54 protein-coding genes (2 of these 54 only partly in view) are annotated in these 54,934 nt (G+C 73.4%); 19 read left to right on the top strand and 35 right to left on the bottom strand.

What is annotated here, in order from left to right:
• A protein-coding gene (locus ACFYUV_RS30645) for an OmpL47-type beta-barrel domain-containing protein (protein WP_387674106.1) crosses the window boundary here: on the top strand, window positions 1–1,731 show its 3' portion. 1,638 nt of this gene lie to the left of the window's left edge; only the last 1,731 of its 3,369 coding nucleotides appear in the window; the start codon falls outside the window, past its left edge; the stop codon is at window positions 1,729–1,731.
• Between the two features lie 89 nt (window positions 1,732–1,820).
• Window positions 1,821–3,236, top strand: a complete 1,416-nt coding sequence (locus ACFYUV_RS30650) for an amino acid permease (RefSeq protein ID WP_364338707.1) — start codon at window positions 1,821–1,823, stop codon at window positions 3,234–3,236.
• A gap of 15 nt (window positions 3,237–3,251) precedes the next feature.
• On the opposite strand, the gene ACFYUV_RS30655 is transcribed toward ACFYUV_RS30650, so the two are convergent.
• Window positions 3,252–5,363 carry a hypothetical protein gene (locus ACFYUV_RS30655; protein WP_387674109.1) on the bottom strand — a complete coding sequence of 704 codons (2,112 nt, stop codon included), beginning with the start codon at window positions 5,361–5,363 and terminating at the stop codon, window positions 3,252–3,254.
• A gap of 446 nt (window positions 5,364–5,809) precedes the next feature.
• Between ACFYUV_RS30655 and ACFYUV_RS30660 the strand changes: the two genes are divergently transcribed.
• Both ACFYUV_RS30660 and ACFYUV_RS30665 read left to right on the top strand, forming a co-directional pair.
• Window positions 5,810–8,815, top strand: a complete 3,006-nt coding sequence (locus ACFYUV_RS30660; RefSeq protein ID WP_387674112.1) for a M4 family metallopeptidase — start codon at window positions 5,810–5,812, stop codon at window positions 8,813–8,815.
• A 214-nt stretch (window positions 8,816–9,029) separates the two neighbouring features.
• On the top strand, window positions 9,030–9,515 hold the full coding sequence (locus tag ACFYUV_RS30665) for a DUF4232 domain-containing protein (RefSeq protein WP_387674115.1): 486 nt from the start codon (window positions 9,030–9,032) through the stop codon (window positions 9,513–9,515).
• Window positions 9,516–9,533: 18 nt separating this feature from the next.
• Here the strand turns inward: ACFYUV_RS30665 and ACFYUV_RS30670 are convergent, their stop codons facing one another.
• From ACFYUV_RS30670 to ACFYUV_RS30680, 3 genes are read right to left on the bottom strand one after another with little or no spacing between them, the layout of a single operon-like run.
• Window positions 9,534–9,656, bottom strand: a complete 123-nt coding sequence (locus tag ACFYUV_RS30670) for a hypothetical protein (RefSeq protein WP_358299463.1) — start codon at window positions 9,654–9,656, stop codon at window positions 9,534–9,536.
• Window positions 9,657–9,707: 51 nt separating this feature from the next.
• On the bottom strand, window positions 9,708–10,280 hold the full coding sequence (locus tag ACFYUV_RS30675; protein ID WP_387674118.1) for a dienelactone hydrolase family protein: 573 nt from the start codon (window positions 10,278–10,280) through the stop codon (window positions 9,708–9,710).
• A gap of 51 nt (window positions 10,281–10,331) precedes the next feature.
• The gene (locus tag ACFYUV_RS30680) at window positions 10,332–10,649 is read right to left on the bottom strand and encodes a helix-turn-helix transcriptional regulator (protein WP_387674121.1); all 318 of its coding nucleotides are present in this window, start codon (window positions 10,647–10,649) and stop codon (window positions 10,332–10,334) included.
• Between the two features lie 228 nt (window positions 10,650–10,877).
• Here ACFYUV_RS30680 and ACFYUV_RS30685 point away from each other — a divergent pair, with 228 nt between their 5' ends.
• The 3 genes from ACFYUV_RS30685 to ACFYUV_RS30695 all read left to right on the top strand — a co-directional run bounded on the left by ACFYUV_RS30685 (window position 10,878) and on the right by ACFYUV_RS30695 (window position 13,064).
• Window positions 10,878–11,261, top strand: a complete 384-nt coding sequence (locus ACFYUV_RS30685) for an STAS domain-containing protein (protein ID WP_387674124.1) — start codon at window positions 10,878–10,880, stop codon at window positions 11,259–11,261.
• Window positions 11,261–11,656: an STAS domain-containing protein gene (locus tag ACFYUV_RS30690; RefSeq protein ID WP_387674127.1), complete on the top strand. Its 396-nt coding sequence runs from the start codon at window positions 11,261–11,263 to the stop codon at window positions 11,654–11,656. Before ACFYUV_RS30685 ends, ACFYUV_RS30690 begins: the two co-directional genes overlap by 1 nt.
• A gap of 322 nt (window positions 11,657–11,978) precedes the next feature.
• A complete protein-coding gene (locus tag ACFYUV_RS30695; protein ID WP_387674130.1) occupies window positions 11,979–13,064 on the top strand; it encodes an alpha/beta hydrolase family protein in 1,086 nt (361 codons plus the stop codon).
• A gap of 103 nt (window positions 13,065–13,167) precedes the next feature.
• Here the strand turns inward: ACFYUV_RS30695 and ACFYUV_RS30700 are convergent, their stop codons facing one another.
• The 3 genes from ACFYUV_RS30700 to ACFYUV_RS30710 are packed head-to-tail and all read right to left on the bottom strand — an operon-like array spanning window position 13,168 to window position 15,659.
• On the bottom strand, window positions 13,168–13,734 hold the full coding sequence (locus tag ACFYUV_RS30700; protein ID WP_387674133.1) for a YciI family protein: 567 nt from the start codon (window positions 13,732–13,734) through the stop codon (window positions 13,168–13,170).
• 41 nt (window positions 13,735–13,775) lie between these two features.
• Window positions 13,776–14,948: a macrolide family glycosyltransferase gene (locus ACFYUV_RS30705; protein ID WP_387674136.1), complete on the bottom strand. Its 1,173-nt coding sequence runs from the start codon at window positions 14,946–14,948 to the stop codon at window positions 13,776–13,778.
• A gap of 54 nt (window positions 14,949–15,002) precedes the next feature.
• Window positions 15,003–15,659, bottom strand: a complete 657-nt coding sequence (locus ACFYUV_RS30710; RefSeq protein ID WP_387674139.1) for a CatB-related O-acetyltransferase — start codon at window positions 15,657–15,659, stop codon at window positions 15,003–15,005.
• A 55-nt stretch (window positions 15,660–15,714) separates the two neighbouring features.
• Here ACFYUV_RS30710 and ACFYUV_RS30715 point away from each other — a divergent pair, with 55 nt between their 5' ends.
• Window positions 15,715–16,371 carry a TetR/AcrR family transcriptional regulator gene (locus tag ACFYUV_RS30715; RefSeq protein WP_387674142.1) on the top strand — a complete coding sequence of 219 codons (657 nt, stop codon included), beginning with the start codon at window positions 15,715–15,717 and terminating at the stop codon, window positions 16,369–16,371.
• Between the two features lie 14 nt (window positions 16,372–16,385).
• Here ACFYUV_RS30715 and ACFYUV_RS30720 read toward each other — a convergent pair whose 3' ends face one another.
• Window positions 16,386–17,012, bottom strand: a complete 627-nt coding sequence (locus ACFYUV_RS30720) for an NAD(P)-dependent oxidoreductase (RefSeq protein ID WP_387674145.1) — start codon at window positions 17,010–17,012, stop codon at window positions 16,386–16,388.
• On the bottom strand, window positions 17,009–17,506 hold the full coding sequence (locus ACFYUV_RS30725; protein WP_387674148.1) for an SgcJ/EcaC family oxidoreductase: 498 nt from the start codon (window positions 17,504–17,506) through the stop codon (window positions 17,009–17,011). Before ACFYUV_RS30725 ends, ACFYUV_RS30720 begins: the two co-directional genes overlap by 4 nt.
• Window positions 17,507–17,686: 180 nt before the next feature.
• Here ACFYUV_RS30725 and ACFYUV_RS30730 point away from each other — a divergent pair, with 180 nt between their 5' ends.
• Window positions 17,687–18,112: a MerR family transcriptional regulator gene (locus tag ACFYUV_RS30730; protein WP_358299351.1), complete on the top strand. Its 426-nt coding sequence runs from the start codon at window positions 17,687–17,689 to the stop codon at window positions 18,110–18,112.
• A gap of 98 nt (window positions 18,113–18,210) precedes the next feature.
• On the opposite strand, the gene ACFYUV_RS30735 is transcribed toward ACFYUV_RS30730, so the two are convergent.
• Window positions 18,211–19,647 carry an MFS transporter gene (locus tag ACFYUV_RS30735; RefSeq protein ID WP_387674152.1) on the bottom strand — a complete coding sequence of 479 codons (1,437 nt, stop codon included), beginning with the start codon at window positions 19,645–19,647 and terminating at the stop codon, window positions 18,211–18,213.
• A gap of 136 nt (window positions 19,648–19,783) precedes the next feature.
• Here ACFYUV_RS30735 and ACFYUV_RS30740 point away from each other — a divergent pair, with 136 nt between their 5' ends.
• The 3 genes from ACFYUV_RS30740 to ACFYUV_RS30750 are packed head-to-tail and all read left to right on the top strand — an operon-like array spanning window position 19,784 to window position 21,194.
• Window positions 19,784–20,140, top strand: coding sequence for an ArsR/SmtB family transcription factor (locus tag ACFYUV_RS30740; protein WP_387674155.1), 357 nt, complete (start codon window positions 19,784–19,786; stop codon window positions 20,138–20,140).
• A gap of 54 nt (window positions 20,141–20,194) precedes the next feature.
• A complete protein-coding gene (locus ACFYUV_RS30745; protein ID WP_387674158.1) occupies window positions 20,195–20,884 on the top strand; it encodes a hypothetical protein in 690 nt (229 codons plus the stop codon).
• Window positions 20,885–20,894: 10 nt separating this feature from the next.
• Window positions 20,895–21,194: a hypothetical protein gene (locus ACFYUV_RS30750; protein WP_387674161.1), complete on the top strand. Its 300-nt coding sequence runs from the start codon at window positions 20,895–20,897 to the stop codon at window positions 21,192–21,194.
• On the opposite strand, the gene ACFYUV_RS30755 is transcribed toward ACFYUV_RS30750, so the two are convergent.
• Complete coding sequence (locus ACFYUV_RS30755) at window positions 21,181–21,726, bottom strand: YceI family protein (protein WP_387674164.1); 546 nt, start codon at window positions 21,724–21,726, stop codon at window positions 21,181–21,183. The two genes, ACFYUV_RS30750 and ACFYUV_RS30755, sit on opposite strands and share 14 nt — an antisense overlap.
• Before the next feature lie 89 nt (window positions 21,727–21,815).
• On the opposite strand from ACFYUV_RS30755, the gene ACFYUV_RS30760 reads away from it, so the two are divergent.
• On the top strand, window positions 21,816–22,271 hold the full coding sequence (locus ACFYUV_RS30760; RefSeq protein ID WP_358299336.1) for a MarR family transcriptional regulator: 456 nt from the start codon (window positions 21,816–21,818) through the stop codon (window positions 22,269–22,271).
• A gap of 30 nt (window positions 22,272–22,301) precedes the next feature.
• On the opposite strand, the gene menC is transcribed toward ACFYUV_RS30760, so the two are convergent.
• From menC to ACFYUV_RS30820, 12 genes are all read right to left on the bottom strand, one after another.
• A complete protein-coding gene (gene menC, locus ACFYUV_RS30765; RefSeq protein WP_387674167.1) occupies window positions 22,302–23,420 on the bottom strand; it encodes an o-succinylbenzoate synthase in 1,119 nt (372 codons plus the stop codon).
• Window positions 23,417–24,175: a GNAT family N-acetyltransferase gene (locus ACFYUV_RS30770; protein WP_387674170.1), complete on the bottom strand. Its 759-nt coding sequence runs from the start codon at window positions 24,173–24,175 to the stop codon at window positions 23,417–23,419. The genes menC and ACFYUV_RS30770 overlap by 4 nt, the downstream gene beginning before the upstream one ends.
• A gap of 53 nt (window positions 24,176–24,228) precedes the next feature.
• Entirely contained in the window at window positions 24,229–25,836 is a 1,608-nt protein-coding gene (locus tag ACFYUV_RS30775) for a PucR family transcriptional regulator (protein ID WP_387674173.1), read from the bottom strand.
• A complete protein-coding gene (locus tag ACFYUV_RS30780; RefSeq protein WP_387674176.1) occupies window positions 25,833–27,383 on the bottom strand; it encodes an amidohydrolase family protein in 1,551 nt (516 codons plus the stop codon). Before ACFYUV_RS30780 ends, ACFYUV_RS30775 begins: the two co-directional genes overlap by 4 nt.
• A gap of 41 nt (window positions 27,384–27,424) precedes the next feature.
• Entirely contained in the window at window positions 27,425–29,137 is a 1,713-nt protein-coding gene (locus tag ACFYUV_RS30785) for an oligopeptide/dipeptide ABC transporter ATP-binding protein (protein WP_387674179.1), read from the bottom strand.
• Window positions 29,130–29,987 (bottom strand): ABC transporter permease, encoded by an 858-nt coding sequence (locus tag ACFYUV_RS30790; RefSeq protein ID WP_352355187.1) that lies wholly within the window; start codon window positions 29,985–29,987, stop codon window positions 29,130–29,132. Before ACFYUV_RS30790 ends, ACFYUV_RS30785 begins: the two co-directional genes overlap by 8 nt.
• On the bottom strand, window positions 29,984–30,931 hold the full coding sequence (locus tag ACFYUV_RS30795; RefSeq protein WP_352325726.1) for an ABC transporter permease: 948 nt from the start codon (window positions 30,929–30,931) through the stop codon (window positions 29,984–29,986). Before ACFYUV_RS30795 ends, ACFYUV_RS30790 begins: the two co-directional genes overlap by 4 nt.
• On the bottom strand, window positions 30,931–32,490 hold the full coding sequence (locus ACFYUV_RS30800) for an ABC transporter substrate-binding protein (RefSeq protein WP_387674183.1): 1,560 nt from the start codon (window positions 32,488–32,490) through the stop codon (window positions 30,931–30,933). The genes ACFYUV_RS30795 and ACFYUV_RS30800 overlap by 1 nt, the downstream gene beginning before the upstream one ends.
• A gap of 121 nt (window positions 32,491–32,611) precedes the next feature.
• Window positions 32,612–34,177, bottom strand: a complete 1,566-nt coding sequence (locus ACFYUV_RS30805) for a serine hydrolase domain-containing protein (RefSeq protein WP_387674186.1) — start codon at window positions 34,175–34,177, stop codon at window positions 32,612–32,614.
• 59 nt (window positions 34,178–34,236) lie between these two features.
• On the bottom strand, window positions 34,237–35,091 hold the full coding sequence (locus ACFYUV_RS30810; RefSeq protein ID WP_387674189.1) for a M55 family metallopeptidase: 855 nt from the start codon (window positions 35,089–35,091) through the stop codon (window positions 34,237–34,239).
• A gap of 2 nt (window positions 35,092–35,093) precedes the next feature.
• A complete protein-coding gene (locus tag ACFYUV_RS30815) occupies window positions 35,094–36,527 on the bottom strand; it encodes an MFS transporter (RefSeq protein ID WP_387674192.1) in 1,434 nt (477 codons plus the stop codon).
• 63 nt (window positions 36,528–36,590) lie between these two features.
• Window positions 36,591–37,202 (bottom strand): TetR/AcrR family transcriptional regulator, encoded by a 612-nt coding sequence (locus ACFYUV_RS30820; RefSeq protein WP_387674195.1) that lies wholly within the window; start codon window positions 37,200–37,202, stop codon window positions 36,591–36,593.
• A 68-nt stretch (window positions 37,203–37,270) separates the two neighbouring features.
• Between ACFYUV_RS30820 and ACFYUV_RS30825 the strand changes: the two genes are divergently transcribed.
• Window positions 37,271–38,602 (top strand): M14 family zinc carboxypeptidase, encoded by a 1,332-nt coding sequence (locus tag ACFYUV_RS30825; protein WP_387674198.1) that lies wholly within the window; start codon window positions 37,271–37,273, stop codon window positions 38,600–38,602.
• Here ACFYUV_RS30825 and ACFYUV_RS30830 read toward each other — a convergent pair.
• The 4 genes from ACFYUV_RS30830 to ACFYUV_RS30845 are packed head-to-tail and all read right to left on the bottom strand — an operon-like array spanning window position 38,568 to window position 42,728.
• Window positions 38,568–39,254: an alpha/beta hydrolase family protein gene (locus tag ACFYUV_RS30830; RefSeq protein WP_387674200.1), complete on the bottom strand. Its 687-nt coding sequence runs from the start codon at window positions 39,252–39,254 to the stop codon at window positions 38,568–38,570. The genes ACFYUV_RS30825 and ACFYUV_RS30830 overlap by 35 nt on opposite strands.
• A gap of 2 nt (window positions 39,255–39,256) precedes the next feature.
• Window positions 39,257–40,591, bottom strand: a complete 1,335-nt coding sequence (locus ACFYUV_RS30835; protein WP_387674203.1) for an FAD-dependent oxidoreductase — start codon at window positions 40,589–40,591, stop codon at window positions 39,257–39,259.
• Complete coding sequence (kynU, locus tag ACFYUV_RS30840) at window positions 40,588–41,853, bottom strand: kynureninase (RefSeq protein ID WP_387674206.1); 1,266 nt, start codon at window positions 41,851–41,853, stop codon at window positions 40,588–40,590. Before kynU ends, ACFYUV_RS30835 begins: the two co-directional genes overlap by 4 nt.
• A 14-nt stretch (window positions 41,854–41,867) precedes the next feature.
• Complete coding sequence (locus tag ACFYUV_RS30845; RefSeq protein WP_387674208.1) at window positions 41,868–42,728, bottom strand: tryptophan 2,3-dioxygenase; 861 nt, start codon at window positions 42,726–42,728, stop codon at window positions 41,868–41,870.
• Window positions 42,729–42,900: 172 nt separating this feature from the next.
• Between ACFYUV_RS30845 and ACFYUV_RS30850 the strand changes: the two genes are divergently transcribed.
• Window positions 42,901–43,344: an Lrp/AsnC family transcriptional regulator gene (locus tag ACFYUV_RS30850; RefSeq protein ID WP_387674211.1), complete on the top strand. Its 444-nt coding sequence runs from the start codon at window positions 42,901–42,903 to the stop codon at window positions 43,342–43,344.
• On the opposite strand, the gene ACFYUV_RS30855 is transcribed toward ACFYUV_RS30850, so the two are convergent.
• Genes ACFYUV_RS30855 through ACFYUV_RS30885 form a run of 7 tightly spaced genes read right to left on the bottom strand, consistent with a single transcriptional unit; the run spans window position 43,322 to window position 49,480 of the window.
• Window positions 43,322–44,560 (bottom strand): carboxylesterase family protein, encoded by a 1,239-nt coding sequence (locus ACFYUV_RS30855; RefSeq protein WP_387674214.1) that lies wholly within the window; start codon window positions 44,558–44,560, stop codon window positions 43,322–43,324. The two genes, ACFYUV_RS30850 and ACFYUV_RS30855, sit on opposite strands and share 23 nt — an antisense overlap.
• Window positions 44,557–45,534 (bottom strand): amidohydrolase family protein, encoded by a 978-nt coding sequence (locus ACFYUV_RS30860; RefSeq protein ID WP_387674358.1) that lies wholly within the window; start codon window positions 45,532–45,534, stop codon window positions 44,557–44,559. The genes ACFYUV_RS30855 and ACFYUV_RS30860 overlap by 4 nt, the downstream gene beginning before the upstream one ends.
• Window positions 45,535–45,536: 2 nt before the next feature.
• The gene (locus ACFYUV_RS30865) at window positions 45,537–46,079 is read right to left on the bottom strand and encodes a 3-hydroxyanthranilate 3,4-dioxygenase (RefSeq protein WP_357981713.1); all 543 of its coding nucleotides are present in this window, start codon (window positions 46,077–46,079) and stop codon (window positions 45,537–45,539) included.
• Window positions 46,076–46,501, bottom strand: coding sequence for a RidA family protein (locus ACFYUV_RS30870; RefSeq protein WP_357981716.1), 426 nt, complete (start codon window positions 46,499–46,501; stop codon window positions 46,076–46,078). Before ACFYUV_RS30870 ends, ACFYUV_RS30865 begins: the two co-directional genes overlap by 4 nt.
• On the bottom strand, window positions 46,498–47,244 hold the full coding sequence (locus tag ACFYUV_RS30875; protein ID WP_387674217.1) for a 2-keto-4-pentenoate hydratase: 747 nt from the start codon (window positions 47,242–47,244) through the stop codon (window positions 46,498–46,500). The genes ACFYUV_RS30870 and ACFYUV_RS30875 overlap by 4 nt, the downstream gene beginning before the upstream one ends.
• Window positions 47,241–48,038: a 2-keto-4-pentenoate hydratase gene (locus ACFYUV_RS30880; RefSeq protein ID WP_387674220.1), complete on the bottom strand. Its 798-nt coding sequence runs from the start codon at window positions 48,036–48,038 to the stop codon at window positions 47,241–47,243. The genes ACFYUV_RS30875 and ACFYUV_RS30880 overlap by 4 nt, the downstream gene beginning before the upstream one ends.
• Before the next feature lie 8 nt (window positions 48,039–48,046).
• Entirely contained in the window at window positions 48,047–49,480 is a 1,434-nt protein-coding gene (locus ACFYUV_RS30885) for a 2-hydroxymuconic semialdehyde dehydrogenase (protein ID WP_387674223.1), read from the bottom strand.
• 173 nt (window positions 49,481–49,653) lie between these two features.
• Here ACFYUV_RS30885 and ACFYUV_RS30890 point away from each other — a divergent pair, with 173 nt between their 5' ends.
• From ACFYUV_RS30890 to ACFYUV_RS30900, 3 genes are read left to right on the top strand one after another with little or no spacing between them, the layout of a single operon-like run.
• On the top strand, window positions 49,654–50,964 hold the full coding sequence (locus ACFYUV_RS30890; RefSeq protein WP_358299276.1) for an MFS transporter: 1,311 nt from the start codon (window positions 49,654–49,656) through the stop codon (window positions 50,962–50,964).
• 31 nt (window positions 50,965–50,995) lie between these two features.
• A complete protein-coding gene (locus ACFYUV_RS30895; RefSeq protein ID WP_364338849.1) occupies window positions 50,996–51,964 on the top strand; it encodes a LysR substrate-binding domain-containing protein in 969 nt (322 codons plus the stop codon).
• A gap of 4 nt (window positions 51,965–51,968) precedes the next feature.
• On the top strand, window positions 51,969–52,628 hold the full coding sequence (locus ACFYUV_RS30900; protein ID WP_387674228.1) for a GntR family transcriptional regulator: 660 nt from the start codon (window positions 51,969–51,971) through the stop codon (window positions 52,626–52,628).
• Between the two features lie 119 nt (window positions 52,629–52,747).
• Here the strand turns inward: ACFYUV_RS30900 and ACFYUV_RS30905 are convergent, their stop codons facing one another.
• Entirely contained in the window at window positions 52,748–53,941 is a 1,194-nt protein-coding gene (locus ACFYUV_RS30905) for an amidohydrolase (protein WP_387674231.1), read from the bottom strand.
• Between the two features lie 141 nt (window positions 53,942–54,082).
• Between ACFYUV_RS30905 and ACFYUV_RS30910 the strand changes: the two genes are divergently transcribed.
• On the top strand, window positions 54,083–54,934 hold the 5' portion of the coding sequence (locus tag ACFYUV_RS30910; protein WP_387674233.1) for a helix-turn-helix transcriptional regulator. It continues 105 nt past the right edge of the window; the window shows 852 of its 957 coding nt (coding positions 1–852); the start codon lies at window positions 54,083–54,085; the stop codon falls past the right edge of the window.

Consider the following 54,934-nt stretch of genomic DNA (forward strand, 5'->3'; position numbering starts at 1 on the left):
CTCAACGGCGGGGTGAAGCTGCGCGAGGGCTTCTTCAGGACCGTGCGCGGCAACATCTTCGTCAACGGCGGCGGCCACTTCCACGTCTCCTACGCGAGCAACGGCGACGTCGTCGAGAAGAACATCTTCGTCACCGACGATCCCTACGACTTCATCCAGAGCGACCCGTCCACCTCCGGGACCGTCTACGACGACAACCTGTTCTGGAACAACGGCAAGCCGGTCGCCGACATCACCGCCGCCTGGCGGGCCCGCGGGCTGGACACCCGCTCGGTGGTCGCCGACCCGCTGTTCGAGGGGCAGAGCCCGTACGCCGACCCGGCCAAGCTCGACTACACGCTCAAGGCCGGCTCCCCCGCCCTCGCGCTGGGCTTCCAGCCGTTCCCGATGACCGGGTTCGGCAAGCCCGGCTCGCCCACGCCGCCGCCGCTCACCTGGCGTGAGCCCGAGACCGGCATGACGATCGGCAACCTGGCCGAGCCGCTCATGGGCGCGACGGCCACCGAGGTCCACAGCGACGAGGTGAAGTCCTCGGTCGGGCTCACCGACTACGACGGCCTGTTCCTGGCCGCCGTCCCGGCCGGGTCCCACGCCCACGGGCAGGGGCTGCGCACCGGCGACGTGATCAGGGAGATCGCCGGGACCAAGGTCACCGGCCGCGACAGCTTCTGGAAGGTCTACAACCGCACGCCCGCCGGGCGTCCGGTGCCGCTGAAGGTCTGGCGCGCACAGGCGCTGACCGAGCTGAGCCTGACCAAGGCGTACGGGGTGGAGACCATCGACAACGTCTCCGGCGTCACCTACACCGGCGAGGGCTGGGACTGGAAGAACGACCGGCGCGGCGGCGGCGGCTCGACCCTCGACGACCTGCACGCCACCCAGACCGACGGCGACTCCTTCGAGCTGGCCTTCCACGGCACCGGCGTGGAGTACATCGCCCAGGTCAACTCCGACGAGGGCAAGGTCGACCTCTACCTGGACGGCAAGCTCGACGCCACCATCGACAACAGCAACCCGACCCGCGAGTACCAGAAGGTCGTCTACACCAGGACCGGGCTGGCGCCCGGCCCGCACACGCTCAAGGGTGTCAAGAAGGACGGCTCGTACTTCATCGTGGACGGCTTCAAGATCCACTCCGCCCCCGCGAACGAGGACGGCGAGCCGCCGGTGACCACCGCGTCCGGGGTGCCCGCCGGCTGGTCGGACGGGCCCGTGGACGTGGTCCTGACCGCCGCCGACGCGGGCTCCGGCGTGGCGCGCACCGAGTACCGGCTCGGCGACGGCTCATGGCAGCGCTACACGGCCCCTGTCCGGGTGGACCGCGAAGGGGAGAGCGTGCTGGCCTTCCGCAGCGCCGACCAGGCCGGCAACGTCGAGGAGCCGAAGTCGGTCACCGTCCGGATCGACGCGACGGCCCCCACCCTGACCGTCACGCCGGACCCCGCCCGGCTGTGGCCGCCGAACCGCAGGCTGGTGCCGGTGGAGGTGGCGCTGAAGGCGTCCGACGCCGGGCCCGTCACCGTCACCCTGGTCTCGATCACCAGCTCCCAGGGCAACGCCCGGGACGACGTGCGCGAGGCCGACACCGGCACCGCCGACACGTCCTTCGCCCTGCGCGCCGAGCGGGACGGCGGCCAGGACCGGGTCTACACGATCACGTACCGGGCGGTGGACCGCGCGGGCAACGCCACCGAGACCCGCGCCCAGGTCACCGTGGGACGCGCCGGTTAGCAAGCGGACGGACCGGCTCCTTCGAGCCGGTTCGTCCGACTTCCGCCGTCATGCGCATGGCGGGCTTCCTGTAAGGGCAGGACCCCGCCATGACGTCTGCGCGAGGCTTCGGCGGCGGGTCCGGGATATTCCGCCGCAAACCGGTAGAACAGATCGCCACCGAGCACGAGGGCGAGCTCAACCGCGTGCTCGGGCTCTGGCAGCTGACCGCGATCGGGGTGGGCGGCATCATCGGCGCCGGCATCTTCGCGCTGGCCGGCGCCGTCGCCAACCAGACCGCCGGGCCCGCCGTGGTGATCTCCTTCCTGATCGCCGGCATCGCCAGCGCCGCCGCCGCGTTCTCCTACGCGGAGTTCACCGGCATGATCCCGAAGGCCGGATCGGCGTACACGTACGGCTACGCGGTGCTCGGCGAGATCGTCGGCTGGTTCATCGGCTGGGACCTGCTGCTGGAGTACACCGCCATCGTCGCGGTCGTGGCGATCGGCATCTCGGGCTACTTCGGCTTCCTCCTCGGCCAGTTCGGCATCGACCTGCCCGCCTGGATGCTCGGCGCGCCGGGCACCGGGCCAGGACACGTCGTGGACCTGTTCGCGGCGATCCTGTGCCTGTTCATCGCGTTCCTGCTCAACCTCGGCATGCGGTCGGCCGCCCGGTTCGAGACGTTCGTCGTCGCGATCAAGGTCGCGGTGGTGCTGCTGGTGATCGTGGTCGGCTTCTTCTACATCGAGACCGCCAACTACACGCCGTTCTTCCCCTTCGGGTTCGGCGGAGCGGTGACCGGCGCGGCCACCGTGTTCTTCGCGGTCTTCGGCTACGACGCCATGAGCACGGCGGCCGAGGAGTCGAAGGACGCCCAGCGGCACATGCCCAAGGCCATCCTCTACTCCCTGGCCATCTCGATGGTCCTGTACGTGCTGGCCTGCCTCGTGCTCACCGGCATGCAGAACTACCAGGACATCGACCCCGAGAGCGGCTTCTCCTCGGCGTTCGCCTCGGTCGGGCTGTCCGGGCTGGCCAGCGTCATCGCGGTCGGCGCCATCGTCGGCATCCTGACCGTCATGTTCACGTTCATGCTGGGCGTCACCCGCGTGTGGTTCGCGATGAGCCGGGACGGGCTGCTGCCCTCCTGGTTCGCCAAGCTTCACCCCGTACGGCACGTGCCGTCCAGGGTGACCTGGATCGTCGGCGCCGGCTCCGCGCTCATCGCCGGGTTCCTGCCGATCAGGGAGGCGGCGGAGCTGACCAACATCGGCATCCTGCTGGCCTTCGTGGTGGTCTGCGCGGCGGTGATCGTGCTCCGCTACCGGCGTCCCGACCTGCCGCGCGGCTTCCGCATGCCGGGCATGCCGGTGGTGCCGGCGATCGGGGTGCTCTTCTCCCTCTGGCTGATCACGTTCCTGGAGCCGTTGACCTGGCTCAGGTTCGTCGTGTGGTTCCTGATCGGGCTGGTGATCTACTTCGCCTACGGGCGCCGCCACTCGGCGCTGAACCGCCGCGACTGACGTCCGGCGGCGGATTCAGTTCGTGTCCTGGTAGACCTTGGGGCCGATCGCCTTGTACGCGGCCTTGGAGGCGTCCTTGAGCCACGGCCGGGTGCTGGTGGAGTTGGCGCGGTTGGTGTAGAGGGCCATGGTGTGCAGCAGGTAGCGGTGGGTGTACCCGACCCATCCCCAGGTCTGGGCCCTGCTCCAGCTCGTCGAGTGGCACAGCCCGGAGCCGGGGCCCTTCCTGGGGCAGACGATCCCCCAGGCGTCGGCGTAGGCGTCGTCGAGCCGCGCGTACGCGGTGTCGGCCCGGCCGTCGTTCTTCAGCGGCACGACCCACACCGAGACCATGATGCGCTTGTTCCCGGGGGCCCCGGGGTTCACGTACGAGCCCTTGACCATCTTGGAGCAGCGCGCCTTGCGCAGGACCGAGCGGACGTTGGCCGCGTGGTAGGCGTCCGGGCACTTGTCCACGCCGCTCGACCGAAGGGTGTAGCGCACGCCCTTGGCCGTGGTGAAGGAGCTGGGAAGCAGGGCGCTCGGCGTGAGCGGGATCGGGTCGGTGTCCTGGCGGTCGAGGTCACCCGGGTCAAAGGGCTCCTCGGTGGGCGGTTCGAGCGTGGGCGTCTCAGTGGGGGTCTCGGTGGGCGTCTCGGTGGGCTGTCCGCTGGGCCACGGGGTGGCCGAGGACGGCGACGGTGTGGGGACGACCGCGTCCGGCGAGCCGGAGGACGCCGCGGTCAGCCTGCTGTCCCCGCGTTCCGGGCCGAGATCCTTCACCACCGAGACCACGAACACCGCGGCCGCCACGGCGAGCGCCACACCGACCACTCCCACGCCGGCCCCCAGACCGACCTTCATCCCCGTACTGAGCCCGCCGCCGGACGGGCGCGGCCCCCCGGCCCCGGGAAAAGGCGGCCTCGAAGGCCCCCGCGGCGGCAGCGGCGGTGGCCCCTGCGGCGGCGGTGGTGACAGGAGTGAGGGTGAGGGCGGTTGCAGGAGCGGTGGTCCCTGCGGCGGTGCCGGTGGCAGCAGCGAAGGTGACGGCGGCGGGGGTGATGGCGATGGTGCCAGTGGAGGTGACGGCGGCGGTGGTGGCAGGAGCGGGGGTGGTGGGGGCGGTGCGTGGGTGGGCGCGGTCGTGGCCGACGAGGCGGCCTGCCGCAGCTCCTGCGCCCACCGTTCCGGACGCGGCCGCTCGTCCGCGGGCCCGTGGAGCGCCGCCGCGGCGAGGTCGGCCGCCGCGGGGGCGACCGCGGCCAGCCTGCCTGGGTTCGTTGAGGTCCGGTCGCGGGCCAGGAGCCGTACGGCCAGCAGCGCGAACCTGTAGGCGTCACCCTGCGGCGTGCCCTCGGGCTCGTCGGCGGGGATCTCCCACCCGGACGTCTCCACCTGGGGTAACGCCGCCGCCCCGGCGAGCCGCATCGCGTCGCAGCCGATGAGGAAGCACTCCGGGGAGCCCTCCGTGGCGAACAGCAGGTGCTCGGGCGACAGGCCGCCGACGACGATGTCCATCGTGTGCAGGCGGGCGAGCGTGTCGGCCAGGTCGGCCAGCAGCAGCAGACGGTCACGATCGCCGACCCGCCGGCCGATGCCGCCGCCATGGGCGGGATCGTGAGCGCCGTCATGGGCGCCCCCGTGAGCGCCGCCATGGGCGGGGTCGTCGGTGCCGCCGTGGGCAGGGTCATGGGCAGGGTCGTGGGCGTCGTCGTTGAGCAGGAGCTCCATCGTGGCCGGGCGGCGTTCGGTTCCCGACGGCTTTCGCAGGTCGAAGGAGAACCGGTGGGGCACCGACCTCATGAGGAAGCCACGGACCGCGCCGCCGGACATGACGATCTCGGCGGGCCAGGCCGCCTTGTCGCACAACCAGGCCGCGTCCCATCCGGGTAGCCGGCCGATCAGCCCGGCCATCTCGGCGAGGACGCCCACGTCGAGGCCGGGCAGGACGGCGGGGTCGTACTCCTTGTAGACGACCTCGAACTGGCCGTTGATCCGGCGGCCGGACACCTCGTGGACCATGCCCCGGCCGTCCTGCCCGAGACGCCGTCCGAGGACGAGGTCCGCCCGGTCGGTGCCGCTCGCGGGACCGCTCGTCGGGCCGGTGCCCGGGTCGCTGATGCCCGAGTCGCTCGTCGAGTCGCTCATCGGGCCGCGTCCCCCGGCCACAGGGCCGGCTCGGACCCCGGGCGCGACCGCGCCGTCCGCCACCCCGGGCGCGACCGTGTCGTCTGCAACCTCGGGCGCGATCGTGTCGGCTCGGACCCCGGGCGCGGCGGCTCGGTCTCCAGGCCGGGCGCGTCGAGCGCGACGCGCGCCCAGGCGCGGATCCGGTCTGCCTGCTCCGGTGCGTGCCGCACGTGCGCTCTCCCCGCCCTTCGAGCCCGCCCTTTTTCGGAGGATATCAGCGTCCATTTGCTGAAGATCAAGGATTTGCGGAGCCGGATCTGCCGGTTCCCCCGGCATACCGTGGCGTTATGGAAATTTGTGAGCTGTTCGCCTGACCACCCTGGGTGACAACTTTAATCAAGCCCCAGCCAAAGGGCTCCTTCGATCCCCACACCCCCGGGGACATGTGAGAGGAGTCACCCAGAGTGAACAGCACGTTCAAGTCGGGCACGATCGCCGTTTTGGCGGCGGCGGCCCTTACCGCCTCGATGACAGGCGCCGCCGGCGCCACCTCGAAGGCGCACTTATCCACCGCGGCGACCACCGTCGCCAGGACCGACCCCCCGGCGTTCGCGCCGGCGGACGCCAAATCGCGCGACCGCGCGAAAGTGAACGCCGACGCGGCACTCGCCGCCGGAGCCGAACGCCTGCACAAGGGCTCCGGCGACGCCTTCACTCTCTCGTCCAACGTCGCCGGAACCTACGGCCTGCAATATCTGACCTACGAACGCACGTACAAGGGCCTGCCCGTCTACGGCGGCGAGGTCGTCGTGGGCACCGACCGGGCCGGCCAGGTGATCCAGCAGGTGGTCACCGGCCAGACCGCGAAGATCAAGGTCGGCACCGAGCCCTCCGTCCCGGCCAGGCAGGCGGCGGCCACCGCCAGAGCCCTCCTGCCGCAGGTGGACGAGGTGACCACGGCGAAGCTGGTCGTGCACGCCACCAGCGCCACCCCCAAGCTGGCCTGGCGGGTCCAGGTCACCGGGCGGACGGCCACCGGCAGGCCCAGCATCCTCGACGTGTTCGTGGACGCGCGCTCCGGCTCGCTGATCGACAAGTTCGACAAGGTGCACGAGGGCACCGGCCGCGGCTTCTACGACGGCACGGTGACGATCGACACCAGCGGCTCGGCCGGCTCGTACCGGATGGTGGACACCACCAGGCCGGGCCTCCAGTGCGGCGGCCAGAACGGGTCGGCCTACACCAAGAGCAGCGACTCGTGGGGCAACGGCTCGGGCACCGACCTGGAGACGGCCTGCGTGGACGCGCTGTACGCCGCCCAGATGGAATGGAACATGCTGCGCGACTGGCTGGGCCGCAACGGCCACAGCGGGACGGGCCGCTCGTTCCCCATCCGGGTCGGGCTGAACGACGTCAACGCGTTCTGGAACGGCTCGTACACCACCTTCGGCCACAACCAGGCCGGCAACCAGCAGGCCACCCCGATGGACGTCGTCGGCCACGAGTTCGGCCACTCCGTCTTCACCAACACCCCCGGCGGCGACAACGGCAACAACGAGGTCGGCGGCCTGAACGAGTCCACGGGCGACATCTTCGGCGCGCTGACCGAGGCCTACGCCAACAACCCGAACGACCCGCCGGACTACCAGGTGGGCGAAGAGGTCAACCTCGTCGGGAACGGCCCGATCCGGTACATGTACAACCCGTCCCAGGTCGGCGACCCCAACTGCTACAGCACCGCGATCCCCACCACCGAGGTGCACGCGGCGGCCGGGCCCCAGAACCACTGGTTCTACCTGCTGGCCGAGGGCAACAACCCCGGCGGCGGGAAGCCCTCCAGCCCGATCTGCTCCGGCGGGCCGTCCTCGGTGACCGGCATCGGCATCCAGAAGGCCGGCAAGATCTTCATGGGCACGCTGCAGGCCAAGACGCAGCCGTGGACCCACGCCAAGGCGCGGGTGGCCTCGCTCAACGCCGCCAAGGCGCTGTTCCCGAACAGCTGCGTGGAGTTCAACGCGGTCAAGTCGGCCTGGGACGCCGTGAGCGTCCGGGGCACCAGCGACCCGACCTGCGTGGCCAACCCGGACACCTTCTCGCTGCAGGTCAGCCCCGGCTCCGGCGCGGCCGACCCGGGCGGCTCGGCCACCACGACCCTGAGCACGGTGACGACCGGCGGCAACGCCCAGCAGATCCAGCTCAGGACGGGCACCCTCCCGGCGGGCGTGACCGCCCAGTTCAACCCGGCCACCATCCAGTCGGGCCAGTCGTCCACGCTGACCCTCAACGTGGCGGCGAACGCGGCCCCCGGGACGTACACCGTCCAGGTGACCGCGCAGGGCACGGCCCAGACGCAGACGCAGAACTACACCCTGACCGTCAACCGGCCGATCCCCGACCAGTTCTCGCTGACGCTGAGCCCCACGTCGGGGTCCGTGGACGCGGGCGGCAGCACCGCCTCGACGCTGACCACCACGACCACGAGCGGCAACGCCCAGCAGATCCAGCTCAGGACGGGCACGCTCCCGGCGGGCGTGACCGCCCAGTTCAACCCGGCCACCATCCAGTCGGGCCAGTCGTCGGCGCTGACGCTCGCGACGGCGTCCTCCGTGCCGGCCGGGACGTACACCGTCCAGGTGATCGCCCAGGGCACGGCCCAGACGCAGACGCAGAACTACACCCTGACCGTCTCCCGGCCCGGTGACCCGGACGCGTTCTCCGTCCGGCTCGACCCGGAGGCGGGCACCGCGACGGCCGGCGGCACCGTGGCCACCACGGTGAACACGGCGACGACCGGCGGGCAGCCCCAGCAGGTCACGCTGTCGGCGGCCAAGCTGCCGAACGGCGTCACCGTGGCCTTCGACCCGGCCACGATCCAGTCGGGCCAGTCGTCCAGGCTGACCTTCACGGTGGCCTCGACGGCGAAGAACGGCACGTACCCGATCACGGTGACGGCCACCGGCACGGCCCAGACGCAGACGGCGAGCTACGCGCTCACGGTCACCGGCGGCACGCCGGCGGGCGACTTCACCGTCGCCGCCGACCCGTCCTCGGCCACCGTCACGGCGGGCGCGACGGCGACCACCACGCTGAGCACGCAGGTCACCACCGGCCGGCCGATCCCGCTCACGCTGGCGGCCGACGGCGTGCCGCCGGGCGCGACCGTGACCTTCAGCCCGTCCTCCATCAACTCGGGCGAGTCGTCCACGGTGACGGTGACCACGTCGTCCAGCACGCCGGCGCAGACGTACACGATCACCCTCAACGCGAACGGCTCCGCCAGCCACGGCACGTCGTTCTCGCTGACGGTGAACGGCGGCGGCACCGGTGACACCTGGCAGGAATGGCACGCCTACAACGCCGGCGACGAGGTCACCTACCAGGGTGTCCGCTACCGCTGCGTGATCGCCCACACCTCGCAGCCGGACTGGACGCCCGACGTCGTACCGGCTCTGTGGCAGCGGATCGGATGACGGTCCGCCCGGTGCCCCACGTACCCGGGGGGTGACTGAGGGCCGGAGCGGAGGGGGTCCCACCGGACCCCCTCCGTTCTGGTTTTCCGGACGCTCCGGCACGGGCTGTGGTTCGGCGCCGCTTTCCTCGCCTCCGCCGTCGTGGTGACGCTGCTGCCCGGACGAGTTGACGTCCGGCCATAACTTTCACCGCGTTCCCTGCGTCAAAAACCACATGAGACGCTTCACCACCGCCACGCTCGTGGCCGGGCTGCTGCTGGCGGGCGGGGCCGCGCCGGCGCTGGCCGGCGAGTCCGCCCCCGTCCGCCGCTGCTCGGCCGCCCAGCTCCAGGTGCGCCTGGGAACGATCGACGCCGGCGCGGGCAACAGGAACGCGCCGCTGGTGTTCACCAACAGCTCACGGACCGCCTGCACCCTGTACGGGCACCCCGGCCTGATCATGATCGACAAGCACGGCGACACCCTGCGCACCCGCGTCCGCCGCACCGCCGGCCCCAAGCACCGGGTGACGGTCAAGCCGGGCGGCAGCGCCCGCACCACCCTGCACTGGACGGTCGTCGAGACCGGCGCCGAGACCGCCTGCCCGAGCCCCGCCCGCCTGCTGGTCATCCCGCCGGACGAGCGCTCGTACCTGAACGTGCCCTTCGACGCCGGCCAGGTGTGCGACGGCGGACGCCTCGACGTCACCCCGCTGGCCTGACGTCCATACGGGGGCCGGTCAGCGCAGCAGCCAGTTGACGACGACCGTGAGCACGGCCGACAGCAGCAGCGAGATGAGGATCATCGCCAGGCAGCCCGGCCAGCCGCCCAGCGGTCGCACTTCCCAGTTCCCGAACCTCATCCCCGGCCCCTACCCGGGGCGGCCGGGGTCGTACCCGGGCCGGGGCGGAGGTCAGAGCCCGGCGACGAAGTCGAGGGCGACCGCCCAGGCGCGTTCGGCGGCCGGGGCGTCGTAGTCGGGCAGGCCGGGGTCGGTGAACAGGTGGCCGACCCCCGGGTAGCGGAAGACCTCGACGTCGGCCCGCGCCCGGCGCATCCGGAGGTACCAGGCGTTGAGCCAGTCGACCGGCTCGTAGAAGTCGGGGTCGGCGACGTGCAGCTGCACCGGCAGGTCGTCGGCGACGGCGCCCTCGGCCATGTCGGAGGTGCCGTGCATGAGCAGCAGCCTCTGGGAACGCTCGTCGCCCAGCGCGAGGTTCTGGGCGATGGCCGCGCCGAGGGAGATGCCGGCGTAGACCAGGCCGTCGCCGGACAGCGGGGCCGCCGCCGTGATGGCCCGCTTCAGCAGCTCCTCGCTGCCGATCTCCTCCTTGATCGCGATGCCCTCCTCGGGCGTGTCGACGACGCGGCCGTCATAGAGGTCGGGGACGTGCACCTCGTGCCCCGCCCCCCGGAGCCTGTCGGCGGCCTGGTGGACGGCGGGCCGCAGGCCGTACATCGAGTGCAGGAGGAGAATCCGCGCCATACGCGCAGCTTAGCGGCCCTGGACGGGTCCGCCCGGCCCGGCCGCGGCGGGTCAGCCGTCCTCGGTGGGCAGGTCGTGGGCGGTGAACATGTCGATCAGCAGGCGGACGGGCAGCCCCGCCTCGGTCGGGTAGCGGAACCGCCGGTCGAGGTCGAGGCTGTAGCGGTTGCGGCGGCCGATCCGCTCGCGGGTCAGGTAGCCGGCCTGGTAGAGGTCGGAGACGATGTTCTGCACGGTGCGTTCGGTGACGCCGATGCGGGCGGCGATGTCGCGCAGCCGCGCGTCGGGGTCGCGGGCGATCTCCACCAGCACGCGGGCGTGATGGGTCAGGAACGTCCACGTCGCCGGATGGTCTTCAGGGTCGGGCACAGCCTCTGACGCTTTCTACCTGGACGTCCCGGATCCGCGGGGCGGACGGAAATGCTTACCTGAAGATCCTATGACGAAAGCTCTTTCCTGCAACCCTCTTCGCCCCTAACCTTGGGGCGTGGGGCGGCCCCGACGCCGCCCCTACCGGCCAGGCCCACTTGGGGAACAAAAGATGTCCGTATCCCAGACGTACCTCGCCGTCGCGCCGAGCGCCGCCATCAGGCCGCCATGTCCGTGCTCAGCATGAGCTGCCGGCCGGTTCCGGCCGGCGCGCTGGTCACGGTTTCCGGTGAGCTCGACGCCACCAACGCCGATCGCCTGGAGTCCGCCATCCGCGACGCCCACCGCCCCGGCCGGTCCCTGATCCTCGACCTGGGCGAGCTGACCTTCATGGACAGCAGCGGCCTGCACGTGCTGCTGCGGGCGCACGACGACGTCCACGACACGGGCGGGAGCCTGCGCCTGGCCGCCGTGCGGGACATCCCGGCCCGCATCCTGCAGATCACCGGGGTGTGGGACACGCTGCACATCCACGCCTGCGTGGAGGAGGCCGTCGGCGCGGCCGCGGACGCCCTGCTCGATCGGCTGCCGGATGATGTGGAGCGGTTGTGATGCACCTGGCCAGCAGCTACCTGCCGGGGATCACCGTGATCACGGTGGCCGGCGAGGTCGACGCCACCGCCTCCGGTCACCTGGAGACCTACCTCGACCAGGTGCGCCGCAGCCTGGACGAGCACCTGATCATCGACGCGCACCGGCTGACGTTCCTCGACAGCTCCGGCCTGTCCGTCCTGCTCGCCGCCGCCACGCTGGCCCGCGCGCACGGCGTCGACGTGCACCTGGCCGGTCTCCAGCCCACGGTGTCCCGGCTGCTGGAGATCACCGGCACCGTCGAGCTCGTGACGATCCACGACCGCGTCTCCCAGGCCGTCACCGCGGTGGAGGCGCTCCGGGACGCGGGGCCCGGCGAGCCGGATGAGCCCGCCGAGCCTTCCGAGGCCGTCTGACCGTCGCGGCCGCCGGTCGTCATCGACGGCCGCCGAAGACGGGTGCCGCCCCACCACCTGCTCGACGAATTCGCCGTCGCTAGCAGGAAGTGCATTCGGTGTCCAGGCCCAGCCGGCCGTGCCCTCCCCTCCAGGTGGACGGCGGCTTCGTTCATGCGCATGAGTGCCGAAATCATCTCCGGTACGGAGTTTTTGCGCGCTGCGTCTCCCTAGCGTGGCGGTCATGAATCACGCACTTCTCCGACGGGGTCTGGCCGCCGCGGTGACGGTCGGCCTCCTGCTCACCGGACCCGCCGTACAGGCCAGGTCGAAGCCCGTCACCGTGACCCTGCCGCAGCCGACGGGCCCACGCGAGATCGGCACTGTCACACTGCACCTGCGTGACGGTTCCAGGGCCGACCCGTGGATCAAGGCCCATGACCGGCGTGAGCTGATGGTCAGCCTGTGGTACCCCACGCGCCGTCCGGACGGCCACCCCGCCGCGCCCTGGCTGCCGCCTCGCGCCGCCGAGGCCTTCTACCGCAGCAACGGCCTGTCGCCCGCGGCTGTCGGCCTGCCCCTGACCCATGGCCGCGAAGGGGCCCGCGTGGCCGGCCGGGGGCTGCCCGTCGTCCTGTTCTCGCCCGGCAACGGCGCCGACCGTTCCATGAACACCACCACGGTCGAGGAACTGGCCAGCTGGGGCTACATGGTGGTCACCATCGACCATCCGGGCGACGCCGGCGAGGTGGAGTTCCCCGACGGCACGGTGACCGGCCGCGTGCTGAAGCCGGTCCCGGTGAGCCGGCTGGCGGAGAAGGCAGAAGAGATCAAGGTGCGGGTGGCTGACGCGCGCTTCGTGCTGGACCGGCTCAAGGAGCTGAACAAGGGGCAGAACCCCGACGCTGAACGCCGGACGCTGCCGGAGGGGCTGCGTGGCGCGTTCGACCTGGGCAGGGTCGGGATGTTCGGCCATTCCGCCGGAGGAGCGACGGCCGCCGCGACGATGCTGGCGGACCGGCGGATCAAGGCGGTGCTGAACCTGGACGGACCCGCCCTCGGCAAGGTGGCCGCCAAGGGGTTGGCCAAGCCGTACATGCTCATGGAGGCCGAGATCTTCGACAAGCCCATCCGCGGGCAGAAGGCCTTCTGGTCCCGGCTGAAGGGCTGGCGGCTGCACGTGCGGACCAACGGCGCTAAGCACAATTCCTATACCGACCTGCCGGTGGTGTACGAACAGGCGGCCGCGGTGATGGGCCTGTCGAAGGAGCAGTTGCGAGCGGTGAACGGGACGCTTCCTGCGGCGCGTTCCGTGGCCGTCACCCGCGCCTGCACCAGGGCCTTCTTCGATCTGCATCTTCGACGCGAAGGCACCCTGCTCGGCAAGCCGTCCTCACGGTTCCCCGAGGTGCAGGTGATCGCCCGCTGAGTTCCCCGCAGCACCACCGCCGGCGCCCCGAGGCGACACCAGCGGCAGCGCGGGGACGCCGGCAGGCCGGACGGCCGCCCGCCCGACTGCCGGCCGCCGGTCGTCATCGACGGCCGCCGAACCCCCAGTCGTGCACCTCGATCCCGGCGTAGCGGTCGGCGGTGAGGACCGCGCGGGCCGCGTCCGCGTCCGGCGCGCGGACCAGCAGCGCGGTGCCGACCCAGGTGGCGCCGTCGTCGGACAGCAGCGGCCCGTACGCGATCAGCTCGTCGCCGTCGGCCGGCGGGACGAGGTCGGCGGGCTGCCCGGAGCCGAGGCCCAGCACCAGGTACCGGTTGCCGCCCTGCCGGCCGCCGGGGAACTCCCACATGGTGCGCCCCAGCACGTTGCGCCAGCGGCGGAGCAGCACGTCGCGGTAGACCCCGGCCTGGTAGTTGGGCTCGTCGAAGGCGAACGCCCGCGCGGCGGCGGGGCCGGGCAGGTCGACGATGTGCACGCTGCCGGTGGCCGCGTCGGTGTCGCGGTCGAAGGTCGGGCCGCGGGCGATCAGCTCCGCTTCGTACCGGTCCATGTAGGACCAGTGCGCCTCCCCCAACTCCCCGCGCAGGGGGCCCGATCCGGGACGGTCACGGTGGTAGCAGAAGAACTCCATGCCGAGAGTACCTACCACGGGATCTTCACCCGGGCACCATCGCCGCCCGGCCCGGCGGCTCAGCCGAGCATCTGCTCGACGAGGTCGGCGGCGCGGGTGGTGCCGCCCTCGGCCCGCGCCTCGGCCTGCAGGCGCGTCAGGCGGCGGGCCACCTCGGGGTCGCCGGTCAGCTCGGCCAGCGCGGCGCGCAGGGCCTCGGCCGTGGCGTCGGCGGTGTCGATGCGGCGGGCCACGCCCAGCTCCACGAGCCGGTCGGCGTTGGCGAACTGCTCGGCGCCCTGCGGGACGGCGATCATCGGCAGGCCCGCCAGCAGCCCTTCGCAGCAGCCGCCCATGCCCGCGTGGGTGACGAACGCGTCGGCCTGGTCGAGGATCGCCCGCTGCGGCACCCACGGGTGCACCTCGACGTTGGACGGGATCTCGCCCAGCTCCTCCACGTCGGTGTACTTGCCGATCTGCAACACGACGTGCCAGCCGGGCAGGTCGCCGAAGGCCGCCAGGCACCGGCGGTAGAACTCCGGCTGACGGGTGTAGGCCGACCCCAGGGAGATCAGCAGCACGTTCGCGGCGCCGCCCGGACGGGTCCAGCCGCCCTGCCCGCGCAGGTCGTGGCAGGGGCCGACGAAGGTCACGGTGGCGGAGTCGACCTGGTCGGCGTGCGGCTGCATGGCCCGCGGGATCAGGGCCAGCGCGCGGGGCGGATGGCCGGAGAAGGCGTCGACGTCGGTGGTGGTGGCGCCGGACCCGGTGAGCCAGCCGGCGAACCTGGCCCGGTAGGCGTCGGCCCCCGGCAGCCGCCACAGCTGCGCCGCCACCTCCTCCTGGTACCCCTTCCAGGCCACGAACGTCGGCGACAGCTGCAACAGGGGCCGGCCCTGCGCCTCGGCCAGGGCCCGCGCGGCGTAGGCGCCGATGTCGTACAGGTAGAGGTCGGCGGGGTCGTCGTCGTAGGCGGCGCGCAGCTGCGGGAGCGCCTGGACGGCGTCGTCCAGGAAGAGGCTCATCGCCGCGATGGGGTCGTCGGGCCAGTCGTTGTCGGCGACCGGCAGCGTCGAGGTGCACGGGACCAGCTCGGCGCCGGTGCCCGTGACCAGGTCGGCGACCGCCGGGTCGTTGGCGTACGTCACCCGGTGGCCGCGGGCCACCAGCTCGCGGACGATCTCCAGGCTGGGCAGGACGTGGCTGACGGCGGGGATGCCGACCATGGCGACGTGGGCGCGGCGGCGAGACATGGGCGAATCACTCATTTCGGGTTCTGCGCGGCGGGACGGGTGCTGGACGACGGGTCAGGCGCGACGCGCGCCCGGCGCGGCGGCCTCCAGGTCGGCCACGCTGCCCGACATGATCGTGCGCACGTGCTCGGTGATGTGCTCGGCGGGCCAGTCCCACCAGGCCACCGCGAGCAGGCGGGCGACGTCGTCGGCCGGGTAGCGGGTGCGGATGAGGCGGGCCGGGTTGCCGCCGACGATCCCGTAGTCGGGCACGTCGGAGGTGACCACGGACCCGGCGCCGATGATCGCGCCGTGCCCGATGCGCACGCCGGGCAGCACCGTCGCGCCGTGGCCGAACCAGACGTCGTTGCCGACGACGGTGTCACCGCGGTTGGGCAGGCCGGTGAGCAGGTCGAAGTGGTCGGACCACGAGCCGCCCATGGTGGGGAAGGGGAAGGTCGAGGGGCCGTCCATGCGGTGGTTGGCGCCGTTCATGATGAACCGCACGCCGGTGCCCAGGGCGCAGAACCGGCCGATGACCAGCTTCTCCGGGCCGTAGTGGTAGAGCACGTTGCGGGTCTCGAACGCGGTCGGGTCGTCGGGGTCGTCGTAGTAGGAGAACTCCCCCACCTCGATCAGCGGGGACTTGACCAGCGGCCGCAGCAGCACCACCCGTGGCTGGGCGGGCATCGGGTGCAGGACGGTGGGGTCGGCGGGGACGCGGGCGTTCATGGATCTCTACCTTCCGCCACTGCTAATGCGACAACTTGTACATTAAGATGGTGGCATGTCGACGTCCGCCTCGCAAACGGGTAAGGGAACGACGACGTCCGAGAGTTCGTCGTCCGGGCCGCGCCGCCGTCCGGGTGGCCGTACCGGTCGCATCCGCGCGCAGGTTCTCGACGCGGTCCGCGCCGAGCTCGCGGAACGCGGCTTCGACGGGCTGACCCTCGACGCCGTCGCGGCCCGCGCGGGCGTGCACCGCGCGACGGTCTACCGGCGCTGGCGGGACGTCGGCGGCCTGCTCGCCGACGTCCTGGAGGCGACCGGCGACGACGACTGGCAGCCCCGGGACACCGGCTCCCTGCTGGGCGACCTGACGGCGCTCAACCACGAGAACCAGGCGGCCATGACCGCGCAGCCGTCGATCGCCGCGGCCCTGATCGCCGCCTCGTTCCGCTCGGAGGAGGCCGCTCGCGGCGTGCGGCGGCTCTGGGAGGACCGGTACACCCGCTGCGAGGTCATCGTCAGGCGGGCGGTCGCGCGGGGCGAGCTGCCGGCCGGCACCGACGCGCGACGGCTGCTCGTCGCCGCCACCGCGCCGCTCTACCACCACCTGGTGCTGCTCCGCACGTCCCCCGACCCGGACCTGCCGGAGCAGGCGGCGCGGACGGCCGTGCTCGCCGCCACGGCCGGCGCCTTCGCCCCTCCACCGGGGCGGTGAGGACGAGGTCGCGGTCAGGAGGAGACGGCGACGGGCAGGCGGTAGGTCCGCGGGTCGTCGAGGTGTCCGACGATGAAGGCGGCCAGGTCGGCGCGGGACGTACGGGCGCCCAGGCGTTCGGTCGCGCCGATCGAGACGCGGGGGCGGCCGGTGCCGGGCCGGTCGGTCAGGCCGGTGGGGCGGACGGCCGTCCAGTTCAGCCGCGTCCCGGCGAGCGCCTGTTCCATGCGGGCCATGTCGGCGTACGGATGGCGCATGACGTGGTGCAGGACGCGGCCGAGCAGGCGGGTGACGGGCCCCGCGCCGGGCGGGACGGCCAGCCCGGCCGAGGAGATCACGACGAGCCGGGCGGACGGCGGCAGCGCCGCGACGATCGCCGCGGTCCCCTGCGAGTAGACCGTGGTGGGGCCGCGGCCGGACGGGCCGAGGGCGGAGATCACGGTGTCGTGGCCGGTCAGCGCGTCACGAAGGCTCTCGGGGTCGGTCACGTCGGCGGCGCGGCGGACGAGCCGCGGGTGGTCGAGGTCGAGGCCGCCGGGGCGGCGGGCGACGGCGGTGACGGCGTGTCCGGCCGCGAGGGCGCGTTCGACGACGAGACGTCCGGTGCGGCCCGTGGCGGCGACGACGGCGAGGGAGGTCATGAGCGGGCCATCTTCCGTGGTGCGGGGCGGCGAGGGTTGCAGACGTGGGCGGCGGGCTTGCTGGCGGGCTGGAACGTGAAGGAGATGGCCTCCATGAGGGCCTGGTGCTTGGTGTTCTGGAAGGCGGCGATCTTCCAGTCGCCGTCCGCCCGCCGGATCATCGTGTAGGTCTGGATCTTGTGCAGCTTGCCGGGCTTGCCCTTGTAGGTGTCGCCGCGGGTGATGACGAGTGCGGTGTCGGGGCCGGCGAGACGGATGCCGACGGTCTCACTGGCCAGCCTGGTGCCCTTGACGAAGCTGTCGAACAGCGCCTGGTGGGCGTCGCCGATCTCGCGAGCGCCGGTGTAGAGGGTGCCGACGTAGGTGATGTAGGTGGCGTCCTCGGTGAACAGGTCGCCGTACGCGCCGCCGTCGGCCCGGTTCCAGGCGTCGGCGAGACGGTCGAGCACGGAGGTGATGGCGGCGGCGTCGGCGGCGGTGAGGGTGTTGCTCATGGTCGTTGCCCTTCCTCAGGTGACTTCGCGGAAGCATTTGCTTCTTTGAAGATTTATCTTCTCTAAAGAAGAGATTAGGAGAGGGGTCGGCCCCTGTCAACACGGGGCGCCGCCGATCGCCGCCGCGCCGCCTGCCGGGGCCTGATCCAGGACGGCGGGCTCACGTATGCTTGCGGTCCCATGAGTGAGCAGTTGACGATCGGCGAGCTGGCCGAACGCACCGGGGTCGCGACCTCCGCGCTGCGCTACTGGGAGGAGCTCGGGCTGATCCCGGAGCCCGAGCGCGTCTCGGGGCAGCGGCGGTATCCGCCGTCGGCGGCCGAGCTGGTCGCGGTGATCCTGCTGCTGCGCGAGGTCGGCCTCACGTTGCGCGAGATCAGGACGTTCATCGCGGCCCGGTCCCAGCCGGGCGACGGGTGGCGGGAGCTGTACGGGCGCAAACTCGCCGAGCTGGACGAGCGCATCGCCCGCGCCCAGGTGGCGCGCACCGCCATCGCGCACGGCATGGCCTGCCCGCACGAGAACGTCTTCGAGTGCCCCGCCTTCACCGGAGCGGTCAGGGCGCGGCTGGCGGGGGCGTCCCTGGAAGAGGCGCACCAGCACTGAACGGCGGCCCCGCGGGCGCGGACGCCTCGGCCGCCGCATGCACCGAAGGGGTGCTCGCGGCGGCCGAGGCCCGTGTCAGGGGGTAAGGGGGCGGACCGTCAGGGGGTCGGGTCAGGCGTGCGGCGGGGCAGGGTGAGGGTGACCAGGAGGCCGGCGATCATCACCGCCGCGGTGAGCAGGACGACCAGGAACCCGCCGTCCGCCGTGGCGTCGCGCAGGGCCTGGCCGGTCCGGCCCGCGGTGCCGAGGTCGGCGATGACGGTGAAGACGGCCAGGCCGATGGCGTTGCCGATGTTGAGCGCGGTGGAGGCGATGCCGTTGGCGACGCCCTGTTCGTGGGCGGGGGTGCCGGTGGCGGCGGCGATCCACATGGCGGTCCAGACGACGCCCTGACCCAGGCCGGAGACGACGAGACCGGGGATCAGCAGGCCGTACCCGGCGTCGGCGTCGAAGCCGAGGGCCAGGACGGCGGTCCCGGCGACGCCGACGGCGAAGCCGATCAGCAGCGTGGTTCGGGTGCCGATCCGGGTGGCCAGGCGTTCGCCGCCCTGGGTGCCGGCGGCGATGGCCAGCGACGGGACGAGGAAGGCCAGCCCGCTCTGCAGGGCGCTGTAGCCGTGGACGCTCTGCAGCAGCACAGTGAGGAAGTACGGCAGGACGCCGAACGTGGCCATGTAGACGAAGGTGACCAGCATGCCGACGGTCAGGCTGCGGTTGCGGAACAGCCGGAACGGCATGAGCGGATCCGCGCTGCGGGCCTCGACCAGCGCGAAGATCACCAGCAGCACGGCGGCCACCGCGAAGGCGCCCGCGACCAGGGGGCTGCCCCAGCCCAGCTCGGGCCCCTCGACCAGGGCGAAGACCAGCAGCGTGGACCCGCCGGTCACGGTGAACGCCCCCGGCATGTCGAACCTGCGCCGTTCCCGCCTGGCCGGGTCACGCGGGACGACGGCCAGGGCGGCCAGCGCGACCAGCCCGGCCAGGGGGACGTTGACGAAGAAGACGGCGGGCCAGCCGAAGTTCTCGGTGAGGACGCCGCCGAGCAGCGCGCCGATCGTCAGCCCGCTGGCGCCCGCGCCGCCCCAGACGGCCAGCGCCCGGTTGCGCTGCCGCCCCTCGGCGAACAGGCTGTTGAGCAGCGCCAGCGTCGAGGGCAGCAGCAGCGCCCCGCCGACGCCCTGCACCGCGCGGGCGACGATGATGACGACGGGGCCTGTGGCCAGCCCGCCCGCCAGCGAGGACAGCGCGTAGAGGGCCAGGGCGAGCACGAAGAGGCGGCGGCGGCCGAGCAGGTCGGCCGCCCGTCCGCCGAACAGCAGGAAGCCGCCGGCGAACACGACGTACGCGCTGACCACGAGCTGCTGGGTCTGGCCGGGGAAGCCCAGGTCGGCGCCGATCCGCGGGAGCGCGACGAAGACGATGTTGAGGTCGAGCGCGTAGATGAGCTGGGCCAGGGCGAGCAGCGCCAGGGTCCAGCCGAGCCGGGGCTTGACGCCGTCCGCGACGGACGCGGGCAGCGTGGATGGTGTGGACATGGAACGCCCTTCGGAGGGAGCCGGTGAGCGGGCACGCGGAAGCCCGCCGCACGAAACGATCGTACGATGATTTACGTACGGTCGTACTATGCCAGACCGGGGAGGGATTGTTCGACAGTCGCGGTACAGTTGGACCATGGCATTCCGTCATCCCGATCGCGACCAGATCCGGGTCGAAGACGTGCTGTCGGCGCTGGGGAACGGCGTGCGGCTGTCCGTCGTCCGCATCCTCGACGCCGGGGGCGAGCACAACTGCACCAGCGTGCTGAACACGCTGGGGATCACCGCGAAGTCGACCATGACCCACCATTGGCGGGTGTTGCGCGACAGCGGGGTGATCTGGCAGCAGCCGTCGGGCCGGGAGAACCTGCTCGTCCTGCGGCGCGAGGACCTGGACGCCCGCTACCCCGGCCTGCTCGACGCCATCCTGTCCGGCGCCCGCACCGACGCCGCCGCCCAGCAGCACGACGACACCGGGCAGCCCTCCCGGTGAAGCAGTCCCCCCGGAGAGGCGGTCCGACCGGCTTCCGGCGCGTACATTGCCGGCATGTTGCTGCGCGTCGGCCGGGTGGTCGCGGGTGTGGCCGCGCTGGTGCTGGCGGCTTCCGCTGCCTTTCCGCTGAACGCCCGGGGCCCGCGGCTCGGAGCCGACGGTTGTCCGGTCTCGTCCGCCGGCGGGTGGGAGCGCGGTGACCGGCCCGGGGAGCTGGTCCCCGCCGGCGGCGCGGTGTCGGTGACGATGTGCGAGCTGCCACTGCCGTGGTCGCAAGGGCAGGCGGCGGTGCCGGTCAGGAGGCTCACCGACGGGGTCGGCGCGATGGTCTCCGAGCTCAACGGCCTGCCGACGCGCGACGCGCTGGAGGCCGAGCTGCGCCGGCGCGAGTCGGCCAAGGGCCGCGTCCTGGGCGACGACCTCCACCTCGGCGAGATCTGCAACGCGGTCGGCTACGGCACGAGCCTGTCCTTCGTCGTGCACTACGGGGACGTGCGCCGGCCCGCCGTCGTGCTGGTCGATCGCAACTGCGGCACCGCCCGGTACGCGGGCCGGACGCGGTTCGGCGATCCGAGCGACGCCTTCCTCCGCCGTTACCGGGCGCAACTGGAGGCGCGGCCGGCGCCCGTGCGGCTTCCGTTCGCGCGCCCTCCTGCCCAGCCCGCTGTCGGCCGCCGCCGCCTGCCGGTACCGGCTCGACGGGGACGTGCTGCGGTTGCGGGCCCAGGCCCGCGTCCCGGATGATCTTGAATCCGTGCGGTCGCTGCTCAATGTCTCGACAGCCGTGGACACGGTGACCGACCGTGGCGGAACGGAGAGCGTCACCAATGCCACCGACTGCGGCCTGGGCAGGTTCACCCGCCCGGCCGCCCTCGACGTGGTGTGGGTGGGCGACACCACCGGCGCCGTCGCCGAGGTGCGGGTCTGGCGCGCGCCCTGCCGGGCCGTGTACGCCGGATCGACGGGCGGCAGGATCCCCACGGCGGAGTTGCTGTCCCGCCTGGACGCCTGGCTGGGACGCCGAGAAACCTCGCGCGCGCTCAGGCGGACCTGACGGCGGAGATGTCGAACTCCAGGGTGATCCGGTCGGAGATCATCACGCCGCCGGTCTCCAGCGCGGCGTTGTACGTCATGCCGAAGTCCTTGCGGTTGATCGCCGTGCCGCCCTCGAAGCCGACCCGGGTCACGCCCTGGGCGTCGACGGCGGTGCCGGTGTAGTCGAGCGGGACGGTGACCTGCCGGGTCACCCCGCGGATCGTCAGGTCGCCGGTGACCTCGAAGGCGTCGCCGCCCGTGTGCTTGACGGACGTGGACTCGAAGACGATGTGCGGGTGGGCGGCGGCGTCGAGGAAGTCGCCGGTGCGCAGGTGGCCGTCGCGCATCTGGTTGCCGGTCTGGATGCCGGCCACGTCGAGCACCACGCGGACGGCGGAGGCCGCCGGGTTGGCCGCGTCCAGGCGGGCGGTGGCCTCCTGGACGGGGATGCTGCCGCGCACCTTGGTCACCATGGCGTGGCGGGCGACGAACCCGAACCGGCTGTGGGCCGGGTCGAAGGTGTAGTCGCCGCTCAGCTCGCTGGGGTACATGTCGCGCTCCAATTAGTTCAGCACTGGAATATTCGGCACGACAGTACATAGATTTATTTCAGCACGCAACCTTCCAGTACGATCGGGGCATGACCCGCTGGCTCAACGACGACGAACAGCAGGCGTGGCGCAGGTTCGGACTGGCCACCCGCCTGCTGACCGACCGCCTGGAACGCGACCTGATGGCGGCCGCCGACATGCCGCCCACCTACTACGAGCTGCTCGTCCTGCTGTCGGAGGCCCCCGGGCGCACGATGCGCATGAGCGAGCTGGCGCAGTGGACCAACTCCAAGCCGAGCCGCATCTCGCACGCGGTCAACAAGCTGGAGCAGAAGGGGTGGGTGCGCCGGGAGCACTACGCCGGCGATCGGCGCGGGTGGCTGGCCGTGCTCACCGACGACGGGCACGCCGCGCTCCGGGCGGCCGCCCCGAAGCACGTGGCCAGCGTCCGTGAGCACCTGGTCGACCTGCTCACCGCGGAACAGCTGCGGCAACTCGCCGACATCAGCCAGGTCCTGCTCGACCACCTCGTCGAGCAGGAGTGACAACGTCCGGTCAGCCCACGCCCGACCGTCTCACCCGGCGGGGGTGACGCGGACGGGCGGGTCGGTGGTGAAGGCCGCCAGGGCGTCCGGGTCCGGTGTGACGCCGACGCCGGGGCCGTCGGGCACCACGATGGAGTCGCCGGTCAGCTCGATCGGCGCGGTGATGTCACGCTCGTAGTAGCGGGCCGTCGCCGAGATGTCGCCCGGCAGCGTGAAGCCGGGCAGGCTGGCCAGCGCGAGGTTCGCCGTCCGGCCGAGCCCGGTCTCCAGCATCCCGCCGCACCACACCGGCACGTCCGCGGCCAGGGCCAGGTCGTGGATCCGGCGGGACTCCAGGTAGCCGCCGACCCGGCCGGGCTTGATGTTGATGATCGAGCAGGCGCGCGCCCGGATCGCGGCCGTGGCGGAGCGGGCCGAGGTGATCGACTCGTCCAGGCAGATCGGGGTGTCCATGCGGGCGGCGAGCCGGGCGTGGCCGTCCAGGTCGTCCGGGGCGAAGGGCTGCTCCAGCATGGTCAGGCCGTAGGCGTCCAGGCGGGCCAGGTGGCGGGCGTCGGCGGGGGTGTAGGCGGTGTTGGCGTCGGCGGTGAGCATCAGGCCGGGGCCGAACGTCTCGCGCACCAGCCGCACCGGCTCCAGGTCCCAGCCGGGCTCGATCTTGAGCTTGATCCGGGCGTACCCGGCGCCGATGTGCCGGTCCACGGTGTCGAGCAGGTCGTCGAGGGTGTCCGCGATGCCGACGGACACGCCGACGCGCACGCTGGACCGCACCCCTCCCAGGTGGGCGGCCAGCGACAGGCCGCGCGCCCTGAGCACGGCGTCCAGGACGGCCGTCTCGACGGCGGCCTTGGCCATCGGATGGCCGCGCAGGTGCGCCAGCGCGGGCCCGACGCCGGCCGGGTCGAGGCGCGGCACCGCGAACAGGGCGGGCAGCAGGAAACGGCGGATGAGGTCGGCCGCGCCCTCCAAATACTCGGGGCTGTAGGTGGGCTCGTCGTCGGCCACGCACTCGCTCCAGCCCTCCTCCCCCTCGGCGCCGCGCACCCGCACCAGCAGCGCCCGGCGCACGGTCTGCGTGCCGAGCGAGGTGCGGAACGGGGTGATCAGGGGCAGCGCGACCGTGCGCAGCTCGGCTTCGGCGATCCTCATGCCGCGCGCTCCAGCACGTACCAGCCGTCCCTGGTGAAGGCGGCGATCCGGTAGCCGCGGGCGAGCGCGCCGCCCAGGGCGGCCCGCTGGGCGGCCCGCCACCGCGCGGCCTCCGCGGGCTGCTCGCGCCGCAGCCGCTCGGCGTCGGCGGGCGTGGCGCAGCGCAGCACGGCCGCGCCGCCCGGCTCGCGCGGCGCCCCGGTCTCGTCGAGGATCACCTCGGCCTTCCGGGACTCGCCCGGGGCCGACCGCTCCGGAGAGGGGGCCGGGTCGACGGGCCAGTGGGCGAACAGGCGGTCGGTGACGTCGCCGCCGTTGATGCCGTCGTTCATCGGCCCGTAGAAGTCGGGCACGTACCGCTCGGCCCGCGCGCCGAGCCGGGCGAGGTTGAAGAAGGCGTTGCGGCGCACGAGCGGGTCGAAGGTCCAGGAGATGGAGTTCAGGCCGCGTTCGGCGGCCCACGTGCGCTGGTGCGCCTTGATCGCCTGGCCGATCCCCCGGCCCCGCGCCTCGGCGGCCACGCCCACGACGTGGGAGTGCAGGCTGCCCCCCTCGGCGAGGAACCCGGAGGCGGCGGCGACGAGCACGCCGTCGAGGAAGGCGCCGCCGACGTAACCGCCGGTGTGCTCAAGGGCGCACATGAGGTCGACGGCCACCGGCGGGTCGTCGCCCGCCCTGGTGTTCCAGACGCGGCGCAGCAGCCGGTCGGCGGCCTGGAACTCGGAGGTCCCGTGGAGGATGCGGATATCGAGCATGGCACCAGCATTCCGCCGGACCGCCGCCGGATCGTTGGCGCGCAAGCCCAACTTCAGCCGCCGCCGTTTGTGCCGGACGCCGGGTTCTGACCGTCGCCCGCGCCGGACGCCCCGAACTCGGCCAGCCGCAGCTGAAGGCCCAGCACGAGCCGGACGTCGGGCTCGTCGAGCGCGATCAGCTCGCCGATGCGGCGCAGCCGGTACCTGAGCGTGTTGGGGTGCAGCGACAACGCCTCGGCCGCCCTGGGCACGTCGTAGTGGGCGGCCAGCCAGGCCCGCAGGCTGCGGACGTAGTCGGTGCCGTGCCCGGCGTCGTGCTCGGCCACCAGGGACAGCGGCTCGCCCGTCAGCCCCGGGCCGGACCGCATCGAGGCGGCCGCGTCCAGCAGGAACAGCGCGGCGGCCAGCTCCTCGTGCAGGCCCACCTCGCCGCCCGCGAACGGGCCGCCCATCGCGCGCAGGGCCTCCTCGGCCTGCCGGGCGGCGGCCGGGACCTGCGCGAGCGAGACCGTGACCCGTCCGACGCCCGCCCGCCAGTGCCCGCCGAGCCGGTCGGTGATCCGGCCGAGGGTCTCGGCGGTGACGCGGCGCAGCAGCGCGGTCCCGGCGCCGGCCGCCACGATCGCGTACGTCCGGCCGTCCACGGCGCCGACGGCGGCCCTGATCCGGTAGACGGCGTAGGCGGTGCGCAGCAGGTCGGCGGCGTGCGTGGCGGCGAAGACGTCGGTCCGCCCGGCCGGGTCCCCGGCGGCCACCACCCTGACCGGCTCGTCCGGGCGCAGGCCCAAGGAGGCGGCCAGCTCCCCGGCGGGGCCGGCGCCGCGCAGCAGCCGGCCCACCCACTCGTCCCTGGTCCGGCGGGCCTCGTCGGCGGCCAGGCTGAGGCGGGCCAGGTGCGGGGCGGCGGTCCTGGCGGCCTCGGCGAGCACGGCGTCGGCGTCGGGCGCGAGCGGCTCGTCCGCCTGGATGGCCCAGATCGTGCCGAGCGCCTCGCCCCTGGCGCGGACCGCGATGGCCAGCCGGGGCAGGTACTCGCGCGGCTCGTGGCTCCACACGGCCCCCTCGCAGCGCAGGACGGCGGCGTACTCCTCGGCGTTCGTCGGGTGCTCGGGCACGCGCCGACCGAGGATGCCCTCCCTGCGCAGGTCGTCGATCGGCTGGCCGATCGTGGAGTAGGCCAGGACGCGCATGGCCAGGTCCTCGATGGCCACCGCGCCCCCCACGCGGGCGGCGACCTGGTTGGCCAGCGCGAACAGGTCGCCCGCCTGGCCGCCGCCCAGGTCCGCGGCCGGGGCGACGAGCGCGAGCAGGGCGTCCACCAGGGCGTAGAGCTGGCCCCAGGCCAGGCCGGGGGCGGCGGCCAGCAGCGCCACGCCCGCGCCGCGGGCCGCCTCGGTCAGCGCGGCGGCGTCGCCGATCCCGGCCCGGACGACGACCGCGCTCACGCCCGCCCCGGCCGCGCTCTCCAGCAGGGACGGCTCCGGCCTGCCGGTGGCCAGCAGCAGCGCCCCGGGGTAGGCGGCCAGCGGCTCGTCGGAGCCGTGGATGACCGGCGCGCCCACCATCGCCTGGCGGCCGGACGGCAGGCACAGCGCGCTCACCGTCTCCGCGCCGAGGCTGTCGAGCAGCACGCCGAGCGTCACCCGGCCCTGGCCGCTCACGCCCGCCCCCCGCGCAGGAGGCGTCCGTGCCGGCCGCCGGTGAACTCGCCGTCGTCGATCACCATGCGGCCGCCCAGGAGCACGTGGGTGACGCCGGCCGGGCGGGTGGCGGGCTCGTCGTAGGTGCCGTCGTGGCGGATGGCGGCGGGGTCGAACACGCACACGTCGGCCACCGCTCCCCTGCCCAGCCAGCCCCGGTCGGCCAGGCCGAACTGGGCCGCGGTGGCCGAGCCGACCTTCCTGATCGCCTCGGCCATCGGCACGAGCCCGCGCTCGCGCACGTACTCGCCGAGGAAGGTGGGGAAGGTGCCGTACGTGCGCGGGTGGGTCGGCCCGTCGGGGGGCCCGCCGTCGGAGCCGATCGACACCAGGGGGTGCCGCATGATCCGGGTGACGTCGTCGTCGTGCATGGTGTGGAAGACGCCGTCGGCGTGCGGGTCGGCCATGAGCAGGTCGCACAGCGCGTCCCAGGGCTCGCGGCCGTCCAGCAGGCCGGCCAGCGTGCGGCCGGTGACGGCGGCGGAGGAGTGCCGCAGCAGCCGCACGTCCTCGGGGTGCGTCTCCCGCCACAGGCCGACGCCGGTCGTGCGCTCGGGATCCTCGGCCAGCGCGCGCAGCGCCCGCCGTTCCGCCGGGTCGGCCAGCCTCCTGAGCAGCTCCGGCTCGCCGCCTTCGCACGCGGCGGGTGGCAGCAGCGCGACCAGCCCGGTGCAGAACGCCCGGTACGGGTACACGTCGGCCCGCACGTCCACGCCCCGGACCCGGGCGGCCGTCAGCTTGTCCAGCAGCATGGCCGACGAGCCGTGCACGGCCCGGCCCGACGCCTTGCAATGGGAGACCTGCAGCCGCACCCCGGCCGCCGCCGCGACCTCGACGGCCTCGTCCAGCGCGTCGGCCAGCCCCTCGCTCTCGCTGCGCAGGTGGGTGGCGTAGACGAGGTTCCAGCGCCGGGCCGCGCGGGCCAGCGCGATCAGCTCGCCGGTGCCGGCGTAGGCGCCCGGCACGTACTCCAGGCCGCTGGACAACCCGCACGCGCCCGCGGCGAACGCCTCCTCGGCCAGCTCGGTCATCCGGTCGAGCGCGCCGGGCGGCGGCGCGGCGTCCATGCCGCAGACGGCCGTGCGCAGCGTGTTGTGGCCGACGAGCGCGGCCAGGTTGTTGGTCGTGCCCTCCCGCTCCACGGCGTCGAGGTAGCCGCCGAAGGTGGTGAAGGCGTGCTCGCCGAAGATCCCGGGGGTGAAATGGGCCGACTCGGGGTCGGCCGGCCCGCAGGAGAAGCCGCAGTTCCCGATGATCTCGGTGGTGACGCCCTGCCACAGCTTGAACGGCTGCGCACCGGCCATGAACGGCACGGTGTCGGAATGGCTGTGCGGGTCGATGAAGCCGGGCGCGACGACCATGCCGTCCACGTCCACCACGCGGGCGGCCCGGCCGAGGTCGCGGCCGGTCGCGGTGACGCGTCCGCCGCCGATGGCCACGTCCGCGGTACGGGCGGGCGAGCCGAACCCGTCGTGCAGGGTGCCGCCACGCAGCATGAGGTCGTGCATGCGGGTATTACCTTTCCCGGGTACGAGATTCGTCGGTCATGTCAGGGGACGGCCGCCACCAGGCGCCTGGTGTAGTCGTGGGCCGGGGCGTCCAGGACGGCCGAGGTCGTCCCCTCCTCCACGACCGCGCCCTTCAGCAGCACCACGGTCCTGGCGGCGACCTGGCGGACGACCGCCAGGTCGTGGGTGATGAACAACATCCCGGTGCCCAGCTCCCGGCCGATGCCGCGCAGCAGTTCGAGCACGTGCGCCTGGACCGACACGTCCAGGGAGGCGACCGGTTCGTCGCAGATCAGCAGCGCGGGCCGGACGGCCAGGGCGCGGGCGATGGCGACGCGCTGGCGTTCGCCGCCGGACAGCGCCTTGGGGCGGCGGGCGGCGTACGCGGCGGGCAGGCCGGCCAGCTCCAGCAGCTCGCCCACGCCGATCCGGTCGGCGGGCGCGGCCCTGGCGATCGCCTCGGCCAGCGTCGCGCCGACGGTCATGGCGGGGTTGAGCGAGGTGGAGGGGTCCTGGAAGACGCACTGGACGAGCCGGTGCACGCGGGCGCGGTCGCGCGGGTCCAGGGCGGCGCGGTCGGTGACGTCGAGGCCGGCGAGCCGGATCCGGCCGCCGTCGGGGGTGATCAGGCCGAGCACCGACCGGGCCAGCGTGGTCTTCCCCGAGCCCGACTCCCCCACCAGGCCGACGGTCTCGCCGGGGTTCACGTGCAGGCTCACGCCGCCGAGCGCGGTGTGGGCGCCGTACCGTTTGCGCAGGTCCTCGATGTGCAGCAGCGGCTCGCCGGCGGCCGGGGCGGCGGGGAGCGCGGCCTCGCGCAGCTCCACCCGGGCGGCTCCGGCGGTGTCGTGCACGCAGGCGGTCAGCCGGTCGGGGCCGATCGGGCGCAACGGCGGCCTGGCCGCGGTGCAGGCGTCGGCGGCCCGGTCGCAGCGGGTGGCGAACGCGCAGACGTCGGCAACCGCGTCCGCCCGCGGCACGGCGCCCGGGATGCCCACCAGGCGCTCCAGCGTGCGTTCCGCCGAGGGCAGCGCGGCCAGCAGCCCCGCGGTGTACGGGTGCGCGGGCTCCGCGGCCAGCTCCGGGCCCGGCCCCTGCTCGACGACGCGCCCGGCGTACATCACCGCGACCCGGTCGCAGACGGCGAACGCCACGCGCAGGTCGTGGGTGATGAGCAGCACGCCCATGCCGCGGGCCTCCTGGACGCGGCGCAGCAGCGCCAGGATCTCGTGCTGGGTGGTGGCGTCCAGCGCGGTGGTGGGCTCGTCGGCGATGAGCAGCTCGGGGTCGCCGGCCAGCGCGGCGGCCAGGGCGACGCGCTGCCGCATGCCGCCCGAGAGCTGGAACGGGTAGCGTCCGGCCACGGCGGGGTCGTCGATGCCGACCTCGGCCAGCCTGCGCGCGAGCTCCTGCCGGGACGTGCGGCCGGGCAGGGTCTCGGCGATGTGCGCGCCGGCCGTGCTCAGCGGGTTGAGCATGGTGAAGGGGTCCTGCATGAGCAGCGAGATCCGCCGTCCGCGCACGCCGCGCAGCAGCCGCTCGGACGCGCCGACGAGCTGCTCGCCGCCGACCTCGACCGACCCCTCGGCGCGCAGGCCGCGCGGGAGCAGGCCGACGAGGGCGCGGGCGGTCAGGGACTTGCCGCTGCCGGACTCGCCGACCAGCCCGACGGTCTCGCCCGCGGCGACCGTCAGGTCCACGCCGTCCACGAGCACCCGGTCGCCGACGACCCGCAGGTCGCGTGTCTCAAGCATCGGAGAGCCTCTCGAAGAGCTGGTCGCCCAGCAGGGTGGCTGCGGTGGCGGCGACGGTGACCAGCGCGGCGGGCACCACCGCGGCCCACGGGTTGAGGTCGAGCAGGCCGCGGTTCTCCTCGATCATCAGCCCCCAGTCGGGCGTGCCGGCGGGCAGCCCGATGCCCAGGAAGGACAGGCCGGACAGGGCGACCAGCGCGGCGACGAAGCTGAGCAGCGCGCCGGCCACGACCGTGGGCGCGATGTTGGGCAGCAGGTGCCTGAACATGATGCGGCCGCGGCTGAGCCCGAGTGTACGTGCCGCCTCGGCGTAGGCGAGCTCGCGCTGGGCCATGGTGAGGCTGCGCACCACCCGGATGTCGCCGGGCGTGAACAGCACCGCCATCGCCAGCACCGCCCACCCGATGCCGCCGCCCAGCACGCCCACCAGGACGATCAGCATGAGCAGCCCCGGCATCGCGATGAGCAGGTCGACCACCCGCATCATGACGGCGTCGATCCAGCCGCGGCGGTAGCCGGCCAGCAGCCCGAGCGAGGTGCTCATCGCGCACGTGCCCAGCGCGACGACGAGCGGCCACAGCAGCGCCGAGCGGGCTCCGGCCAGGCAGCGCGACAACACGTCCCGGCCCAGCTCGTCGGTGCCCGCCCAGTGGGCCCAGCTCGGCATCGTCGCGCCGAGCGCGAGGTCCTGCGCGGCCGGGTCGTAGGGCGCGATCCACGTTCCGAACAGGGCGGCGAACGCCATCAGGGCGAGGATCCCGCCCGACAGCAGCGTCAGCGGCCCCGGCCTGGCCCGGCGCAGCCGCCGCGCCCGTCCGCCGAGGCGCACGGTCCCCGTCACGACGCTCACGCGGCCACCGCCCCGTGACGCACCCGCGGGTCCACCGCGAGGTAGGCCAGGTCGATCAGCAGGTTGACGGCGACCACCACGGCGCCTCCCATCAGGACGAGCGCCTGGACGACGGGCAGGTCCTTCTGCCCGACGGCGCTGACGAGCAGCTCGCCGACGCCGTGCAGCCCGAAGGCCCGTTCGACGAACAGCGCGCCGGTGAGGTTGGCGGCCAGCAGCAGGCCGCCGACCGTGAGGACGGGCAGCGCGGTGTTGCGCAGCGCGTACCCGATCCAGTAGCGGGCGCGGCCGACCCCGCGCGCCCGGGCGAAGGTCATGAAGTCCTGCCCGGCCAGGTCGAGCGCGGCCGCCCGCATCTGCCTGATGACGACCGCCGCCTGTCCGGTGGCCAGCGCGATCGCGGGCAGCGTCAGGTGCGCGACCCGCTCGGCGAACGTCTCGCCCGCGCCGAAGACGGGGAACCAGCCGAGGGTGACGGCGAAGCCGTACAGCAGCAGGATGCTCATCGCGAACGGCGGGATCGCGAGGCCGACCAGCGCGGAGAGCGTGATGCCCCGGTCCAGCGGGCCGCCCCTGCGCATGGCGGCGGCCAGCCCGGCGGGCAGGCCGACGGCGAGGGTGAGGATGATCGCGTAGGCGGCCAGCCCGGCGGTGACGGGCAGCCGGTCGGCGATGACGCTGGTGACGGGTTCGCGGCTGTAGAGGGAGGCCCCGAAGTCGCCGCGCACGGCGTCGCCGAGCCAGGTGGCGTAGCGGACGGGCAGCGGGTCGTCGAGGTGGTACTGCGCGCGGACGGCGGCGCGCGACTCCGCGGTGGAGGGCCGCGGCCCGAGCAGGACCTGCTCCGGATCCCCGGGGGCGAGCGCCAGCAGCGCGTAGGTGAGCACGGACAGCACGCCGAGCAGGAGCAGCGCGGCGGCCAGGCGGCGGGCGACGAAGGCCATCAGACACCGGCCGCCGGGCGGATGGTGCTGAAGACGTTCATGGTCCAGGTGCCGAACTGGCCGGTGAACCGCTTGCGCAGCGCGACGGCGGCCTCCTTGGTGTAGAGCGGCACGTACGGCACCTGGTCGGCGATCTCAGCCAGCACCTCGGTGACGGCGGCGGCGCGGTCGGCGCCCTCGCGCTTGCCGAGGTCGTCGAGCCGGGCGTCCATCTCGGGCGAGCCGTAGCCGCTGAAGTTGAAGCCCTGGGGCCCGGCCGAGGCGCGGCTGACCAGGTCGGGCAGCACCTCGCCCGGGTCGGGGGTGCCGTAGAGCAGGTCGACGAGCTGCAGCGGGGTGTCCTGGTGGCTGAACATGCGCTGCCGGTACTGCTCGGTGGGCAGCGGCTGGAGGTCGAGCTTGACGCCGATCACCGCCAGGTCGGCGGCGACGGCCTGGAGCGCCTTGACGTCGTCGCTGCCGCTGTCGTACGGCGCGGCCAGGGTGAAGCCCTTGGGGTGGGCCGACTTGGCCAGCTCGGCCTTGGCGGCGTTCACGTCGTGGGGGTAGGCGGGCAGCTTCGGCGGCGTGCCACCGTACAGGGCGGCGAGCTGCGGCTTGGGCAGCATCAGGTCGGCGATGCCGCCGTGGCCGCTGGTCATGAGCGTGGCCAGCGCCTCCCGGTCAAGGGCGTGGGCGATGGCGCGGCGCACGTGCACGTCCTTGAGCGGCCCCTCGCGCACGCCGAGTGACAGGTAGGCGATGTTGTTGGCCGGGTAGAAGGAGGTCGTGACGCCGGGCAGGGCGCTCCACTTGCGCGTCTCGCTGACCTGGATCTCGTTGGTGCCGTCCACCTCGCCGGAGGAGACGGCCAGGCGCAGCGTCTCGGGGTCGCCGATCGCCTTGATCTCGATCCTGCGCAGCTCCGGCTTGGGGCCCCAGTACAGGTCGTTGCGTTCCAGCGTCACCCCCGAGGTGAGCGAGAACTTCGTGACCTTGAAGGGGCCGGAGCCGAGGGTGCCGACCTCGGGCGAGCCGAGGTCCTTCGGGTGCGCGGCGGCCAGCTTCTTCGGCACGATCTGCCAGGCCAGCGCGGCGGTGGCCAGGAAGCTGGCGCTGGGCTTGCTCAGGGTGACCTTCACCGTGCGCGGGCCGGTGGCCTCGACCTTCTTGACCTGCGTGACGTAGCTGGCGGCCTGGGAGGTCACGGCGGGGTCGAGGTGGCGGGTCAGGGAGTAGGCGGCGTCCTCGGCGGTGACCGGCGTGCCGTCGCTGAACCTCGGGCCCTCGCGCAGGGTGAAGACGTACGTGCGCGGGTCGGGATGGGTCCAGGAGGCGGCGATGCTCGGGATGACCCTGCCGTCCGGGCCGAGGGTCACCATCGTGTCGAGGACGGCGAACTGCACGGTCGTGGAGGCGTCGTTGAAGCCGTGGGCGATGTCGAGGCTGTTGGGGGCCGTCCCCGTCGCCCAGCGGAGCGTGTCGGGGGCCGCGCCGGAGCTCGCGGCTCCGGCGCAGCCGGCCACCAGCACGAGCAGAGCGCCCGTGGCGAGCCTGGCGAGTGCGGTTGCGGATGTCATGGAACCACCTCGGGGAGTGATCGGGGGGAATAGTCGGACGCTAGAAGCCCGGCCCCCCTCGTTCACTGACCCGGCAGCCAAACTCTGCGCGCCCCGGCTCGTGCTGCAGGCCAACACGGCCCTAGACCAGACCAGGGGGAATGCCGACGGGCGCGGTGCCCGCGGGCTGGGCGGCGAAGCGCAGGCCGAGCAGGCCGAAGCCGCTGAGCAGCAGGTCGCCGTCCCCGTCGAGGCGCAGGGTGAACGGGCCCGCCCGCCACGTCCCGGCGGGTGCGGGGGCCACGGGGGCCTGGAAGGTCAGGCCGACGCGCAGCGTCCCCTCGTCGATGACGGCGAGCACGCTCGTCTCGTCGTTGAGCCAGGCGCCTCGCGGGGCGGGCTCCTCCCCCGGCGGGTCGCACGGCTCGTACACGTGCGGCCATCGGATCGACCCGTCGTGGCCGAACAGCAGCCGCCCGTCCTCCGGCACGATCCAGATCCGGCCGGCCGGGACCTGCGCGTACCAGCGGCCGTCGTCGTCGAGGGCGAGTTCGAGGTCGAGGGCGCCGGTCAGGGCGATCTTGCCGCCGTCGTCGTCGCCGGCGGGTTCGAGCGTGAGCGTGGCGTCGGTCTCCGGGTCGTACCAGTGCCCGAGCAGGGCGGGCCGCGCCGCCTCGGCGTCGGCCCGGGGGGCGGGGGCCGGACGGGGGGCCGGTTCCTGGCCGGTGAGGGCGCGGGCCAGGCAGAGGCTGAGGCCGACCGGGTCCAGGCCGCTGTGGTTGGTCAGGACGGCCACGCCGAGGCCGGGCTCCGGCAGGTGGAGCAGGTTGCCGACGTAGCCGTGCATGCCGCCGGCGTGGCCGTACCCGTCCAGCTCGCCGACGGTCAGGTGGCAGATGCCGCGGGCGTACCGCAGGACGGCGCCGTCGGCGAGCGTGGTGCGCTCCAGCAGCGCGCTGCGCACGTCGGCGCCCAGCACCCGGCCGTCGGCCAGGAAGCCGAACCAGGGGGCGAGGTCATCGACGCCGGTCACCAGGCCGCCGTCGCCGACCGCGCTCTCCTGCGTGTCGGCCCGCGCGCCGGCGCCGTCGTAGCCGTAGGCCATCCGCGGCAGCGGGACGGAGGCGTCGTCGCGGAAGACGGTGTCGTCCATGCCGAGCGGCTCGAAGAGCCGTTCGCGGGCGAAGTCGGCCAGCGACCGGCCGGTGAGCCGCCGGATCACGACGGCGGCCAGGACGTAGCCGGTGTTGGAGTAGGAGAAACGGGTGCCGGGCTCGAACGTGGTCCGGCGCATGCCCGCCACGAGCTTCATCAGCCGTTCCTCGTCCATCAGGGTGAACGGGACGCCGGTGACGGCCTGCAGGCCGTACCACTCCGGCAGGCCGCCGGTGTGCCGCAGGCACTGGTCGAGCGTGACGGGCACGTCGAGCCGCAGCTCGGGGACGTGCTCGCGGACGTCGTCCGACAGGCTCAGCCTGCCGTCGCGGGCCAGCAGCAGCAGGCACGCGGCGGTGAACTGCTTGCTGATGGAGGCGATGTCGAAGCGGGTACGGGAGTCGATCGGGACGCCGAACTCGACGGTGGCCACGCCCCTCGCCGCGGTGTGCAGCACCTTGCCGTCGGCGTAGACCCCGACGGCCAGACCCGGCCCGCCGGAGCGGAGGCCGGGAAGGGCGTCGAGCGCGCGTTCTACCTGCTCAAAATCCATCGTTCAAGTATCTGGATGTCCGGGTTCGAAACGCTTGTCCGGAGCGGCAAACCTGGGGGCTACCTGGTTGGTCTGCCGTACAGGGCCATCCTGGCGATCATGGCATCCGCCGCCAGGTGGTAGCAGGTCGTCACGCATCCGAGCACCTCCCTCGGGGTGGTGAAGGTGGCCGCGAGCGTCTTGTCGGCGATCCGGCGCACGCCCGGCACCAGCTCGCCCAGCTCGGCGGCGGGCGTGGTGGGCATGTCGATCTCCAGCTCCAGCACGCCGGGCAGCTCGACCGGCCGCAGCTCCCCGGCCGAGCGCACGGTCTCCGCCGCCGCCTCCTTGATCAGCCGCCGTGCCTCGGACGGCGAGAGGCTGTCGGCCGCGGTGTGCCCGTGAGCGATCTTGACCGCGACCGTGCGCACTCCGGGGAACGCCTTGCCGGCGACGTCGCAGATGACGTCGTCGCCGGTGAGCAGCCCCACCGGCACGCCGACGGCGGCCGCCTGCAGGGCGTTGACCTCGGCCTCGGAGACGATGGCGCCGTTGAGCCGCACCTCGTAGAAGTGCGAGGAGTAGGTGTGGGCGAGCACGCCGGGCGAGCCGGCGGCGGCGTGGTAGCCGAGGAACATGGCCACGTCGTGCTCGGCCGAGACGCCCTCGGCCATGCAGTCGAGCTTGGGCGTGCCGAAGATCAGCCGGGCGCGCGGGTCGAGCTCCTCGTGCAGCAGGTTGTCCATGGTGCCGTGGCTGTCGTTGACCAGGACGCTGGCGGCCCCGGCCGCGAAGGCGCCCTCGATGGCGGCGTTGGCCTCGGCGGTCATCAGGCGCTGGGCCCGCGGGTAGCCGTGGCCGGCGCGGGAGACCTGGTCCATGGTGGCGATGCCCGCCACGCCTTCCATGTCGATGGAGATGTAGACGTTCGTCATCGTCACAGGCTTTCACCGGGGCGGACGGACGGCTTCGTCGCCAGGGCAGAAACCGTCTCCCCCGCTTGCGTCTTCCGCACAGTGGCCGGGATCACGAAGGCGGCGGCGACGGCCAGCAGGCCCAGCGCCGCCGAGAGCAGGTACGTGTCGACGAAGCTCTGCTCGGTGGGCACCCCCGCGACGGCGCCGGAGGCCAGCACCATGGCGCCGAACTGGGCCCCGAACGTGCCGCCGATGCTCTTGGCGACGAAGACCACGCCGCTCACCCCGGCCGCGCGCTCGCCCGGCACGTCGGCGGCCACGGCGTTGAGCCCGGCGGTGAGGCCGATGGAGGCGCCCAGCCCGATGACCGTCACCGCGGCCATGACCTGCCAGGGCGCGGAGTGCCACAGGGCCAGCCCGCCGGTCCCGGCGCAGACGAGCACGCTGCCCAGCACCAGCACCGCGCGCCGGCCGAGCAGCCTGGTCATCGGCCCGACCAGCGGCGCGATCACGGTGCCCGCGACGCCCATGGGGAACATGTAGATGCCGATCCACAGGGTGTCGGCGCCCTGGCCGTACCCGGTGCCGGCGGGCGCGGCCAGCATCATCGGCAGGGCGACGACGAGGCCGAAGGAGGCGAAGCCGAGCAGCACCCCCATGGCGGTCACCCCGGCCGGGGTGCGTCCGGCCAGCAGCCGCAGGTCCACGAGCGGGTCGGCGACGCGCAGCTCGACGACCACCCACGGGCCCAGCGTCAGCACGGCGGCGGCGAACAGGGCGAGCGTGGCCGGGGACGTCCAGCCCCAGCTGGAGACGGCGGTCAGGCCCAGCATGACCAGGGCCACGCCGCCGCCGAGCAGCAGCCCGCCCGCCCAGTCGACGCGACCGCCGGCCGCGCGCGGGGTGGACGGCACGGTGAACCAGGCCAGCAGGGCGGCCGCCGCCACGCCGGCCACGGCCAGCAGGAACAGCGACCGGTAGCCGAGGGCCGAGGTGATGGGCCCGGCCAGGATGAGGCCGAGTGCGCTGGCCAGCGCGGCGACGCCGACGACCAGGCCGTTGCCGGTGGCGGCGCGCTCGGGGGTGAGGGTGTCGCGGAACAGCCCGACGGTCAGGGGCAGCACGCCCAGCCAGATGCCCTCGATCGCCATGCCGGCGATCAGCAGGGTGATGTTCGGCGCCAGGGCGGAGAGCAGGACCCCGGCGCCGCTGAGCGCCATCAGCGCGAGCAGCACGCGCCGCTTGTCGTACATGTCGGCCAGGCGGCCGACGATGGGCGTGCTGATCGCCGAGCTGATCAGCGAGCCGGTGAAGATCCACGCGAGCGCGCCGGGCGAGGCCCCCAGGTCCTGCTGGACGAGCGGGAGCGCGGGCGAGAGCGTCATCTCCATGGTCTGGAGGACGCCGATGTACAACACCGGCGCGCCGATGACGCCGAAGCCGGATCTGGACATGGTTCTGCCTTTCGGGGTGGGGTGACGTGCGGCCGTGTGGTCCCCCCGAACCCCGGCCGTGATCTAGGCCGGTCCGAGCACCGTCGGCGTGATCAGCGCCAGGGCGGTCTCGACGAAGAACTGCTCGTCGGCCTCGTAGGCGCCGAGCACGACGTTCTGGCCGAGCCCGGACAGCAGGGCCCTCAGCGCGCGGGCCAGGCGCAGCGCCTGTTCCGCGGTGACGGCGGCCCCGCCGTGCTCGCGGCCGGTGAACAGCGCGGCGAGCTCGACCTCGGTCGACCTGATCGAGGTGTTGAGCCTGCGGCGCAGGTCGGGGTCGTTGAGCACGAGGTCGAGGACGCGGGCCTCGAACAACATCCGGCCGGCCGCCTGCGGGTCGGCCGACATGCGCAGGAAGCGGCGGGCGATCTCGGCCACGACCTCCGCCAGCCGCGTGCCGAACCCGCCGGTCTCGGGCGTGCGCAGGTCGAGCGGGCCGACGTAGTCGTCGACCATGGCGGCCATCAGCCCGTTCTTGCCGCCGAACAACGAGTAGACCGCCCCCGTGGTCAGACCGGCCAGCTCGGTGATGTCCTCCAGCTTGGCCTTCGAGCCGTCCCTGCCGACGATCTCGCGGGCGGCCTCGATCAGCGCGCGCTTGTTGGCGGCCTTGCTTTCCGCTCTGGTCAGCCGCATGACATCTCCTGCATGCCGTAAAGATAATCTGATTTACTAGAATAATCCAGATTATCAGGAGGCCCGAAATGGACGTCGCCCCCCACATGAGCCGCGTGCCCGACTTCACCGCGTTCCCGACGGTGGACCAGATGCACGCCGAGCTCGACGACCTCGCCGCCGCCCATCCCGACCTGGTGCGCCTGCGCCGCATCGGCACCTCCCGCCTCGGCGAGCCGCTGCGCGTGGCCACCATCGGCGCGGGCCCCCATGACGCCGTGATCATCGGCGGCCCCCACCCGAACGAGCCCATCGGCGCGCTCACCGTCAGCACGCTGCTGCGGCAGCTCGTCGAGGACGCCGCGCTGCGGGAGGACTTCGGCTTCCGCTGGCACCTCGTCCCCTGCGTCGACCCCGACGGCGCCCGGCTCAACGAGGGCTGGTACGCCCGCCCGAGCGACCGCCGCGCCTACGCCGAGCACTTCTACCGCCCGGCCGAGGCCGACCAGGTCGAATGGACCTTCCCGCTGACCGGCGAGGACTACTTCTTCGACCGCACGCTGCCGGAGACCGAGGCGCTGATGCGGCTGATGGACGAGGTCCGGCCCGCCCTCGTCTACTCCCTGCACAACGGCGAGCTCCAGGGCGCCTTCTACTACCTCAGCCGCAACGACCCCGCGCTCGCCGCCCGCCTGACCGCCATCGCCACGGCCGAGGGCCTGCCGCTGCACATGGGCCCGCCGGAGCTGCCGGGCGCCGTCCAGATCGCGCCGGCGGCCTACCTGACGCCGCGCGGCGCCGACATCGCCGCGACGTACGGCATCGGCGGCGGCAGCGTCGACTACGCCGAGCGCTTCGGCGCCCTGCACCTGATCGCCGAGCTGCCCTACTGGGCCGACCCCCGCGTCGCCGACCAGACCCCGACCGGCCAGAAGTACCACGAGACGATCCGCGACTTCCTGGCCGGGCAGCGCGAGCTGATCGGCGAGCTGGCCGCCTCGCTCGCCCGCGCCAAAGGCGACCTGACCGTGTCCTCCCCCTTCCGCCGGGCGCTGGAGGACTTCGTCGGCGCCCACGACGAGTTCATCAGCGAGTGGGAGGACCTGCCCGGCACCGACCGCCCGGCCACGGTGGCCGAGGTGGTCGGCGGCCGGCAGCTCGTGCACTCCATGCGGCTGCGGTACTGCGGCACCTACCTGCGCATGCTGGACGCCGAGCTGGCCGCGGGCAACGCGACGCCCGCCGTCCGGGCCGAGCGCGCCCGGCTCGGCGCGCGCTTCGACGAGTGGTTCGAGCAGGCCGAGGCCGACGCGCAGGGCACGCCGATCCCGCTGCGCTCGCTGGTCGCGGTCCAGCTCGGCGCGGCGCTGCTCGCGGCGGACGCCGTCAGGCGGGCAGGAGGGCGGTCAGCTCACGCCTGACCAGCGGCCAGGTACGGCTCTCCGGGTCGATGAGCACGAAGTGGCCCGCCCCCGGGACGCGCACCAGCGACGTCCCCGGGTGGGCCGCCAGGTACGACTCCGAGACCTGGACGGGGACCCGCTCGTCCGCCGTGCCGTGCACGATCACCAGCGGGCCCGTCCGGTCCGGCAGGCGTACCGGGTCCAGGCCGGGATGCTCGTCCGGCGGTCCGCCGAGGAAGTCGGCCACCGCGCCGTCGTCGAGGTCCAGCCGCGCGGCCAGCCGCAGGTCGGCGACCGGTGCCAGGGCGAGGACGGCGGTCCCGTCCGGGGCGGCGCACATGGCGAGATGACCGCCGGCCGAGTGGCCGACGACCACCGAGGGACGCAGCAGGCCGACCGCGGCCCGCAGGTCGGCGACCGCCGCCGCCGGATCTCCCGGCCTGCGGCGGTACTCGACGGCGGCCACGCCGCACCCAGCCCGGTGCAGCGCGTTGGCCATGGGCCGCAGGTGCGTCCGGTCGTACTCCGGGCGCCAGAACCCGCCGTGCACCAGCGCCACCACGGGTCCCTCGCCCGGCCAGAGGTCGATCACCTGGTCGGCGTCGTCCCCGTACCGCAGGGTCCGGAGCGGGCCGGGCGCCGGGCGGGTCAGGACGGCACGGTTCTCCACCCTCACCTCCCGCCGGACCGGCGCGAGCCGAGCCGGGCGAGCCCGGCCGCGCCCGCCGCCAGCAGCGCGGCCCCGGCCCCGGCGGCCCCGGCCAGCAGCAGGTGCTGCCGCCGGACCCGCCGCCGGACCTGCGCGTACGGCACCGTGGAGAACGACACCAGCTCGTACCGCGACACGTAGCGGCCGGGCAGCGCGCGTTCGAGGCGGTGCTCCACGCTCTTGGTCAGCCGGTGCACCGGGGAGGCGACCTTGTCGCGCATCTCGACGAAGTTGGCCAGCGCCATCTCGGCGATCGCGTCTGTGTCGTCCCTGCGCCGCGACTCGAACAGCGGCAGCGCGCGGGACCAGTCGCCGCCGGTCTCCGTCAGGCACCGGTCGAGCACGGTCACGTCCTCGAAGCCGCAGTTGGCGCCCTGGCCGTAGAAGGGCACGATGGCGTGCGCGGCGTCGCCGATCAGGCCGACCCGGCCGTCCGTCTGCCAGGGCGCGCAGCGGACGGTGCCGAGCCGGCCGACCGGGTTCTCCATGTACTCCCCTACCAGACCGGGCGCGAGGGGGGGCACGTCCGGGTAGTGGGTGCGGAAGTGGCGTTCGATCGCGGCCGGGCCGCTCAGCGAGGCGAAGCTCGACGCGCCCTCGGTCGGCCAGAACATCGTGCAGGTGAAGGAGCGGTCGGGGTTGGGCAGCGCGATCATCATCGAGGTGCCGCGCGGCCAGATGTGCAGGGCGCCGGGGTCGAAGGCGAACTCGCCGGCCACGGGCGGGATCGTCAGCTCCTTGTAGCCGTGGCCGAGGAAGTCCAGGCTCTCCCGGATGCCCCGGTGGGCCACCAGCTCGGCCCGTACGGCCGAGCCGGCCCCGTCGGCGCCGAGCACCACGCCGGCCGCCGCGCGCACCGGGCCGGCCTCGGTGTCGAACTCCATCGCGCCGGTCGCCGGGTCCAGGCCGGTCAGCCGGTGCCCGAAGAAGATCTTCACGCCGGGCGCGGACTCCGCGGCGTCCAGCAGCGTGTTGTTGAGCGCGCCGCGGCTGATGGAGTTGATCGAGCGCACCCCGTCGTGGCTGTACGGCTGGAAGTTCAGCGGACCGTCCACCGGGTGGATCATCCGGCCGCGCATGGGCAGCGCGCCGGCCATGACCTGCTCCTCCAGGCCGATCCGGCGCAGCGCGTCCAGCCCGCGTTCGGAGATGGCCAGGTTGATCGACCGGCCGCGCTCGGCGAGCCCGGCGCGCGGGTCGGGCCGGCGTTCGTAGACGGTCACGTCGAGGCCGCGCCGGGCCAGGTAGCAGGCGAGCAGGCAGCCGGTCAGGCCCGCGCCGACCACGGTGACGTTCATCGGTCCTCCTCGACGCACTCGGCCAGCGCGACGACGGCGCGCCAGCAGTCGTGGTAGGTCGAGTACAGGGGCGTCGGCGCCAGGCGGACGACGTCCGGCTCGCGGGCGTCGGCGATCACCCCGTGCTCGTGGCGCAGCCGCCGGGTCAGCTCGGCCGCGCCGCCGCGCTCGACGCGCAGGGAGAGCTGGCAGCCCCGGCGGGCGGGGTCGCGCGGCGTGACCACCGTGAGCGGCCTGGTGGGGGTGACCCGGTCGAGCAGGCTCTCCAGGTAGGCGGTGAGCCGTACGCTGCGGGCCCGCAGGGCGGTCATCCCGATCCGGTCGAAGACGCCGAGCGAGGTGCGCACCGGGCCCATCGCGTAGATCGGCGGGTTGGAGACCTGCCAGGCGTCGGCACTGGCCGGCGGCCGGGAGACCGGCGCCATCTCGAACCGGGTCGCCTGCTCGGTGCTCCACCAGCCCTCCAGCCGCTGCAGCGCCGGGTCGCCCAGGTGCCGCTGGTGGACGAACACGCCGCCGAGGGCGCCGGGCCCGGAGTTGAGGTACTTGTAGGAGCACCAGGCGGCGAAGTCCGGCCCCCACGCGTGCAGCTCCAGCGGGACGTTGCCGGCGGCGTGCGCCAGGTCCCAGCCGACGGCCGCGCCGCTCGCCCGGCCGGCCGCGGTGATCGCCGGGATGTCCATGAGCTCGCCGGTCAGGTAGTTGACGCCGCCCAGCAGGACCAGCGCGACCGTGTCGCCCTCGCGGTCCAGGTAGTCCAGCACCTCCCGGCCGTCGCGCAGCCGGACCACCGTCTCGTCCGGGTCGAGGCCGTGCAGGCGGGCCTGGCTGCGCACGGCGTAGCTGTCGGAGGGGAACGCGGTGTCCTCGATGAGGATCCGGGTCCGCGTGCCGCGCGGCCGGTAGAACGAGACCATCAGCAGGTGCAGGTTGACCGTCAGCGAGTTCATCACCACGGTCTCCTCGGGCAGCGCGCCGACCAGCCGGGCGGCCGGGCCGGTGAGCCGCTCGTGGTAGGGCAGCCACGGGCGGGCCCCCTCCAGATGTCCCTCCACGCCGAGCCGGGCCCAGGCCTCCAGGTCCTCGGCCAGCTCCGCCGCGGTCGCCCGGGGCTGCAGGCCCAGGGAGTTGCCGGCGAAGTAGGCGCACTCGGGGTGGCCGCCGCCGTCGGCGGGCGGGATCAGGAACAGCTCGCGGTGGCCCGGGTCGTCGCGGTCGCGGCGCAGGGCGTCCTGCTCGGCGGGTTTCCAGTCGTCGATCACGTGTCGTCCGTCCTTCACATGTGGGTCCGGGCGGACCACAGCTCGGGGAAGACCACCCGCGCCATGCTGCGTTCCAGCCAGGCCAGGCCGTTGGAGCCGCCGCTGCCGGGCTTGGCGCCCATCGACCGGCGGACCGCCGTCACGTGCTGGTAGCGCCAGTCGCCGAACTGCTCGGCCACGTCGGTCAGCGCCTCGCCGAGCAGCCGCGGCGCGTTGCCGGGGCCGGTGTCGCGGTACACCTCGACCCAGGCTTGCTCGACGGCCGGGTGCGGCTCGTGCTCGACGGCGAAGTCGCGCTCCAGCAGCTCGTGGGGGAGGTCGTGGCCGAGCCGGGCCAGCAGGGCGATGGCGTCGTCCCACAGGCTCGGCGACTCCAGGGTGGTGAGCAGGTCGCGGTGGGTGCGGTCCTGGCGTCTGAACGGGCGCAGCAGGGCCGGGTTCTTCAGCCCCAGCAGGAACTCCACGTGCCGGTACATCGCCGACTGCAGGCCGCTGGCCTCGCCGAGCTCGTCCCGGAAGCGGTTGAAGTCGGCGGGGGTCATCCAGCGCAGGCCGCGCCAGCTCGCGTTCAGGCCCTCCAGGTGCAGCACGGTACGGCGGAGCGGGTCCAGCGCGGCCCACACGTCGTCGGCCCGCAGCCGCTCCTGCGCGTTGCGCAGCTCGAAGGCGATGAGCTTGAAGTACAGCTCCATCACCTGAGTGATCATCAGGAACGACATCTCGCCCGCGTCGTCGCTCATCGGGTGCTGCAGGTCGTGCAGCACGTCGGTGCGGACGTAGGCGTCGTAGGGGGTGCGGGTCTGGAAGTCCAGGGTGGGAGCTCCGCCCGTCGCCCTGGCTCTTGCGGCGCGTTCCTCCGCCGTGGTCGGCCGCACTGCTGCTAACTGTCGCGTCGCGTCCACGCGCTTGCCCTTCTCTTAGCCTTGCTGTCCCCATGATGGCGTCGGGATGGTGGAGAAGGAATGCCATATAGAAGGCTATATCGCCATATAGGCTTATCTTTCGGTATAAATCATAATTTGGGGCTTACGAACGGAAGGCGTGATCGTGGACGAGACCGACTGGGAGTTGCTGCGCGAACTCCAGGACAACGCCCGGCTCTCCCTCAAGGAGTTGTCGCGCCGGGTCCACCTGTCCGCGCCCTCGGTGGCCGACCGCGTACGGAAGCTGGAGGAATCGGGCGTGATCACCGGCTACCACGCGGCGGTGGACCCGGTGCGGGCCGGCTGGCCGGTCTCGGCCTTCATCCGCATGTCCTGCTACGGCACCCGCTGCGTGCTGCGCGACCCCGAGGTGGCCGGCTGGCCGGAGGTCCGCGAGATCCACCGGGTCACCGGCGACGTGTGCAGCATCCTGCGGATCGTGGCCGTCTCCATGGTCGCCTTCGAGGACCTGATCGACCGCCTGGCGGTCTACGGCCCGCCCTCCAGCACCATGATCCTGTCCACCCCGCTCCCCGGCCACCCCCTCACCACCCCCGACGGCCCGTGAGCCCGTCCGCCTCGCGGCCGGCCCGGGTGATCCACGGGCCCGTGCCGTCGTGGCAGAAGCGGGCGAAGGTGGTGCTCATCGAGTGGGACAGGGCGTCCACCTGGGGGCCCGTGCCGGTCAGCGGGCTTCCGTGGGTGCCGAGGTAGAGGGGGACGTCGGCCAGGTGGCAGGCGCCCAGGGCGACGCCGGCGTGGCTCATCGGCGAGCGGTGCCCGCAGACGTGGTGCCCGGCGGGGCCGTGATGGGCGTCGGCGAGCTCCTGGGCGGGCCCGGCGAAGAGCTCGCCGGTGTCCAGGCCGTCCTGGCCGATCGCGGTGAACAGGCGGGTCTCCTCGGCCGTCGTCGTCACCAGCAGCGGGACGCGCGCGGCGGCGCCCGTCCGGACGGCCTCCACCGGGTGGACGGCCAGCAGGTCGCCGTCCACGACGGGCGCGGCGGGCAGCAGCCCCGCGGCCGGGGCGCAGGCGCGTACGGCGGCCTCCTCGGCGGCCAGCAGCCCCGCGAGCGGCACGGCGTACGGGTCGCCGCCGAGCGCGGAACGCGCCACCGAGGTCCAGTCGGCGGCCTCGGCGGGCGTGCGGAACCCGTACGGGACGGGGCTCATCGCCGCCGCCCGCGCGAACAGGCCGGGCGCGCACGTCATCAGGGCCAGCACGCAGGTGCCGCCCGCCGAGTGCCCGGCCAGGGTGACGTTCGCCGGGTCGCCGCCGAAGGCCGCGATGTTGGCGCGCACCCACTCCAGGGCGGCGATCTGGTCGCGCAGCGCCAGGTTGGCCGGCACGCCGTCGCCGTGCCAGAAGCCCGGCAGGCCGAGCCGGTAGTTCACGGTCACCACGACCAGGCCGTGGTCACGGGCGAGCGCGGTGCCGTCGTACATCGCCTGGGAGCCGGAGCCGAAGACGAACGCGCCGCCGTGCAGGAACACCAGCACCGGGCGGCGCCCCTCGGCGGAGGGCGTCCAGACGTCGAGGAACAGGCAGTCCTCGGCCGACGTGGCCGGGTCGATCTCCAGGCCCGGCACCCAGGCCATGCGGCCGGGCCGCTGCGGGGCGGGCGGGCCGGGGGTGCGGGCGTCCGCGACGCCCCGCCAGGGGCGCGCGGGCTCCGGCGCGGCCAGGCGGCGGGCGGGCGCGGCGTAGCGCACGCCCTTGAACGCGCTCACGCCGCCGGCCCGGACGCCGCGCAACGCCCCGAGCGGCGTCTCGGCGACCGTCATCCCCCGAGCCCCAGGAAGGCGGCGGCGTTGCCGCCCAGGACGGCGGCGCGGCCCTGCTCGTCCAGCTCGGCGCAGGCGCGCACGACCGCGCCCGGCTCCTGCTCTCCCAGCGGGAACGGGAAGTCGGTGCCGAGCATGACGCGCTCGGCCCCCATCACCTCGATCAGCAGCCGCAGGGCGCGCGGGTCGAACACCGCGGAGTCCACGTAGAAGCGGTTGGTGTAGGCCGACGGCGGCCTGGGCGAGTGCTCGCGGACGATGTCGCGCTGGTGCCAGGCGTTGTCGGCCCGGCCCAGCAGGTAGGCGAAGCTGCCGCCGCCGTGGCAGAAGCACAGCCGCAGCGAGCCCGGCAGCCGCTCGAACGCCCCGGACAACATCAGCGACAGGATGCCGAGGTGGGTCTCGGCCGCCATGCCGACCAGCCACGGCATCATGTGGCCGCGCATGCGGTCGGCGCCGAGCATGTCCCAGGGGTGGACGAGCACCGGCATGTCCTGCTCGGCGCAGTGCGCGAGGAAGGCGACGATGTCGGGGTCGTCCAGGTTGCGCGGGCCGACGTGGTTGCCGATGTGCACGCCGCGGTGACCGGCGGCCTTGGCCTCGGTGACGGTCTTCGCGGCCAGTGCGGCGTCCTGCAAGGGCACCTGGCACAGCGGCAGCAGCCGGTCGGGGGCCTGCGCGCAGTGGTCGAGCACGCGGTCGTTGACCATGGCGCACCACTCGGCGGCGCGGGCCGGGTCGGCCGCGTAGCCGAACAGCAGCGGGGTCGAGGAGACCGCCTGCACGGCCACCCCGGTGCGGTCCATGGCGGCCACGCGGGCCCCGGCGTCCCACAGCTCCGGCGTGACCGGGCGGTAGTCGTCCTCGCCGCTCATCATCATGCCGTCGCGCAGCCACGGCTCGCCGGCCCCGGCGAGCGTCCTGGCCTCCTCGCGGGAGATCCGCGGGAAGACGTGCGCGTGCACGTCGATCATGGTCACCGGACCACCGGCCGCAGGTGGTCCGGCCAGTCCTTGCCGGGGTGCTCGGCGCCGCAGTGGGGGCAGGTGCGGTCGCCCTCGTGGAAGGCGCGGAAGACCGGCGGCAGGTCGTCCACGATCGACTGGAGCTGCACCTCGGCACGGTGGACCAGCCGGTGGCAGTTGACGCAGTACCACTCGAAGGCGTCCAGCGCGCCCTGCGGGCGGGCGAACTCCACGACCAGGCCGATCGAGCCGGGCACCGGCCGCTGCGGCGAGTGCCGCACGTGCGGCGGCAGCAGGAAGACGTCGCCCTCGCCGATCTGCACGTCCACCGGCGGCTTGCCCTCCTCCTCCATGACCCGCAGCACCATGCCGCCCCGCAGCTGGTAGAAGAACTCCTCGATCGGGTCGTCGTGGAAGTCGGTGCGCTGGTTGGGCCCGCCCACGATCGTCACCATGAGGTCGGCGTCCTTCCAGATCTGCGCGTTGCCGACCGGCGGCTTGAGCAGGTCCTGGTGCTCGTCGATCCACTTGTTCAGGTTGAAGGGGGGGATCATGCCTGGCTCCTTTGGGGGATGAGGGCGGTGCAGGAGATCTCGATCAGCAGGTGCGGGTGCGGGAGCTGGTGGACGGCGACGGTGGTGCGGGCCGGGCCGCTCTCGTCGAAGTACTCGCCGTAGACCTCGTTGTAGCCGCCGAAGTCGTTCATGCTGACCAGGTACGCGGTCACGTTCACCACGTCGTCCAGGCCGCCTCCGGCGGCGGCCAGCAGGTCGGCGATGTTCTCGATCACCGCCCTGGTCTGCTCGCGGATGTCGAGGCTGGTGGTGCCCAGCTCGTCCGCGCTCGCCCCGGCGAAGGAGCCGTCGGGGCGGCGGGAGCTGGTGCCCGACACGAACACGAAGTCGCCGGCCCGCTTGACGTGCGGGAACCGGCCGCGGGGCCGGGCCTTGCCCTCGACCAGCAGCGCGTCGCTCATCGGGTGGTCACCTCCACGTGTCCGAGGCCGGCGGCGCCGACGCGTACGTGCGCCCCGGCGGGCAGCGGCAGCGCCGCCGTGGCCGCGCCGGCCAGGACGATCCAGCCGGCCTCCATCTCGATCCCGGCGGCCCTGGTCAGCCGGGCGGCCGCGGTCAGCGCGCGCAGCGGGTGGCCGAGGATGGCCGCCGACGAGCCGCCGGCGACCTGGCGGCCGTCGATCTCCATGACCAGGCCGAGGTTGCCGAGGTCGCCGGCGTCCTGCGGGCGGCGCCAGGGGCCGACGCCGAAGCCACTGGCCGAGGCGTTGTCGGCGATGACGTCGGGCAGGGTGAAGCTGAAGCCCTCGTAGCGGGAGTCGAGCACCTCGTAACCGACCGCGACGCCGCCGACGGCCGAGGCCACGTCGGCCGTGCCGCGCACCGGCCGGTCCAGCAGGAACGCGATCTCCGGCTCGATCCGCGGGTGGATCAGGCCGGCGGTGTCGAGCCGGGACTCCACCAGCATGGCGTCGGTGAGCAGGCCCCAGATGACGTCGTCCACGCCCATCTGGGCCATCTTGGCGCGGCTGGTGAAGCCCATCTTGACGCCGATGATCCGCTCGCCGCGGGCCAGCCGCCGTTCGATCAGGGCGCGCTGGACCTCGTACGCGGCGGGCACGTCGAGGTCGGCCGTGTCGGTCAGGCGGGGGATGGCGCGGCCGGTCAGGGTGGCCTCGTCCAGGCGTTCGGCGAGCGCGTTCACCGCTCCTCCTTCTCGTCGTCGGCGGCGAAGGCGGCGCGGACGTCGCCCAGCCCGTCGATGCGGGCCTCCAGCACGTCGCCCGGACTCACCGGGACGACCGGGCCGAGCGCCCCGGTCAGCACGGTGTCGCCCGCCCGGAGCGGGCGGCCGAGCGCGGCCAGCGTGTCGGCCAGCCAGACCGCGGCGTGCAGCGGGTGGCCCAGGCAGGCCGCGCCGACGCCGGTCGAGACCTGCTCGCCGCGCCGTTCGATGACCATCCCGGCCAGCCGCAGGTCCACGTCGCGCAGCGGGACCGGGCGGTTGCCGAGCACGTACAGGCCGGAGGAGGCGTTGTCGGCGACGGTGTCGGCCAGGGTGATGTCCCAGTCGCGGATGCGGCTGCCGACGACCTCGATCGCGGGCAGCGCGAACGCCGTCGCGGCGATCACGTCGGCGACCGTGTGGCGCTCGTGCGGCAGGTCGCGGTCGAGCACGAGCGCGACCTCGGCCTCGGCGCGCGGCTGGAGCACCGCGCCGGCCGGGATCTCCGCGCCGTCGGGCACCGCCATGTCGGCGAACAGCACGCCGAAGTCGGGCGAGCCGACGCCGAGCTGCGCCTGCACGGCCTTGCTGGTCAGCCCGACCTTGCGGCCGGTGATCCGCCTGCCCTCGCCGAGCCAGTGCTCGGTGAGCAGGCTCTGCACCGCGTAGGCCGCCTCCAGGCCGTCGACCAGGTCGCGGACCGGCTCGCACGGGCGGCCGGACGCGTACGCCTCCAGCAGCCGCGCGGCGGCGGCGCGATGGTTGTCTGTCACTTCAGTCCTCATATCTTGACGCACACGTTGACCGGCTCGGAGAAGAAGTCGAGCGAGTACTCGCCGCCCTCACGCCCGATGCCGGAGGCCTTCACGCCGCCGAACGGGGTGCGCAGGTCGCGCAGGTTCCAGCAGTTGACCCAGACGATGCCGGCCTGGATCCGGGGTGCCACGCGGTGGGCGCGCGACAGGTCGGTGGTCCACACGGTGGCGGCCAGGCCGTACGGGCTGTCGTTGGCCAGCCGGACGGCCTCCTCCTCGTCGTCGAAGGGGGCGACGTGGCAGATGGGGCCGAAGACCTCCTCGCGGACGGTCCTGGCGTGCGGCGGCAGGCCGGTGATCACGGTGGGCTCGACGTGGAAGCCGCCGTCGCGGGCGTCGCCGAACTCCGGCACGCCTCCTCCGGCCAGCACCGTCGCGCCCTCCTCGACGGCGAGGCGGTAGTAGGACAGCACCTTGTCGCGGTGCTGGGCCGAGATCATCGGCCCGTAGCCGCGCAGGCCCCTGGCCCGCTCGGCCAGTGCCTGGGTGAACGCCTCGAAGATCGGGCGCTGGACGTAGACGCGCTCGGTGCACAGGCAGATCTGGCCGGAGTGGGTGAAGCTGGAGCGGATCGTGCCCTCGACGGCCTCCTCCAGGTCGGCGTCGGCGAAGACCAGGGCCGGGTTCTTGCCGCCGAGCTCGAAGGAGACCGGGGTGACGTGCGCGGCGGCGTTGCGCATGATGGCGCTGCCGGTGGCCGAGGCGCCGGTGAAGGCGATGGCGTCCACGCCGGGGTGCGCGGTCAGGTGCTCGCCGGCCGCCCCCGCGCCGTGGCCGTGGACCAGGTTGAACGCGCCGGCCGGCAGGCCCGCCGCGTCGATCACCTCGGCCAGCAGGGTGGCGGTGGAGGGGGTCTCCTCCGACGGCTTGGCGACGACGGCGTTGCCCGCGGCCAGGGCCGGCGCGACCTTCCAGGTGAGCAGCAGCAGCGGCAGGTTCCACGGCGAGATGACGGCGACCACGCCGAGCGGGCGGCGCACGGTGTAGTTGAGCGCCTGCCCGCTGCCGCTCCAGGCCGGGACGCTGGTGTTGTAGGCCCGTTCGGGACGGCCGTAGGCCAGGTCGGCGTAGGCGCGGAAGTTGCCGGCGGCGCGCGGGATGTCCACCGTCGCGGCCAGCTCGCGCGGCTTGCCGGTGTCGGCGGCCTCGGCCTCGACGAACTCCTCGAACCTGGCCTCGATCCCGTCGGCGATCCGGCGCAGGTACGCGCACCGCTCCTCGGTGGAGGTGGCGCCCCAGGGGCCGTCGAGGGCGGCGCGGGCGGCCCGGACGGCCTCGTCGACGGTCTCGCGGGACGCCTCGGGGACGGCTCCGACGGTGCGGCCGTCGACGGGCGAGATGAGGGGGAAGTCGGTCCCCGCCGTCGTGAAGACGCCGTTGACGTAGTGCGCGGGCTTCATGGTCGACATTCTGCTGATCGCTCGACATAACAGTCCAATACCGAAATGTCGCCTGGCTATCCTTATTTCGTTATATGTCGGTTCTGCTATGCCTGCCGACCGAATCGGTATTCGTTCTGGCATACCACCAGCGTGCATCCTCTTCCGTACCCTCATTCGGAAGGCACAGAGAGATGGACACAGATCGCCGCCTGGCCGCCCGCCGCGTCTCGCGGGCCGCCTTCATCGGCACCGCCATCGAGTGGTACGACTTCTTCCTCTACGGCACCGCCGCGGCCCTCGTCTTCAACAAGCAGTTCTTCCCCGCCATGGACCCGGTCGCCGGCTCCATCGCCTCCTTCGGCACCATGACCGTGGGATTCCTGGCCCGCCCGCTCGGCGGCATCGTCTTCGGCCACTTCGGCGACCGGATCGGGCGGCGCAACACGCTCGTCGTCTCGCTGCTCATCATGGGGATCGGCACCACGCTGATCGGCGTGCTGCCGACGTACGACAGCCTGGGCGTGTGGGCGGCGGTGCTGCTCGTGGTGATGCGCGTCGCCCAGGGCATCGGCCTGGGCGGCGAGCTCGGCGGCGCGGTGGTGCTGACGATGGAGCACGCGCCGAAGGGCCGGCGCGGCCTGTTCGGGGCGTTCCCGATGATGGGCACCCCGGCGGGCATGTTGTGCGCCAACGCCGTCTTCCTCGGCACGTCCTCGCTGCTGGGCGAGGAGAGCTTCATGGCCTGGGGCTGGCGGGTGCCCTTCCTGCTCAGCATCGTGCTGGTGGCGGTCGGCCTGTACCTGCGGCTGCGCATCGAGGAGAGCCCCGACTACGCCGACCTGGTCGAGCGGCGCAAGCCGGTCAAGCTGCCGATCGCGGTGGTGTTGCGCGACCACTGGCGCGAGGTGGTGCACACGATCGGCGTGATCATCGGCAACAGCGCGCTGGCCTACATCTTCATGGTCTACATCCTCGGCTACGGCGAGGCCGCGGCCGGCCTGTCGCGGACGTTCCTGCTGAGCTGCGTGATCGGCGGCGCCGCCGTCTGGCTGGTCACCGCGCCGCTGTGGGCCCACCTCGGCGACCGGCACGGGCTGCGTGCCGTCTTCACCTGGGGCTCGGTGGTGCTGCTGGCCGGCGCCCTGGCGATCCTGCCGGTCGTCAATACCGGCAACAAGCCGCTCATCGCGGTGTTCATGCTGGTGATGGGCGCGGTGCTGGCCATGACGCACGCGCCGCAGGGCACGCTGACCGCCAGCTTCTTCCCGGTCGCCATCCGGTACTCCGGCACGTCGGTCGCCTACCAGCTCGCCTCGCTGCTGGGCGGCGGGATCACGCCGCTGGTGGCCGCCTCGCTGTTCGCCTCGACCGGGACCTCGCTGTCGATCACCGCCTACCTGACCGTGGTGACGGTCATCAGCCTGGTCGCCGCCCTGGTGATCCCGCGCAACGACGCCGAGCGCCTGGGTGACCAGCCGGTTCCCGCCGACATAGCGAAATAGGGCAGGTTCGCCCTGGCCATATGATGATTTCGTGATATCTCGTCCGCTGGACCTGCTGAGCGGCCGGCTCAAGCTGCGGCACCTCGTGCTCGTGACCACCATCGCCGAGCAGGGCGGCGTCCTGCGCGCCGCCGAGCACCTCCACCTGGCCCAGCCCGCCGTGACCCGGGGGCTGCGGGAGGTGGAGCAGATCCTGGGGGTGGAGCTGTTCACCCGCGGATCGCGCGGCGTCACCCCCACCCTCTTCGGCGAGGCGTTCATCGACCACGCCCGTGCCGTGCAGGCCGAGCTGCGCCGCGCGGGCGAGCGCATCGCCGGCCTGGCCGACGGCACGGCCGGCACGGTCACCGTCGGCACCCTGCTGGCCGCCACGAACGTGCTGCTCCCCCGCTCGATCGCGGCGCTCAAGGCCGAGCGGCCGGGCATCACCGTGATCGTCAAGGAGGGCACCTTCGACTCGCTGGTCCCCCAGCTCACCGGCGGCGACCTCGACCTGATCCTCGGCCGGCTCAACCCGATCGAGGACCGCCCGGACCTGCGCCAGATCCCGCTCTACAACGAGCCCGTGCTGCTGGTCGCCCGCGCCGGGCACCCGGCGGCGCACGCCCGCGCGCTGGCCGGCCTGCTGGACTACCCGTGGATCCTGCCGCTGGAGCAGACCTCGCTGCGACGGGAGCTGGAGCAGGTGTTCCACCGCAACGGGCTGCCGCTGCCGCCCGACCGCACCGAATGCAGCTCCATCCTGACGATCCGCTCCCTGCTGCTCGGCACGGACATGATCGCCGCCCTGCCCGCCCTCTTCGTCAGGACCGACCCCCAGCTCCTCGAACTCCAGGTGCCGCTGCCGTCGGTGCGCCGCTCGGTGGGCGCCACCCTGCCCGGGGCCCGCGCCCTGACGCCCGCGGGCAAGGTCATGCTCGCCCATCTCCAGCAGCAGGCACGCCGCCTCGACACCGGGGACGCGGACAGCCCGTCCGGTGCGGCGCCGGTGGGAGACTGAGGGCATGGTGGCAGGAGCCGGGTTCGAGCCCGAGTCCGTACGCGTCATCCGGCGGCTGCGCGACGACATCCTCGACGGCGTCCGCCCGCCGGGCAGCAAGCTCGTCGAGCGCGACCTGGCCACCGAGCTCGGCGTGAGCCGGGTGCCGGTGCGCGACGCCCTGGCCACCCTGGCCGCCGAGGGGCTGGTGACGTTGCGGCCCCGCACCTGGGCCGTGGTGCGCGAGTTCACCGCCCGCGACGTCGCCGACCTGGTGGAGGTGCGTTCGGCGTTCGAGGCCGTCACCTTCCAGCTCGCCGCCCGGCGGCACGACGCGCAGGGCCTGCGGCGGCTGCGCGCCGACCTCGACGCGGAGCTGCGGGCGGCGCGCGCCGGCGACGCGGTCCGCGCCCGGCGGGCCGCCGCCGACTTCCACGAGACGGCCACCGCCATCGCGGGCAACGACCTGCTGGTCGAGGTGGGGCAGGTGCTGCGCAGCCGGATGCGCTGGCTGCTCGGCCGGCACGACGACCTCCAGGCGGTCGCCGACGAGCACCGCGAGCTCTACGAGGCGATCGCCGCCCGCGACGTGACCCGCGTCGGCGAGCTGGTCGCCCGGCACGTGGCGACCAGCTCCCGGCTCATCGGGGAACACGCCGACCGGCAGCGGTCCGGCACTCCCTGACCCGGCGCGGGGCGTCAGGCGACCCCGCGCGGGCGTCAGGCGTCCCGGAGCACGTCGCGGGCGTCAGGCGTCAGGCGTCAGGCGTCAGGCGTCAGGCGTCAGGCGTCAGGCGTCAGGCGTCAGGCGTCAAGGAGCACGTCGCCGTCGCGGGCGACCACCCGGCCGCCGGCGACCACGAGCGCCCGCGGCGGCACCCGCACGAGCGCGTCCGGCACGTTCTCGGCGTCCACGAGCACGACGTCGGCCCGCGCCCCCGCGACGAGGTCGTGCCGGTCCCGGTGCACGAACGGCGCCGCCTTGGTGGTGGCCAGCTCCACGGCGGCGGTGAGCTCGTCGTCGGAGCGCAGCCCGTGCAGCCGGGCGAAGCCGAGGGCGATGCGCAGCAGGTCGCCGTCGCCGAACGGCGACCACAGGTCCCTGATCCCGTCGGTGCCGAGGCCGAGGCCGATGCCGCGCTCGGCCATGCCCCGCCACGGGAGGGGCGCGGTGCGCACCGGCGCGACCGTCGCCCAGGAGATGCCCGCCGCGGCGAGGTCGTCGAGCAGGCCGCGCTGGCGTTCGGGGGCCAGGTCGCCGAGGGCGAAGCCGTGGGAGACGGTGACCTTGCCCTGCAGGCCGGTCCTGAGCGTGCGGTCGATGATCAGCTCGTACTGGAACGCGCCGAGCTCGCCGCCGTCGTGCAGGTGGATGTCCAGGCCGACGCCGCGGCGCTCGGCGATCTCGAACAGGCCGTCGAGCTGGGCGACCGGGTCCCGGTCGATGGTCGCGGGGTCGATGCCGCCGATGCTGGTGGCGCCCGCCCGCGCGGCCTGGTCGAGCAGGTCGAGCACGCCGGGCCGGCGGACGACGCCGTCCTGCGGGAAGGCCACGATCTCGACCTCGATCGCCCCGTCGAGCCGTGCCGCGGCCTCGCGCACGGCCTCGATGCCGCGCAGCCCGACCCCGAGGTCGACGTCGACGTGGGTGCGGGTGGCCGTGGTGCCGTGCCGCAGGAACTCGCGCAGCACCGCCACCGTGCCGTCGACACCCGGGATGCCGTACTTGTCCCGTTCGGCGCGCTCGTGCTCGATGCGGCCCTGCGTGGTCGCCACACCTCCGTACGACACCCAGGGCCGGCCCCACCAGCTCTTGTCGACGTGGGCGTGGGCGTTGACGAATCCGGGCAGGGCCAGCAGGCCGCGGCCGTCGATGTGCTCGCCGGCGGGCGGGGTCGTCCCGGCCGGGAGCACGGCGGCGATCCGGGTACCGTCGATGGTCAGGTCCACGGGCGCGCCGCCCCAGGGGCGCACGTTGGAGATCGTCCAGGAAGTCACCTGAAAAATGGTATACCAAAAGCGGATCGTCCCTGGCAGAGGGCCCTGTCCCGTCGGCGGCCGCCCGTTGTCGTAGCCGTTTGGGAAAATCGGCACGGGCCGCGGCAGGCGCGGTCCCCCCGACCGGAGAGAGGTGGTCCGATGGGCCCAGAGGTCTTCGACAGCCGTGACATCGGCCAGACGGAGGAGTTCCTCAGCAAGGCGTACGCCAAGATGCGCATCGGCTCCGACGTGAAGAACCCCCGCACCCAGATCTCCCGCCAGGTCATGGGCTCGGTCAGCATCGACCGGCTCAACCTCGAATACGCGATGAGCTTCGACGTCAACCCGCTCGGCAAGGTGTGCCTGTGCGCGGTCGAGACCGGCACCATCGCCCAGCAGGTCGCCGGCGGGCCGGACGAGCTCTTCGGCCCCGGCGACACGGTGTTGTTCGCCCCGCACGACCTGCCCTACAGCGGCGAGATCCGCCGCTCGCGCTACGACATCATCATGTTCGACCCCGCGCTGCTGCAGCAGATGGCCGGCACGCTGCCCGGCCGCCGGGCCGAGCCGGTCCGGCTGGTGGGGCACCGTCCGGTCTCCGCCGCCGCCGGCCGCCATCTGCGGCGCACGCTCGCCTACCTGCGCGACGACGTCCTGGCCGCCCCCGAGCTGGCCGCCGAGCCGCTGGTCGTCTCCACCGCCGGGCAGCTCCTGGCCGCCAGCGTGCTCACCACCCTGCCCACCGACGCCGACGACGCCGCCCCCGGCTCCGCCCGTCCCGAGGCGCTGCGCCGGGCGACGGCCTTCATCGACGACCACGCCGACCTGCCCATCGGCATCGACGAGATCGCCACCGCCGCCCGGGTCAGCGCCCGCGCCCTCCAGTACGCCTTCCGCCGGCACCTCGGCACCACCCCGCTGGGCTACCTGCGCCAGGCCCGGCTGGCCCGCGCGCACGCCGAGCTGAAGACCGGCGATCCCGCCACCACGGTGACCGCGGTCGCCGCCCGC

Source organism: Nonomuraea sp. NPDC003560, assembly GCF_042878785.1.
Classification (GTDB): domain Bacteria; phylum Actinomycetota; class Actinomycetes; order Streptosporangiales; family Streptosporangiaceae; genus Nonomuraea.

What these genes read in the sequence shown, in the direction of transcription:
- ACFYUV_RS30650 (WP_364338707.1), top strand. Translation starts at nt 1,821, where the DNA reads ATGACGTCTGCGCGAGGCTTCGGCGGCGGGTCCGGGATATTCCGCCGC.
- ACFYUV_RS30655 (WP_387674109.1), bottom strand. Translation starts at nt 5,363, where the DNA reads ATGAGCGACTCGACGAGCGACTCGGGCATCAGCGACCCGGGCACCGGC.
- ACFYUV_RS30665 (WP_387674115.1), top strand. Translation starts at nt 9,030, where the DNA reads ATGAGACGCTTCACCACCGCCACGCTCGTGGCCGGGCTGCTGCTGGCG.
- ACFYUV_RS30670 (WP_358299463.1), bottom strand. Translation starts at nt 9,656, where the DNA reads ATGAGGTTCGGGAACTGGGAAGTGCGACCGCTGGGCGGCTGGCCGGGC.
- ACFYUV_RS30675 (WP_387674118.1), bottom strand. Translation starts at nt 10,280, where the DNA reads ATGGCGCGGATTCTCCTCCTGCACTCGATGTACGGCCTGCGGCCCGCC.
- ACFYUV_RS30685 (WP_387674124.1), top strand. Translation starts at nt 10,878, where the DNA reads ATGTCCGTGCTCAGCATGAGCTGCCGGCCGGTTCCGGCCGGCGCGCTG.
- ACFYUV_RS30690 (WP_387674127.1), top strand. Translation starts at nt 11,261, where the DNA reads ATGCACCTGGCCAGCAGCTACCTGCCGGGGATCACCGTGATCACGGTG.
- ACFYUV_RS30705 (WP_387674136.1), bottom strand. Translation starts at nt 14,948, where the DNA reads ATGTCTCGCCGCCGCGCCCACGTCGCCATGGTCGGCATCCCCGCCGTC.
- ACFYUV_RS30710 (WP_387674139.1), bottom strand. Translation starts at nt 15,659, where the DNA reads ATGAACGCCCGCGTCCCCGCCGACCCCACCGTCCTGCACCCGATGCCC.
- ACFYUV_RS30715 (WP_387674142.1), top strand. Translation starts at nt 15,715, where the DNA reads ATGTCGACGTCCGCCTCGCAAACGGGTAAGGGAACGACGACGTCCGAG.
- ACFYUV_RS30720 (WP_387674145.1), bottom strand. Translation starts at nt 17,012, where the DNA reads ATGACCTCCCTCGCCGTCGTCGCCGCCACGGGCCGCACCGGACGTCTC.
- ACFYUV_RS30725 (WP_387674148.1), bottom strand. Translation starts at nt 17,506, where the DNA reads ATGAGCAACACCCTCACCGCCGCCGACGCCGCCGCCATCACCTCCGTG.
- ACFYUV_RS30730 (WP_358299351.1), top strand. Translation starts at nt 17,687, where the DNA reads ATGAGTGAGCAGTTGACGATCGGCGAGCTGGCCGAACGCACCGGGGTC.
- ACFYUV_RS30735 (WP_387674152.1), bottom strand. Translation starts at nt 19,647, where the DNA reads ATGTCCACACCATCCACGCTGCCCGCGTCCGTCGCGGACGGCGTCAAG.
- ACFYUV_RS30740 (WP_387674155.1), top strand. Translation starts at nt 19,784, where the DNA reads ATGGCATTCCGTCATCCCGATCGCGACCAGATCCGGGTCGAAGACGTG.
- ACFYUV_RS30745 (WP_387674158.1), top strand. Translation starts at nt 20,195, where the DNA reads ATGTTGCTGCGCGTCGGCCGGGTGGTCGCGGGTGTGGCCGCGCTGGTG.
- ACFYUV_RS30755 (WP_387674164.1), bottom strand. Translation starts at nt 21,726, where the DNA reads ATGTACCCCAGCGAGCTGAGCGGCGACTACACCTTCGACCCGGCCCAC.
- ACFYUV_RS30760 (WP_358299336.1), top strand. Translation starts at nt 21,816, where the DNA reads ATGACCCGCTGGCTCAACGACGACGAACAGCAGGCGTGGCGCAGGTTC.
- menC (WP_387674167.1), bottom strand. Translation starts at nt 23,420, where the DNA reads ATGAGGATCGCCGAAGCCGAGCTGCGCACGGTCGCGCTGCCCCTGATC.
- ACFYUV_RS30770 (WP_387674170.1), bottom strand. Translation starts at nt 24,175, where the DNA reads ATGCTCGATATCCGCATCCTCCACGGGACCTCCGAGTTCCAGGCCGCC.
- ACFYUV_RS30780 (WP_387674176.1), bottom strand. Translation starts at nt 27,383, where the DNA reads ATGCACGACCTCATGCTGCGTGGCGGCACCCTGCACGACGGGTTCGGC.
- ACFYUV_RS30785 (WP_387674179.1), bottom strand. Translation starts at nt 29,137, where the DNA reads ATGCTTGAGACACGCGACCTGCGGGTCGTCGGCGACCGGGTGCTCGTG.
- ACFYUV_RS30795 (WP_352325726.1), bottom strand. Translation starts at nt 30,931, where the DNA reads ATGGCCTTCGTCGCCCGCCGCCTGGCCGCCGCGCTGCTCCTGCTCGGC.
- ACFYUV_RS30800 (WP_387674183.1), bottom strand. Translation starts at nt 32,490, where the DNA reads ATGACATCCGCAACCGCACTCGCCAGGCTCGCCACGGGCGCTCTGCTC.
- ACFYUV_RS30805 (WP_387674186.1), bottom strand. Translation starts at nt 34,177, where the DNA reads ATGGATTTTGAGCAGGTAGAACGCGCGCTCGACGCCCTTCCCGGCCTC.
- ACFYUV_RS30810 (WP_387674189.1), bottom strand. Translation starts at nt 35,091, where the DNA reads ATGACGAACGTCTACATCTCCATCGACATGGAAGGCGTGGCGGGCATC.
- ACFYUV_RS30815 (WP_387674192.1), bottom strand. Translation starts at nt 36,527, where the DNA reads ATGTCCAGATCCGGCTTCGGCGTCATCGGCGCGCCGGTGTTGTACATC.
- ACFYUV_RS30820 (WP_387674195.1), bottom strand. Translation starts at nt 37,202, where the DNA reads ATGCGGCTGACCAGAGCGGAAAGCAAGGCCGCCAACAAGCGCGCGCTG.
- ACFYUV_RS30825 (WP_387674198.1), top strand. Translation starts at nt 37,271, where the DNA reads ATGGACGTCGCCCCCCACATGAGCCGCGTGCCCGACTTCACCGCGTTC.
- ACFYUV_RS30835 (WP_387674203.1), bottom strand. Translation starts at nt 40,591, where the DNA reads ATGAACGTCACCGTGGTCGGCGCGGGCCTGACCGGCTGCCTGCTCGCC.
- ACFYUV_RS30855 (WP_387674214.1), bottom strand. Translation starts at nt 44,560, where the DNA reads ATGACGGTCGCCGAGACGCCGCTCGGGGCGTTGCGCGGCGTCCGGGCC.
- ACFYUV_RS30860 (WP_387674358.1), bottom strand. Translation starts at nt 45,534, where the DNA reads ATGATCGACGTGCACGCGCACGTCTTCCCGCGGATCTCCCGCGAGGAG.
- ACFYUV_RS30865 (WP_357981713.1), bottom strand. Translation starts at nt 46,079, where the DNA reads ATGATCCCCCCCTTCAACCTGAACAAGTGGATCGACGAGCACCAGGAC.
- ACFYUV_RS30870 (WP_357981716.1), bottom strand. Translation starts at nt 46,501, where the DNA reads ATGAGCGACGCGCTGCTGGTCGAGGGCAAGGCCCGGCCCCGCGGCCGG.
- ACFYUV_RS30885 (WP_387674223.1), bottom strand. Translation starts at nt 49,480, where the DNA reads ATGAAGCCCGCGCACTACGTCAACGGCGTCTTCACGACGGCGGGGACC.
- ACFYUV_RS30890 (WP_358299276.1), top strand. Translation starts at nt 49,654, where the DNA reads ATGGACACAGATCGCCGCCTGGCCGCCCGCCGCGTCTCGCGGGCCGCC.
- ACFYUV_RS30900 (WP_387674228.1), top strand. Translation starts at nt 51,969, where the DNA reads ATGGTGGCAGGAGCCGGGTTCGAGCCCGAGTCCGTACGCGTCATCCGG.